Source organism: Bacillus sp. FSL K6-6540 (genome assembly GCF_038007545.1).
On record NZ_JBBOXH010000001.1, the window covers coordinates 7018871 to 7076541 of the forward strand.

Annotated in this window: 55 protein-coding genes (1 of these 55 cut by a window edge); 21 read left to right on the forward strand and 34 right to left on the reverse strand. The window is 51.6% G+C overall.

From position 1 onward, the window contains the following. Positions 1-231: 231 nt before the first annotated feature. The 4 genes from MHH82_RS31625 to MHH82_RS31640 form a co-directional block, all read right to left on the reverse strand. The gene (locus MHH82_RS31625) at positions 232-741 is read right to left on the reverse strand and encodes an SRPBCC domain-containing protein (protein ID WP_251500979.1); all 510 of its coding nucleotides are present in this window, start codon (positions 739-741) and stop codon (positions 232-234) included. A 29-nt stretch (positions 742-770) separates the two neighbouring features. Further along, positions 771-1100, reverse strand: coding sequence for an ArsR/SmtB family transcription factor (locus MHH82_RS31630; RefSeq protein ID WP_015737993.1), 330 nt, complete (start codon positions 1098-1100; stop codon positions 771-773). Positions 1101-1139: 39 nt separating this feature from the next. Continuing rightward, entirely contained in the window at positions 1140-1310 is a 171-nt protein-coding gene (locus tag MHH82_RS31635) for a hypothetical protein (protein ID WP_251500976.1), read from the reverse strand. A gap of 61 nt (positions 1311-1371) precedes the next feature. Next, positions 1372-1728: a nucleotide excision repair endonuclease gene (locus MHH82_RS31640; RefSeq protein WP_251500971.1), complete on the reverse strand. Its 357-nt coding sequence runs from the start codon at positions 1726-1728 to the stop codon at positions 1372-1374. A 160-nt stretch (positions 1729-1888) separates the two neighbouring features. On the opposite strand from MHH82_RS31640, the gene MHH82_RS31645 reads away from it, so the two are divergent. After that, positions 1889-2200, forward strand: coding sequence for a hypothetical protein (locus tag MHH82_RS31645; protein ID WP_015737995.1), 312 nt, complete (start codon positions 1889-1891; stop codon positions 2198-2200). A 655-nt stretch (positions 2201-2855) separates the two neighbouring features. Beyond that, positions 2856-4061, forward strand: a complete 1206-nt coding sequence (locus MHH82_RS31650; RefSeq protein WP_340969495.1) for an MFS transporter — start codon at positions 2856-2858, stop codon at positions 4059-4061. Between the two features lie 118 nt (positions 4062-4179). On the opposite strand, the gene greA is transcribed toward MHH82_RS31650, so the two are convergent. The 5 genes from greA to MHH82_RS31675 all read right to left on the reverse strand — a co-directional run bounded on the left by greA (position 4180) and on the right by MHH82_RS31675 (position 10099). Beyond that, entirely contained in the window at positions 4180-4656 is a 477-nt protein-coding gene (greA, locus tag MHH82_RS31655; RefSeq protein ID WP_036671773.1) for a transcription elongation factor GreA, read from the reverse strand. Between the two features lie 244 nt (positions 4657-4900). Further along, on the reverse strand, positions 4901-6070 hold the full coding sequence (locus tag MHH82_RS31660; RefSeq protein WP_145039582.1) for a mannitol-1-phosphate 5-dehydrogenase: 1170 nt from the start codon (positions 6068-6070) through the stop codon (positions 4901-4903). Next, positions 6067-6507, reverse strand: coding sequence for a PTS sugar transporter subunit IIA (locus MHH82_RS31665; RefSeq protein ID WP_009591149.1), 441 nt, complete (start codon positions 6505-6507; stop codon positions 6067-6069). The genes MHH82_RS31660 and MHH82_RS31665 overlap by 4 nt, the downstream gene beginning before the upstream one ends. A 16-nt stretch (positions 6508-6523) precedes the next feature. Continuing rightward, positions 6524-8593 (reverse strand): BglG family transcription antiterminator, encoded by a 2070-nt coding sequence (locus MHH82_RS31670; RefSeq protein WP_340969499.1) that lies wholly within the window; start codon positions 8591-8593, stop codon positions 6524-6526. A gap of 72 nt (positions 8594-8665) precedes the next feature. After that, entirely contained in the window at positions 8666-10099 is a 1434-nt protein-coding gene (locus MHH82_RS31675) for a PTS mannitol transporter subunit IICB (protein WP_145039585.1), read from the reverse strand. Positions 10100-10468: 369 nt separating this feature from the next. Here MHH82_RS31675 and MHH82_RS31680 point away from each other — a divergent pair, with 369 nt between their 5' ends. Together MHH82_RS31680 and MHH82_RS31685 are read left to right on the forward strand one after the other, a co-directional pair. Further along, positions 10469-10927, forward strand: coding sequence for a hypothetical protein (locus MHH82_RS31680; RefSeq protein ID WP_145039588.1), 459 nt, complete (start codon positions 10469-10471; stop codon positions 10925-10927). 80 nt (positions 10928-11007) lie between these two features. After that, a complete protein-coding gene (locus MHH82_RS31685; protein WP_145039591.1) occupies positions 11008-11298 on the forward strand; it encodes a hypothetical protein in 291 nt (96 codons plus the stop codon). 106 nt (positions 11299-11404) lie between these two features. Here the strand turns inward: MHH82_RS31685 and MHH82_RS31690 are convergent, their stop codons facing one another. Beyond that, positions 11405-13033: a glycoside hydrolase family 9 protein gene (locus tag MHH82_RS31690; protein WP_340969501.1), complete on the reverse strand. Its 1629-nt coding sequence runs from the start codon at positions 13031-13033 to the stop codon at positions 11405-11407. Positions 13034-13227: 194 nt separating this feature from the next. Next, the gene (locus MHH82_RS31695; RefSeq protein ID WP_141397989.1) at positions 13228-13920 is read right to left on the reverse strand and encodes an FHA domain-containing protein; all 693 of its coding nucleotides are present in this window, start codon (positions 13918-13920) and stop codon (positions 13228-13230) included. 200 nt (positions 13921-14120) lie between these two features. Between MHH82_RS31695 and MHH82_RS31700 the strand changes: the two genes are divergently transcribed. The 4 genes from MHH82_RS31700 (at position 14121) to MHH82_RS31715 (ending at position 18686) form a co-directional block, all read left to right on the forward strand. Continuing rightward, positions 14121-15107, forward strand: a complete 987-nt coding sequence (locus tag MHH82_RS31700) for a glycerophosphodiester phosphodiesterase family protein (RefSeq protein WP_036659458.1) — start codon at positions 14121-14123, stop codon at positions 15105-15107. Between the two features lie 226 nt (positions 15108-15333). Then, positions 15334-16074: a hypothetical protein gene (locus MHH82_RS31705; protein ID WP_340969505.1), complete on the forward strand. Its 741-nt coding sequence runs from the start codon at positions 15334-15336 to the stop codon at positions 16072-16074. Between the two features lie 41 nt (positions 16075-16115). Further along, a complete protein-coding gene (locus MHH82_RS31710) occupies positions 16116-17396 on the forward strand; it encodes a polysaccharide deacetylase family protein (protein WP_340969507.1) in 1281 nt (426 codons plus the stop codon). A gap of 183 nt (positions 17397-17579) precedes the next feature. After that, the gene (locus MHH82_RS31715) at positions 17580-18686 is read left to right on the forward strand and encodes a glycosyl hydrolase family 8 (protein ID WP_340969509.1); all 1107 of its coding nucleotides are present in this window, start codon (positions 17580-17582) and stop codon (positions 18684-18686) included. A 26-nt stretch (positions 18687-18712) separates the two neighbouring features. Here MHH82_RS31715 and MHH82_RS31720 read toward each other — a convergent pair whose 3' ends face one another. From MHH82_RS31720 to MHH82_RS31755, 8 genes are all read right to left on the reverse strand, one after another. Further along, complete coding sequence (locus MHH82_RS31720) at positions 18713-19426, reverse strand: sulfite exporter TauE/SafE family protein (protein ID WP_340970227.1); 714 nt, start codon at positions 19424-19426, stop codon at positions 18713-18715. A gap of 200 nt (positions 19427-19626) precedes the next feature. Next, entirely contained in the window at positions 19627-19968 is a 342-nt protein-coding gene (locus MHH82_RS31725) for a zinc ribbon domain-containing protein YjdM (protein ID WP_009591139.1), read from the reverse strand. An 89-nt stretch (positions 19969-20057) separates the two neighbouring features. Continuing rightward, positions 20058-21074, reverse strand: coding sequence for an SDR family oxidoreductase (locus tag MHH82_RS31730; protein ID WP_015738010.1), 1017 nt, complete (start codon positions 21072-21074; stop codon positions 20058-20060). A 267-nt stretch (positions 21075-21341) separates the two neighbouring features. Next, on the reverse strand, positions 21342-21842 hold the full coding sequence (locus MHH82_RS31735; protein WP_015738011.1) for a cupin domain-containing protein: 501 nt from the start codon (positions 21840-21842) through the stop codon (positions 21342-21344). Between the two features lie 105 nt (positions 21843-21947). Beyond that, positions 21948-22487, reverse strand: a complete 540-nt coding sequence (locus tag MHH82_RS31740; RefSeq protein WP_340969511.1) for a DinB family protein — start codon at positions 22485-22487, stop codon at positions 21948-21950. 59 nt (positions 22488-22546) lie between these two features. Further along, a complete protein-coding gene (locus MHH82_RS31745) occupies positions 22547-23494 on the reverse strand; it encodes a helix-turn-helix transcriptional regulator (RefSeq protein ID WP_340969514.1) in 948 nt (315 codons plus the stop codon). A gap of 23 nt (positions 23495-23517) precedes the next feature. Then, complete coding sequence (locus MHH82_RS31750) at positions 23518-24267, reverse strand: class I SAM-dependent methyltransferase (protein ID WP_015738014.1); 750 nt, start codon at positions 24265-24267, stop codon at positions 23518-23520. Between the two features lie 338 nt (positions 24268-24605). Further along, positions 24606-25142 (reverse strand): hypothetical protein, encoded by a 537-nt coding sequence (locus tag MHH82_RS31755; protein ID WP_015738016.1) that lies wholly within the window; start codon positions 25140-25142, stop codon positions 24606-24608. A 107-nt stretch (positions 25143-25249) separates the two neighbouring features. On the opposite strand from MHH82_RS31755, the gene MHH82_RS31760 reads away from it, so the two are divergent. Beyond that, complete coding sequence (locus MHH82_RS31760) at positions 25250-26164, forward strand: phosphatidate cytidylyltransferase (RefSeq protein WP_036659471.1); 915 nt, start codon at positions 25250-25252, stop codon at positions 26162-26164. Between the two features lie 118 nt (positions 26165-26282). Here MHH82_RS31760 and MHH82_RS31765 read toward each other — a convergent pair whose 3' ends face one another. Then, the gene (locus MHH82_RS31765; RefSeq protein ID WP_036659472.1) at positions 26283-27278 is read right to left on the reverse strand and encodes a sensor domain-containing diguanylate cyclase; all 996 of its coding nucleotides are present in this window, start codon (positions 27276-27278) and stop codon (positions 26283-26285) included. 35 nt (positions 27279-27313) lie between these two features. After that, entirely contained in the window at positions 27314-28129 is an 816-nt protein-coding gene (locus MHH82_RS31770) for an alpha/beta fold hydrolase (protein ID WP_340969520.1), read from the reverse strand. 479 nt (positions 28130-28608) lie between these two features. On the opposite strand from MHH82_RS31770, the gene MHH82_RS31775 reads away from it, so the two are divergent. Genes MHH82_RS31775 through MHH82_RS31785 form a run of 3 tightly spaced genes read left to right on the forward strand, consistent with a single transcriptional unit; the run spans position 28609 to position 32252 of the window. Then, positions 28609-29961, forward strand: coding sequence for a glycosyltransferase family 2 protein (locus MHH82_RS31775; RefSeq protein WP_340969522.1), 1353 nt, complete (start codon positions 28609-28611; stop codon positions 29959-29961). 29 nt (positions 29962-29990) lie between these two features. Beyond that, complete coding sequence (locus MHH82_RS31780) at positions 29991-31082, forward strand: acyltransferase (RefSeq protein ID WP_340969524.1); 1092 nt, start codon at positions 29991-29993, stop codon at positions 31080-31082. A gap of 6 nt (positions 31083-31088) precedes the next feature. Then, the gene (locus MHH82_RS31785; RefSeq protein WP_015738021.1) at positions 31089-32252 is read left to right on the forward strand and encodes a glycoside hydrolase family 18 protein; all 1164 of its coding nucleotides are present in this window, start codon (positions 31089-31091) and stop codon (positions 32250-32252) included. 193 nt (positions 32253-32445) lie between these two features. Here MHH82_RS31785 and MHH82_RS31790 read toward each other — a convergent pair whose 3' ends face one another. Continuing rightward, positions 32446-32976 (reverse strand): DinB family protein, encoded by a 531-nt coding sequence (locus MHH82_RS31790; RefSeq protein WP_340969527.1) that lies wholly within the window; start codon positions 32974-32976, stop codon positions 32446-32448. 117 nt (positions 32977-33093) lie between these two features. Here MHH82_RS31790 and MHH82_RS31795 point away from each other — a divergent pair, with 117 nt between their 5' ends. Together MHH82_RS31795 and MHH82_RS31800 are read left to right on the forward strand one after the other, a co-directional pair. Then, the gene (locus MHH82_RS31795; protein ID WP_015738023.1) at positions 33094-33495 is read left to right on the forward strand and encodes a MerR family transcriptional regulator; all 402 of its coding nucleotides are present in this window, start codon (positions 33094-33096) and stop codon (positions 33493-33495) included. Between the two features lie 11 nt (positions 33496-33506). Beyond that, on the forward strand, positions 33507-34355 hold the full coding sequence (locus tag MHH82_RS31800; protein WP_340969532.1) for an SDR family NAD(P)-dependent oxidoreductase: 849 nt from the start codon (positions 33507-33509) through the stop codon (positions 34353-34355). A gap of 49 nt (positions 34356-34404) precedes the next feature. Here MHH82_RS31800 and MHH82_RS31805 read toward each other — a convergent pair whose 3' ends face one another. The 5 genes from MHH82_RS31805 to MHH82_RS31825 form a co-directional block, all read right to left on the reverse strand. Continuing rightward, a complete protein-coding gene (locus tag MHH82_RS31805) occupies positions 34405-35394 on the reverse strand; it encodes an aminoglycoside phosphotransferase family protein (RefSeq protein ID WP_340969535.1) in 990 nt (329 codons plus the stop codon). Positions 35395-35756: 362 nt separating this feature from the next. Further along, positions 35757-37235 (reverse strand): protein adenylyltransferase SelO, encoded by a 1479-nt coding sequence (locus tag MHH82_RS31810; protein ID WP_340969540.1) that lies wholly within the window; start codon positions 37233-37235, stop codon positions 35757-35759. 177 nt (positions 37236-37412) lie between these two features. Beyond that, a complete protein-coding gene (locus MHH82_RS31815; RefSeq protein ID WP_192570212.1) occupies positions 37413-38153 on the reverse strand; it encodes a Bax inhibitor-1/YccA family protein in 741 nt (246 codons plus the stop codon). A gap of 217 nt (positions 38154-38370) precedes the next feature. Further along, positions 38371-39243, reverse strand: coding sequence for an SMI1/KNR4 family protein (locus MHH82_RS31820; protein WP_015738028.1), 873 nt, complete (start codon positions 39241-39243; stop codon positions 38371-38373). A gap of 183 nt (positions 39244-39426) precedes the next feature. Beyond that, positions 39427-42726 carry an Ig-like domain-containing protein gene (locus MHH82_RS31825; RefSeq protein ID WP_340969545.1) on the reverse strand — a complete coding sequence of 1100 codons (3300 nt, stop codon included), beginning with the start codon at positions 42724-42726 and terminating at the stop codon, positions 39427-39429. Between the two features lie 345 nt (positions 42727-43071). On the opposite strand from MHH82_RS31825, the gene MHH82_RS31830 reads away from it, so the two are divergent. Beyond that, positions 43072-43506 (forward strand): VOC family protein, encoded by a 435-nt coding sequence (locus tag MHH82_RS31830; RefSeq protein ID WP_036659610.1) that lies wholly within the window; start codon positions 43072-43074, stop codon positions 43504-43506. 84 nt (positions 43507-43590) lie between these two features. On the opposite strand, the gene MHH82_RS31835 is transcribed toward MHH82_RS31830, so the two are convergent. Beyond that, on the reverse strand, positions 43591-45690 hold the full coding sequence (locus MHH82_RS31835; protein WP_340969548.1) for a cytoplasmic protein: 2100 nt from the start codon (positions 45688-45690) through the stop codon (positions 43591-43593). 391 nt (positions 45691-46081) lie between these two features. Here MHH82_RS31835 and MHH82_RS31840 point away from each other — a divergent pair, with 391 nt between their 5' ends. After that, the gene (locus MHH82_RS31840) at positions 46082-46465 is read left to right on the forward strand and encodes a hypothetical protein (RefSeq protein WP_235201596.1); all 384 of its coding nucleotides are present in this window, start codon (positions 46082-46084) and stop codon (positions 46463-46465) included. 14 nt (positions 46466-46479) lie between these two features. Here MHH82_RS31840 and MHH82_RS31845 read toward each other — a convergent pair whose 3' ends face one another. The 4 genes from MHH82_RS31845 to MHH82_RS31860 form a co-directional block, all read right to left on the reverse strand. Further along, positions 46480-47559 carry an ankyrin repeat domain-containing protein gene (locus MHH82_RS31845; RefSeq protein ID WP_340969553.1) on the reverse strand — a complete coding sequence of 360 codons (1080 nt, stop codon included), beginning with the start codon at positions 47557-47559 and terminating at the stop codon, positions 46480-46482. Positions 47560-47947: 388 nt separating this feature from the next. After that, positions 47948-48514 carry a hypothetical protein gene (locus MHH82_RS31850; protein ID WP_340969556.1) on the reverse strand — a complete coding sequence of 189 codons (567 nt, stop codon included), beginning with the start codon at positions 48512-48514 and terminating at the stop codon, positions 47948-47950. A 64-nt stretch (positions 48515-48578) separates the two neighbouring features. Then, on the reverse strand, positions 48579-49181 hold the full coding sequence (locus MHH82_RS31855) for a hypothetical protein (RefSeq protein ID WP_340969559.1): 603 nt from the start codon (positions 49179-49181) through the stop codon (positions 48579-48581). Then, on the reverse strand, positions 49178-49315 hold the full coding sequence (locus tag MHH82_RS31860) for a hypothetical protein (RefSeq protein ID WP_340969561.1): 138 nt from the start codon (positions 49313-49315) through the stop codon (positions 49178-49180). The genes MHH82_RS31855 and MHH82_RS31860 overlap by 4 nt, the downstream gene beginning before the upstream one ends. Positions 49316-49513: 198 nt before the next feature. Between MHH82_RS31860 and MHH82_RS31865 the strand changes: the two genes are divergently transcribed. The 5 genes from MHH82_RS31865 (at position 49514) to MHH82_RS31885 (ending at position 54640) form a co-directional block, all read left to right on the forward strand. Then, positions 49514-50650, forward strand: coding sequence for a DUF418 domain-containing protein (locus MHH82_RS31865; RefSeq protein WP_340969564.1), 1137 nt, complete (start codon positions 49514-49516; stop codon positions 50648-50650). Between the two features lie 19 nt (positions 50651-50669). Beyond that, complete coding sequence (locus MHH82_RS31870) at positions 50670-51791, forward strand: sensor histidine kinase (RefSeq protein WP_340969567.1); 1122 nt, start codon at positions 50670-50672, stop codon at positions 51789-51791. Then, entirely contained in the window at positions 51788-52393 is a 606-nt protein-coding gene (locus MHH82_RS31875; RefSeq protein WP_090909640.1) for a response regulator transcription factor, read from the forward strand. Before MHH82_RS31870 ends, MHH82_RS31875 begins: the two co-directional genes overlap by 4 nt. Positions 52394-52427: 34 nt before the next feature. Continuing rightward, positions 52428-52970 (forward strand): hypothetical protein, encoded by a 543-nt coding sequence (locus tag MHH82_RS31880; protein WP_015738039.1) that lies wholly within the window; start codon positions 52428-52430, stop codon positions 52968-52970. A gap of 164 nt (positions 52971-53134) precedes the next feature. Further along, positions 53135-54640, forward strand: a complete 1506-nt coding sequence (locus tag MHH82_RS31885; RefSeq protein ID WP_340969571.1) for an alpha/beta hydrolase family protein — start codon at positions 53135-53137, stop codon at positions 54638-54640. 36 nt (positions 54641-54676) lie between these two features. On the opposite strand, the gene MHH82_RS31890 is transcribed toward MHH82_RS31885, so the two are convergent. Further along, complete coding sequence (locus MHH82_RS31890; protein WP_036659499.1) at positions 54677-55288, reverse strand: hypothetical protein; 612 nt, start codon at positions 55286-55288, stop codon at positions 54677-54679. Between the two features lie 35 nt (positions 55289-55323). Continuing rightward, on the reverse strand, positions 55324-57671 hold the 3' portion of the coding sequence (locus MHH82_RS31895; RefSeq protein WP_445661985.1) for an ATP-binding protein. The gene runs 721 nt beyond the window's last position; 2348 of the gene's 3069 nt are visible here — the last part of the coding sequence; the start codon falls outside the window, past its right edge; its stop codon occupies positions 55324-55326.

Below are 57671 nucleotides of genomic sequence, written 5' to 3' on the forward strand. Positions count from 1 at the left end.
CGGTCAGAACCGCAGGCAAAGGTTATCGATGCTTTCCGCCTAGGGCAGTCCGTATCGTTAATCATCTTGCAATTATCTTTATATTGAACTTTTGGTTCGGATTTTTCAAGTTACAAGTTAACTGATAACGTGAAATCGGTGGATTCGATTCATATGGAATCCAAAAATGGCCGGGATCCATACGGATTCCGGCCATTCTTTTTGCCTTTTAACCATGCATTTGAAATGGGCTTATTGTTTCGATGCCAAGTATTCCTCCAAGCGATCCCAGGTTTGGGTAATGCCTTCTTCCATTCCCATATCCAATACCGTTTGGAGCGCTTCAGCGGATTCATATACCCCTCGATTGACCAGCTTGGTCTTTCCTTCCACTTCCTCAAACGTCATCGTCACCGTGGTTGCGGGCATGCCCTCCGCAATATTGCCTTCCGCATCCGAGAAATAGTCGATGTAGACGATTTTCTCCGGCTCCTCAATTTCCTGGTAGACCGATTTGCCCCAGGATTCCATGCCGTAGAAATCCCCTTGATTCTGATCCATGCACTTCATGCAGTAATGCCATTGGCCTCCGGGACGGAAATCCATGTCGGATACGGTTACGTCCCATCCGCGAGGCCCCCACCACTGCTTCAGATGCTCTCCATCAGAGAACACCTTGAATACCAGCTCTCTTGGTGCATTAAATACGCGCTCCAGTACGATCACTTGACCTTCTACCCGTGTAATCATTTTGCTTGTCATTATATATTCCTCCTCGAATTAGATGGTGCTTACTCCTGTTTCTTCATATCCGATTGCAGCTTCTCCAAGTAATCATCCAAGTTGTCATACCGTTCGTTCCATATGCGGCGGTAGTTATCGAGCCAACGGTCCAATTCCTGAAACGGCTCCGACCGCAGCATGTAATTCCGTCGGTTCGCATCCGCCCTTACCTCGACCAGTCCGGCATCCAGCAGCACCTTCAAATGCTTCGAGGCTTGAGGCTGCCGAATGTCGAGACGTTCGGCGATTTCCCCTACCGTAAGCGGTCCCTTCTGCAGGAGATTCACGATACGAAAACGGCTTGGTTCGGCTAATGCGTTAAATGTGGTCAGTTCCATCTTGTCGTGATGACTGGTACAGACCCGCTGTTATAGCGTTTACGGTGATTGTCTGTTCTCTCTGTTCCCGTCACCATCATCACCTCTTTTTTCGGCTTCTTTTTTTGCTGCCGTTCTTCTTGTTTCGAATATACCACAAAGAGAATATTCCTGTAAAGGAATATTTAGATTTTTTTTCAAATTATTTTTATCACAGCGCAAAAAAAGCAACAAACGCGGCTCCTTACCTGACCTCGCTTATTGCTCCTCTTCGCTTTACCGTTCGTATTCCTTATCGAAAGAACACCTTGTCCACATTGTATTTGGCCTTGAATTCATTAATGATATAGGTTTCATATATCTCTCTATGCACGGCGTCTTCAATGACGCAAACCTCGATGCTCGTCACCTCATTCCGATGCTCCTTGATCGGGGAGACGCTATCTTCAAAATGCTTCTTGATCCGCGGTCTCAGCTTTCTAGCTTTGCCAACGAACAGAAGCTCCTCCTTGCTGTTGTAGAACATGAAAATCCCGCCCCGGTCTCTCGGAATCAGGTGGAAATCCGTAAATCCGTAAATATGGCTCAGTTCCGGAGCATCCCGCTTGGTTATGGTGACGTCCGGCTTGGGGATGGTTATATCGATCACGACTAACGTTCACTTCCTCTATTCATGTATTGATCTAAATCGTATCACTGATCGGCTTATTTGCCCAGGCAGAAAATTCCGCAGCCCTTATCACCCCTCTCTGGGCGTTCGCATAGGATGGGACTATGTATGACTAATTCACGATGGGGGTCTTTTCCATATGAGCATTCAATATCCCGGACACCAGGAACAAACCTTATATCAAGCCGAACCCAGCATGAAGCACAACATCAAATCGGTTCGCGATCATATCCATCAACTATGCAAACGGCATGCGAATCAGCTAGTTCGCGTCGAAACGCTTGACGGCGATGTTTTCGAAGGGACTATTATGCATTGCGAAAAAGGGATTCTGTACTTGAGCATGCCCGGATACGGAAACCAGCGCGGCTTCGGTCCCAGTTACTATAACAATGTCATCCTGCCACTTGTCCTCTTCGAACTGCTTGTCATCACCTTGCTTTACATCTAGAAGAAGGGCTTACATTGTTACTCGGCAAGCCTCCCGCGCACTTCAAACCTAATAACCCGATTAAGGAGTGAATCCATTATGGCATTTATGCCGCCGCAAGGACCCCAGGGACCGATGCAAGGGCCCTCATCCCCGCCTCCAACATCTGTCCCCCAACAGCCTATGGCCAGTACCTTCGCAGTTGATCCAGGAGCGATTAGGGGCTGTTTGTTCAGAAATACCTATATTTGGCCGACACGTGGACCCGGCTTCTGGTTTTACCCGACTTTTGTTGGCCGCACCTCGGTTGCCGGCTTCCGATGGACGGGATGGATGTGGGTATATTCAGGGCTCGACTTAAGAAGTATCGAGTCGTTCACCTGTTTCTGATGCTATTATATCAAGAGGAATGGATCAATCCGCTCACAGGCCACCTCAATAGCGCCTGCTTACGGGAAGAGTGCCCACAAGGGCGCTCTTCAGCTCTTACGTGACGGACAAGCTCTCCTGTTCATGGAGAGTCTGCCTTAACAGGGTGCCCATGTTTCCCAAAAATAAAGTTCTTGATTATCAGCCAGCTACGTTAAATAATATGTAACAGTCCCTCTTTAAAACCCATAATGGAGATTGGGATTATATCTTTAACATACAGAGCAGAAAGGTTGACTTGAACACCATGGATATTTCGCAACACGCCACTGGGAAAAAAAGCGGCAAAGAACCCTTTCCCATCTCTATACTGTCTCTCACCGTGGGTGCATTTGCCATAGGCATGACGGAGTTTGTCATTATGGGGATTCTCCCCAATGTGGCCGATGATCTGAATGTCAGCATCGCGTCTGCCGGGCAGCTGATTACGATGTATGCCCTCGGGGTAGCCGTAGGAGCCCCTATTCTGACCGTCCTTACTAACCAAATTCCGCAGAAAAAACTGTTACTGCTGCTCATGGGCCTGTTCATCCTGGGCAACGGCATCTCGGTCTTCGCTCCGAACTATGCCGTTCTGATGGGTGCACGGATGTTGACCGCGCTGACGCACGGGACCTTCTTTGGCGTGGGCGCTGTCATCGCATCCAATCTGGTGCGGCCGGACAAGCGTGCCGGAGCGGTGTCCATCATGATGGCAGGATTAACGATAGCCAATATCATCGGGGTTCCGATCGGTACCTTCATCGGCCAAACGATGGGCTGGCGCGCTTCATTCGGCGCGATTGCCATCATGGGCGTGTTGGCATTGATCGGCATCCTGATCTTCATACCGAAGATACGGCAGGAGCAAGCGACAAGCATCGTTCAGCAGATCACGGCCATCATTAGACCCCAGCTTCTTCTCTTCCTGCTGATTGGCGCGCTTGGCAATGCCGGCCTGTTCGCCGTCTTCACTTATATCGCGCCCCTGCTGATTGAGATCACGGGCTTTGCGGAACCCAGCGTCACCTGGATTCTGATCCTGTTCGGTATCGGCGTGACCGTCGGCAACATCGTAGGCGGCAGGCTGGCGGACTGGAAGCTGCTGCCCTCCATCCTGGGCGTTTACTTTGCGACGGCCGTCATTCTGACCATCCTCACGGTGACCATCCATCACCCGGTCACGGCTGTGCTGACCATCGTGCTGTGGGGAGCCGCCTCTTTCGCCGTTATGCCGGGAATGCAGGTGCGCGTGATGAGTCTGGCCCAATCCGCTCCTGCACTGGCCTCCACAGCAACCCATTCCGCGGGCAATCTCGGAAATGCGGCGGGCGCTTTTATCGGTGGATTGGTCATTACGCATCTGAGCTTAACGGCCCTGCCTTGGGTGGGTGCCGGATTGGTAGCGCTCGCCTTCATTCTGGGAGCAGCCTGCTATATGTATGAGCGCAAGGCCGTGACGGCTAATGCTTAAAGGGCTCCAACAGGCATAAAAAGCCGATCCCTTAACCGGGACGAGCATAAGAAAGGCGTAACCGGACATGTGCACGGTTACGCCTTTTTGCATCTATATATACGTTGATCCATCGGTGCTACAACGCCTTGATCTCCAGCAATTCGTACTTCACGATGCCCATCGGCGCTTCCACGTGGACTTTATCGCCTACCGCTTTGCCCATCAGCGCTTTGCCGAGCGGGCTTTCATAAGAAACTTTATTGTTCGCCACATCCGCTTCAGCCGGGCCGACCACCTGATATTCAAGCCTCTCCGAAAACTCGATGTCATTCAGGACGACGTTCGAACCGACATTCACCGTTGTCGAGCTGATATCCTTAGCGTCGACGATCCGGGCGTTGTTAAGCGTTTTTTCCAGGATGATGATGCGCGTTTCCATAAACGCCTGGTCGTTCTTGGCCGAGTGGTACTCGCTGTTCTCCTTCAAGTCACCATAGCTGATCGCGAGCTTGATCCGTTCCGCTAATTCTTTGCGTTTTACATACTTGAGATCGTCAAGTTCCTCCTGGAGTTTGTCATAGCCCTCCTGGGTCAAGATCAGTTCTTCTGCCATGCTCATCACATCCATTTTGTAGTTTCTTACTTCTAGTGTACTCTTTATTTCGAAAATAAGCGAAAATTTTCTGAAATATTATGGATGGAATATTTGGAATTTAATGCCTTATGGTGGTTTCCAACGATAAGCGCCAACAAAGCGCACAACATTCTGAAGCAACATGAGGAACTCCCCGCTATGCATAAAGCCCCTGATATCTCCTCGCGGAGATATCAGGGGCTTATTATTATATTTCCAATGATTATGCATTCGCTTCGAGCTCGGCCTTCAAGGCCTCATACTGCTCCATTACCTCACCCATGATGGGATGCTCTCCGGCAATGCCGGTATATTGGGAAGCCGTGTCGCTTACGCCAATATCCCGAACGGAGGCTTGGAGCTCCACGCTTTCCGGATCTTCCGGAACATCGAACAGCAGGGCCGCCGCCATGGATTTCGCCAGGCTCTTATACGCCAGTCCGCTCTCGAAAGCCAGCATGGCCGGCGAGACCAGGCGGTCGCCTGGGGACAGCTTCCGGATCGGGGAGCGGCCAACGCGCGACACCTCGTCGGTCAGCGCGGGATTGCGGAACCGCTCCAGGATGGTGTCGATATACGCTTGGTGCTCTGAAGGATCGAAGCCGTGCTTGTGTACGAGCGCAGCTCCCGTTTCCTCGAGCACCGCGCGGACATGGCCTGCAACCGCATCGTCCTTCATGGCGTCCTGGATCGTCTCATAGCCTTTCAGAAAGCCTACATACGCTGCCGAGCAGTGTCCGGTATTCACCGTGAACAGCTTGCGTTCAATGTAAGGCTCCAGGCGATCCACATAGTGAATGCCCTCCACAGGAACATAGTCCTTAAACATCTGCGAGCGGTCCACCGCCCACTCATAGAACGGCTCCACCACGACCTTCAGACGGTCCTCATGCTGTTGTAGCGGCACGATCCGGTCTACGGCTGCATCCGGGAAAGCCACAAACCGGTCAGCCTTACGCTTCGTCTCGTCATCAAGCTTCCCATAGACATGCTCTTTCAGCTGCGAGCTGCCGCCGATGGCGTTCTCGCATGCAATAATATGAAGCGGCGATGCCGAGTCCGTTTGCAGCCGAAGCTTCAGCCCCTCGGCAATGGTGCCGGCGATAAATTTCAATATGTTGACGCCCACCGCCGTCGTGACGAGATCCGCTTCCGCTACCGCACGCGCGGCAGCTTCCGGTTCCGAGGCGCTATTGAGAGCGGTGATGCCTTTGACCACCGTGGTCTCCTGCCCTTCGCTGGCCAGGGTTACGGGATACTCCCCGCGCGCCTTCAGCTCCGACACCAGCTCTTCGTTTACGTCGACAAAACAAACCTCATAACCGGCCTGTGACAACAAGAGCCCTATAAAACCGCGTCCGATGTTGCCCGCACCGAAATGGACTGCCTTCATGCGCCCATTCCTCCCTCGAAGATGGCCAGAATCTCCTCTTCGCTGGAAGCGTTCATGACCTTCTCGATGCTCTCGTCATCCGTGAAAATCATGGCCACATTCGTCAGAATCTCCATATGGTCGCCTCCGGCAGCCGCGATGCCAATGACGATGAACGCCGGCTCGTCTCCGCCGAAATCCACGCCTTCCGGGAAGCGAACGATCGACAACCCCGTGGAGATGACCATGCCTTTCGCCTCTTTGGTGCCATGGGGAATCGCAAGTCCTCCGCCCATGTAAGTGGACGCAATTTCTTCGCGTTCCAGCATTTTATCCACGTAATCGGCTGATACATGGCCTGCCTGCACCAGCAGGTTCCCCGCCATGCGAATGGCTTCGCTCTTGCTGTCAGCCTTTGCGTTCAGTACGACTTTATCTTTGGACAGTATGTTATTCATGATAGTCTCCCTCTTTCTATGGTCTGTGATTGAAAAAATACTGAAGCTCTTCCGCCAAATAGGATCGAATCTCTTCCTCGCCGCCCCGCTCCATCAGCTCGATCAGCTCGGAGCGAAGCAGCATGGCGCTGATTTCGCTAAGCACCTCCAGGCTCTCCTTCGGAAGCTGCTTCGGTGCCAGCATCAGCAGAATCACGCCCGCCTGAGCCCCATCCTCAAGGGGCGCTCGATGCGCCAGCCTGAACAGGGACAGCGAAGGCCAGGTGATATAGCGGCTTCGCGTATGGAATAAAGCCAACGTCGTGTCGGGAATAAGCTGGGTACCCATTCGTTCGCGTTCAAGCAGACGCTCCTTCACCATCTCCGCATCACGGACAGCCCCTTGCTCATATACCTTGGCCAAGGCCTTGCTCAAAGTGCCCTGCAAATCATTCGAAAAATTATCCAGATGGTAGACATGAAAGCCGTCCAGTAGCGATACGATTTCGTTCAGCAAGGCGGCCTGCATGCGGAGCCGTTCGAAAGATGCGGCTTTACGATCTTCCTCGATTCGGCTGACGGCAGCCCTGCTGCTGGCCGGCTCGAAGGATGTGCTCTGGATGAATCGAAGCAACGCCTCTTTATCATCCGCCGTCAGCAGCGGGCTTAGTCTTACATATCGATCCTTCGGCAGCGGCAGATCAATGGTCGATATGATGAGATCATATTGTTCCTTCGGGATCCGAGCCGCTTCATACCACGATACGTTGCCGAGCACTTCGATCTGCGGCATCTCCTTATTCAGCCGGGTCCCGAGAAGCCTTGAGGAGCTGAGTCCGCTGGAGCATACCAGGATGGCCTTCAGATGGTGTTCCGGCTGGTTCAGCCGTTCGCTCGATGCTCCGAAATGCATAACCAGAAACCCGATTTCTTCATCCGGGATGCTTAAATCCAGCTTCAGCTCGTCGACCGAGCGCCGGACGATCCCGAACAATTCCTCATAATCCTTCCGAATCGGACTGAGCAGCGGGTTTCGGATCCGGGTCCCTTCCCGAATCCGTTTCAGTGCAGCCCCGATGTGCTCCACCAGACCTGCCCGCAGCGTGCGGTCCTCCTGGAACGGAATGCCGGTGCGCCCCTGAACCCGTTCGATCAGGCGATGGGCGATCTCCACCATTTCCACGTCCGCATGAACCAGTTCGCTGACCTCGGACATGTTCTTCGCCGCCTCAAACAATTGGGCGATATAGATCATTTCAGATTCGCGGAAATTCATTTCCAGTGTCTCGCCGAGGCGACCCACAAAATCTCGCGCCTCCTCGACGGAAACAGAGGAAGGAGGGTACCCGGCGATATCGGCAGCTTCCATGCCCCGTCCCCGCTTGATCCTGTTTACGGAAACCGATAACGCGATCAGCGTCGAAGTGTAGGCACTCTCGCTAAGATCCTCCGTCCAATCCCAATTCATATCCCACAAGGTTTTCTCTACATCCAGCAAAGCCGGTTTATCGATCATGGACAGCAGCCGGGCCGTCACCGGTTCCCGCGTGTCGCTGTATCCGTCACCGACAAGATCGGAATAATCCAGATATTCCTCGGCGAGCCTGCCAATCGCCCTTCGCCTTACGCCTTCCGCGCCGTCGATTTCGATGCCGTAGCCCCGGCGCCGTATGAGTTTCAGGTTAAACCGCTTCATCCACGGCTCCAGTTCATCCAGATCATTGCTCACAGTCGGAACGGTAACCTTCAAACTATGGGCCAAAGCAAACAATTTGATAGGCTCATCCGCCTCAAGCAAAGCGCACAGCATGAGGATTTTGCGTTCTTCCACGGAATAATCGGCCGGCTTCCCCGCAAGCAGGGATCGTCGCAGCAGGGACAACCCCTCGGGCTTCTCTTCTTCCAGCCGGATGCCCGTTCCCGACTTTTTGAGAAGCACAACGCCCGTACCTTGCAGGTCCTTCTCGATCTCCTCCATTTCCCGGTGAACCGTCCTGACGCTGACCCCAACGTCAGCGGCTATTTCTGCAGCCGTCATGCCATCGGTCCTGCTCATGAGGAGCAGAAGGATTTGTCGCTGGCGGGCAGTAATGTGTCCCAGATCCATGGCTCCCTTCTTCATGAAATGGAGACAACGCCGGCGTAAATACGCCAGCGTGTCATATGGTTCAAGCTTATGTTAGTCTTTGAGTCGTTCCACCAGCTCGTCATATCTCGGGCTCTTCAGGAAGTTGTCGATCGAGATATGCTCGGCATTCGGATTCTTGGCGATGGCCCGCTCGGTGAGGGTCTTCTGGGTAATGACGATATCCGCGTCATCCGGTATTTCGCTTACCGCCGAATTCACAACGGTAATGTTGACGCCTGCTTGCTGAAGTTTCTTACGTAATACCGAGGCGCCCATCGCGCTGGAGCCCATGCCGGCATCGCAAGCAAACACGATTTTGTTCACGTTGTCTTTGTCCAGATTGGCCACAGCCGCAGAAGCTGGGGCAACTTGGTCGTTCATGCCGCCGGTTTTCATTTCTTTCATCTTGGCGGATGCTTCTTCTAAATTCGGTTCTTCTTCTGTTTGTTTACCCGTTTTCAGCAGCAATACTGCTACGATAAAGGAGACAATCGTTGCAACAATGACACCGGCCAGTACCGGAATCAGTCCGCCCTTAGGCGCCATGGCGAAATAAGCTAGGATACTTCCCGGCGATGCAGGTCCCACGAGTCCCGCCCCAAGAATCTGGAAGGTGAACGTTCCGGCCACGCCGCCCGCAATAGCGGCCAGAATGAGAACCGGCTTCATCAAAATATACGGGAAATAGATCTCATGGATACCGCCCAGGAAGTGAATCACAACCGCCCCTGGCGCGGAGGATCTGGCAGAACCGCGTCCGAAGAACCAAAAGGCGAGGAGAATGCCCAATCCAGGTCCCGGATTCGATTCCAGCATATACAGGACGGATTGGCCGATCCGCGCCGATTCCTCCGTAGCGAGTGGACTGAAAATCCCGTGGTTGATCGCATTGTTGAGGAACAAGACCTTCGCCGGTTCAATGATAATGTTAACCAGCGGCAACAGGTTGGCATCGACCAACACGTCAACGCCTGCTGAAAGCACCTTGGTAATGCCCTGTACAAGGGGACCAATACCGGTGTATGCCAGCAGCGTCAGCGCACCGCCGATAATACCCAGCGAGAAGTTGTTCACCAGCATTTCAAAGCCCGATTTGATTTTGCCGTCAATCAGCTTGTCGAACTGCTTCAATACCCATGCTGCCAGAGGGCCGACAATCATGGCACCGAGGAACATCGGAATCTCTGCTCCGACGATAACGCCGACCGTGGCAACCGCACCGATAACCGCACCTCGTTTGCCGTGGATCATCTGTCCGCCCGTATAACCGATCAAGAGCGGAAGCAGGTAAGTGATCATCGGGCCAACCAGCGCTCCCAGCTTCTCATTCGGGAACCAGCCGGTCGGGATGAACAGAGCCGTAATCAGGCCCCAAGCGATAAACGCGCCGATATTCGGCATCACCATGCCGCTAAGGAGCCGGCCGAGCTGCTGAACCCTTACGCGAATGCCTTTGGAAGCGTTTGTATTTGTCTCGTTGGACATCGTACTGACCTCCTAGTCATATTTGAAAATAAAGCTGAATGTTGTAGTGTTGCTTTCATCTGACACCTCTATGTTAAGTCAGCCCGGCAAAAGGCTCAACGAAAGGAAAAGCGGGTTTCGTCAAGAATATTGTTGACAAATTTTAAATGGATCATGTCATCATTATGAAAATGCAGTCCTGACGCGGTTTCATTCGTAGAACAACCCCGCTCCTTGATCCTGTATATTCCAAGTTTCAAGCCGAAGCGGCGTAATTTCACGGATTGCGTATACCCTCGTCATAAGTTCACAACATGCCTTCGGTAAACTAAAACCATCTCGGCTAACATCGGGAATCTAAAATTCAAGGTTACGGAGGTAAATTGCGAGATGAACATACAAAGAAGAAATAACAACGGCTTGCCGATGCTCTCAATCATACTTCTGGCATTGCTCGGCGTTCCCCGCGTCATTGCCCACGATTTGCAATGGGTCGATCCCCACGGGATCATCAATCGGCTGCTTGTCTTCATTCCCCCGATCGTCTGGATACTCTATGTACTCCGCAAGCGGCATCACGTTCAACACCCCTTTCTGCCCTTAATGGCCGTCGGAGCCGTCTATGGGCTGTTTCTTGGCATCACGCATCAGCTGTTATGGAATATGGCCTTCGAAACGCCGCCGGCTCTAGGGGGCAACCTGGCCGACCTCCCTGCAGCAGCCAACAGCTTTTTGACCAGAACCTTCGCCTTCATCAGCAGCATCGTGACCGGTACCGTCGTCGGCATCGTCTGCGGCATTGCTGCCACGGTGCTTCATACGCTGGTGAAGGGGAAATTAAGAGGCTAGCATCCAAACCTATCATCTGCAGCTGCATAGAATAGATAGGAGATGATGCAGCGACAGCACGGTCATTTCCCACGTTTTTCATGAATGAAGGGGAGGTGTACACCTTGAGAACAACGTCATCGGGTCGAATTGAAAATCAGGTATACTCGAGTCGCGTCTTGAGATCGGAGTTTGACGGCAACTGGAGAACCGTGCTTTCGAAAAGCGGTTATGTCGTTTATATCGCTACTTCGAACCATGCCAAAGTCGAGGTGCTGCTGGCAGGCGGACTAACCAAGCTGCTGTTGTTTAGAAGAGGAGGAAAAGTTCTGGTTGGCGGGGGCGGAACAAGCCATTACAGCAAGCCTCACCGAGCGATCACGATAAATTAAGCCCATGCTTTACTCGACTCTTTGGAGATGGAAGAATCCTCAGTCCATTACAAAAAAAGAAACGTCAAGAATCTCTCGGCGTTTCTTTTTCTATGTAATGCTCTTTCTATACAAAATGAGACAGTACGAACACGGCCGGCGAGTTCCAATAAATAGCCACCTCATTGGTGGAATAGCTCTCCATCACATCGGCAAAAGAGGCTGCGGGCGCCCTGCCGGCCAAGTGCTCACGCGCATAATCGTCGTGAAGCCCCTTGTTCGGACCGCCGGAGACGAGGCCCGGAACTGGCTCCTCCACGCCGTCGCCTTCGGAAGGACGGTGATGGGGATGCCGGATCGGCCTCGCCCCATATCCGGTAACATAACTTGTCCCCATCACGTTCGCCCCGAGTACATAGTGCACATGCTCGTGCACATGCCGCTCAAAGTTCTCGGAACCCGACAGTCTTCCCGCCACCAGCAGGAGCATCGCGTGGTTCATAACCAGCATATTGCTGCCCCAGATATATTGATCCGGCAGAAGCGAGAGGCCATAGCCGTCCCGATCGCTGACAGCAGCAAGCTCACCCGCACGCCGTAACAGGCCCGCCATCAATTCTTGCGCCAGCTCGGGCTCTTCTTCCTGCTCCGACATCAGATAGGCAAACGTCCCGTAACCGCCCATGTCCGCCCATCCCAGCTCGTACTTTCCGAAAGAGTCCTGCATGGCTAAAGCTTGGAAAGCCTCATGATATGGCGTCTCCCCCGTTGTACGGTATAACTCTGCCGCTGCCCAGTACCGTTCGTCCGCATCCTGGCCGTCGCCATATTCGCCTGTAGCAATATCAGCCGGATTGCGGAAGCCCGGCTCGTCGGGATGCTCCTCCAGCCATGCCCAAGCCCGCACCGCTGCCTTCAGGCAGCTCGCGGCGAAGGCTTCATCATAGGGAGAATAGATCCGTGCCGACATGGCCATGATACCGGCAAAACAGCCGGTTGCCGTTGCCGAGATCGGCGACAAGTACAGCGGGGCCGTATCGTCCTCCGGCATGACGTCTCCCGCCGGAAACTGCCGCGTCGTGAGCTTATGGAACACGCCCCCCGATTCCTCATCCTGCATGCGCTGCAGCCAATCCAGCTCATACCGGCATTCATGCAGCACATCCGGCATGCGGCCGTCGCTTTCCGGCAGCGGCAGCGGCTGGGCAAACGCTTCGGGGTACAGCTCGAAGGCCAGCATCAAGTCGGCGGCGGCTTTGGCGCCAGGCACGACGTACTTGCCATAATCCCCGGCATCATGCCATCCTCCGCAAGCATCCACCCGCCGCGATTCATGTCCATGAACGATGGCCTGCGTGAGATGGCAGGCTTCATGCTTCCAAGGCCCCGCATGCGGCTCATCCAAAGCCGTCCCGCACCGGAAGTAATAAAACGCTTTCAACATTGCTCGGTGGGCGTCCTCATATATATCGTCGGCAATGACAAAAGGTACCGACGACAACCCATCCTCCGTCTCGATTCGATAGGTACCGGGTGCTTCCCATGCCGTAAAATCCCCTCTGCTTACCGTCTGTCCGCTGGACGCATCCTCTATGGCAGGCCCCGTCTGCCCCTGCCATACGACCTCGCCGTTTCGCGCATTGACGATGCGAAACCGTCCGCCCTGACTGGCAATGACGGCAATCTTGGCGTCCCGGCCCCGATAACCTAGCTGGTTAACGGCAATGCCGTTTTGCTGCACGTGCTCCATGTTCATCTGCTCTGCACATCCCCTTCGATTGTCGTTTCATTCGAAACTTCCATGCTATAACAGTTCGCTGGGGCCTGCCATTTCCCTCTCACCGCCATCGAATTTGTCCTGTTCATGCAAGCAAGCCCTTCCTGCATGGAGGGAGGGCCTGCCGTTTGTATGGTTCCTTAGATTTCATTGCGTTTTTGTTTTTGCGATCGTCATTCAGCCGTCGACTGCAAAATATAGCCTTTTCCCCGGATGCTCTCAATGGCCAAAATATCCCTCGTCTTCTTGCGGACCCGGTAGATCAGCGCATTCAGCTCCTCCGAGCTCACATCGGGCACTTCGTCCGTCCCGTAGCTTCGCTCGGGCCAAACGTATGCCTTGAGCTGCTCCTTGGACACGAACTGTCCTTGGTGATTGACGAGCAGCTCCATGCACTTGTACTCTTTTTCCGAAAAAACGTACACGTCCTCGCCGTATACCAGCTCCTGCTTGAAAGGATTCAGCTTAAGCCCGCCGGAGCCCTCAACCGCCGCCAGCTGCTTGATCAGCGGGGTAATGTCCATCGTCTCATCCATGCTGAGGATGGAGAAGGACAGCACGATCAGATCTCCTGCAAGCACGATGGTATCTCCATGCTGAAGGGGTATTTCATCATGGGGAGCCAGCCGTGCCTGATTAACGAAGGTGCCATGCTTGCTGTTCAGATCCTTGATGCTGAACTTCCCGTTTCGATGCAGCAGCGCCGCATGCCGCCGGGACACAAAAATATTGTCAAACGCGATATCCGGATCAAAATGCTGGCCCTTGCGGCCAAGCACCGTGATCGGTTTGGTCAAAGCTATAACGTCCCCGCGTTCGTAGGGATTTCCCCGCTCCACCATCAAAAAGGAGGATTTGTCCATCATGCTCCCTCCTGTTCCCATATACTCGCTCATTCGTATTTGTTAGTTCGTTATTATGCAATTGTTATGTTCCAGCCATTGAGTATGCGCCCAAAATCACTAAGATTGAATAAAGAAGGATATAAATAGAGAACTTCGTTTAGAGAAAGAGAAAAATATAAATCTACTATTGCATATTGTATACGATTTTGGGGGATTGGATCATGCGAAAACTAAAAAGATGGAAGAAAATCATACTGTTTTTTGTTGTGTTGCTCGTGTTTTTGTTCGTTAACAATTCATCCCTGTTCACCAAAGACCGTGACGGCGAGCCGCTTCTGCTGGCACATCGCGGGCTTGGGCAGACCTTCACGATGGAAGGCATTGAAGCCGACACGTGTACCGCCTCCCGCATTTATGTGCCGGAGCACGCTTACCTGGAGAACACTATTCCGTCCATGAAAGCCGCCTTCGAGGCAGGCGCCGATATTGTGGAGCTGGATATCAAACCGACCAAGGACGGCCAGTTCGCCGTGTTCCATGACTGGACGCTGGAATGCCGCACCAACGTGGAGGGCTCGGTCAAGGATTATACCATGGACGAGCTGAAAAACATAGACATCGGGTACGGCTACACGGCCGACCAGGGAGCGACGTATCCTTTTCGGGGAAAGGGAGTCGGGCTGATTCCGTCGTTAGGCGAGGTGTTGGAGGCGTTCCCGGACGGCGCGTTTCTGATCCATATCAAAAGCACGGACCCTGAAGAAGGAAAACAACTGGCCGATTATCTGTCCGGTCTGCCGGTGAAGCGTCTCAGCCAGCTGACCGTTTACGGGGATGACCAGCCGATCCGCACGTTAAAATCGCAGCTCCCCTCGCTGCGCGTCATGTCCATGGATACGCTCAAGAGCTGTCTCGTATCCTACGCCGGGGCCGGCTGGAGCGGCTACCTTCCATCGGTTTGCCGCAACACCCAGCTCCATATACCGGAGAAATATGCCCGTTATTTATGGGGATGGCCGGATAAATTCCTAAACCGGATGGACAGCATCAATACGCGGGTCATCCTCGTGGCCGGGGACGGCGGCTGGTCGGAGGGCTTTGACTCCGTAGCGGATTTGGAAAGGCTGCCGGACGACTACAGCGGCGGGATTTGGACGAACCGGGTCGACGTTATCGCCCCGGAGCTGACCATAAAGAAGACGGAATAAGTCGAAGCATCGCGTTCGTTTCAATTCATGAATATAGGCGGGTCGAAAGGCCGCAATAAACCGGAAGATCCGCCCTCTAAAAAGCCCCCTCTCGCTTGCGGGGCTTTTTTTTATTTTCATAGGGTCAAAGGGCAAAGTTTTTAGGGTGTTTTTACCGATGACTATTAATAGGGTCTTTTATCCTAAATTCATGCTGCATTCATTGAAATATATAGGAGTTGATATTTTGGCCAGGGAAACAGAAAAAAAGGGAATGGCCTGGTTTAAGAATGCCCGCTCGAACCAGAACCAACTCGAGAAGAACAGTGCCGAACACCAGGAAATTGCCGTAACCGTCGAAGAAGAGCCGGCATATTCCGCGGAGCCTGAACTGCCCGCCGCGGAGAGCAGCAAGCATCTTTTCTCCAAGGACAACCAGGACAAAATCGGCCTCGACGTCATCGTTTCGATCGAGAACATGCTGAAGGAGCGGCAATTGCTGTCCTATAAGAACAAGGGCCTGGAGGATCAGCTATTTACCGCCAACGAGACGATCAACCGGTATAAGCACGAGCAGATCAAGCGCGATCAGCTGGTCCAGGAGAAGAACAAGGAAATCCGCGAGCTCGAGAACGTGCTGACCAACAAACAGATGAGTTACGACCAGCTATTGGAGGATTACAAGGAATACCAGCTGACATCGAACCTGGCGTACGAGAAGCTCTCCAACCAGCTGGAGACCGAAACCGCCAAGTACAACAAGCTCTACGAAGAGTCTAACAACACCCAATATCAGAGCATGCTCAAGATCAACGCGCTTGAAGAGAAGGTGCGCGAGCTGGAAATTGCAAACCAGAAGTATGCGGAGCAGTACCAGAACATTCTGGACGATAAAGCCAAATTGATGCAGACCATCAATGATTTTACCGAGAAGATGTCCTTCTCCTTCTCACCAAAAACATCGGCTCCCAACACACCATCGGAATAAGCATAATCACTGCATGAACATCTAGAGAAAGGAGGGCCGTCATGTCTGACTCCTATGGAAAAGTCATTGAGCTGCTGGCGATCGAGAGGGATACCGAGGCTTTTGCTCTGCGAATCAAGCTATCCTTATCGGAATCGGCGGAGCTGTTATGGTTAACCGATCATGAAACCATAGCGAATATAGCGACCGTATCGGAATTTGACGGGGTTCACAAATACCGGTTATCTTTACATACAACATGGGATGCCATCCAACACAAATACATAGGCTCCATTACGCGTACATATCGTGACCATGGCGAGCGATTTTCATTTGCTTGCTCCGTTCACTTCAGGAACGAATTAGAGGCGATCAAGGCTATCCGGCATTTGGACGTTGTATCTACCCTGCCCTTCCTGTCTGCGCCTCCATCCGAACCGGGTCTGGCCGAAGAGGTACAGACCGATGGAAATCGAAACACCACGCACTCTGCAAGAAAGCGGCATCGGCTTCCGCTTAAGCTGGCAAGCGCAACCTTAATGAGCTTGATTTTTGTGGTATTGCTAAGTTCATTTAATTACTCGTACCCGAGTGACATCGGGCATGAAGCTGCGATAACCGCCGCAGCGGAGGTTGAAACGGTCATCCAATTGCTTGCCGAGAACCGGAATGCGATGATCGCCAAACCTGTAGCCGCCTCCGTGGAGAAGGAAGCGGATAGCAAACCGAGGAAGGAGATCAAGACTTCGGCTGCCGTTCCACAGCTGGAGCTTAAGGATTTCATCTCCTACAGCATCCCTAAAGGGTATGTCGCCCTTACGTTTGATGACGGGCCATCCAAGCACTCCATGGATATCATGAACGTCTTGAAGAAACACGAGGTTGGCGGGACGTTCTTCTTTGTCGGCACCAATGTGAAAAAACATCCGGACTACGTCAAGGCCATCCATGCCAACGGATACTCCGTCGGCAGCCACTCGATGACCCATAGCCAGATGCCAAGCCTTACTTATGAAGAACAAAAGGCGGAATTGACCCGCGCGGCCGATCTCATTGAGCATATTACCGATGAGAAGCTGGTGCTCTTCCGTCCGCCTTACGGTGCCTTTGATGACCGGACCGAGGCGTTAAGCCGCCAGCAAGGCAATAAAGTGGTGCTCTGGAACCGGGATCCCGAGGATTGGCTGACCCGCGACGAGGATAAAATCCTGGATTATGTCCAGCACATCGAAGCTTCCGGCTCCATTATTCTCCTGCATGAATCCCAGGCGGTCGTGGATGCGTTACCGAAGATCATTAAGAGCCTGCAGGATCAAGGACTAACCATCGTCAGTCTGCAATAATCGCTATACGCTTATACAAGAAAGGCTGTACCTTTGATGATTTGGAGCTTCCAACATCAGGTACAGCCTTTTTTTAGTGAAGTATAACCGTTCCTACAGCCAGGGGGCTATTTCACCGCCGCCCAGTCTTCCTTGAAGGCTTTAACCTGTTGAATATCGAAATAGTATGGTCGAGGTGAACCTATGACAAACCGGATTTCAACGCGCAAGAAAGCCCTACTTGCGATCATCATCGTTCTTGCCCTTGCCGGCATCGTCCTCATAGCCTGCTGGATCATCCAGAGCAAGGAGAATCCTGACGTGACCGCAGCGTTCATTGAAGAGCATATGACAAACGATAACGGTACCATTGCCACCTATCTTAAACCCGCTGCTTCCGAGAATCCGGACATCGTTGCCGGTCGGGAAGCGTTATCCGAGTCGCTCGGGCTTTGGATGCAGACTGCCGTGGTATCCGGCAATCGAGCCCGGTTCGACGACAGCGTCCAGCTTCTTACCACCTATTTTCTTAATCAGGAGCAAGAGCCTTATATCCAATGGAAGCTCAGACCGGACGGTCAATCCGAGGTCACAACCAATGCGCTGGGCGATGATCTGCGAATCCTCGATGCCCTGCTGAAGGCGTTCGATCGCTGGGGCGAGGAAGAATACCTTCAATTGGCAAAAAGGATCGGGTCTGCACTCCTTGCGATTCAAACCGAAGGTTACCTCGTCGATTATCATGATTTTGCACGGGATGAATCCGCCGCCGCGTTAAGCCTGGTCTACGTTGACTTATCGGCACTGCGCGAAATGCATAATAACGGAATCCTACCCTCCCAGGATTATGAACGATATCAAAACCTGCTCGCTCATATGCCTTCGGACGGCGTTTTCTATCCCAAAACCTATCAGATCAGCTCCGGCAAATATGAGTACGACGCATCGGTCAATCTGATCGACCAATTGATCGTTGGCGTCCATCTCGCCGAGATGAATCATCCGCCGACAGATCTTATAGCGTTCCTGAAGGGAGAATTCCGCCAGCATCAGCGGCTGGCAGGCCGCTACACCCGTGAAAGCCGCAAACCGGACGCGGATTACGAGTCGCCTGCCGTTTACGGTCTGGCCATCATTCTGGCGCTGCAAACCAATGACCTCCCATGGGCGCAGCAGCTGCATGAACGCATGCTCCAATTCCGGGATCAGGATCCCGCTTATCCGGGAGGATACGTGTTTGACGGGAATACGCATGCTTTTGATAACCTGTTTCCCTTGCTGGCCGAGACGCTGTTCGAGCAGTCCAAATGATGATCCTGCCATCTTCTTTGGCATGGCTACAAGCTTTCGATCAGCATATACACACCGGTAAAGATCAAAATGATATAGGTAAAGATCTGGAACACGCGCTGGTTGATGACGTTGAATAAACGCTGTCCGATAAACAGCCCGATGAATACCAGCGGCAGCGCGATTCCGCTCGATACCCAGACCGTCTTGGACGTTCCCGCCACGATCACCTGAATGATCAAACTCAGGGAGTAGATGAACAAATAGAAGGCCAGGGTCGTCCCTCTCAGTTTGGCCTTTTGCGTATCGGTGCCCGAAAAATATAACAGCAGGGGCGGACCCGGCATGCCGATGCTCGTCGTTAGAGAGCCTGAGAGTCCTCCCACCGCCAAGTCCCTGCCGCGGCTTTGGTTTATTCTAAACTTCAGCATCAGCATGACGGTCAGGGCCAATATGATCAGACTGACGCCCAGCTTCAGATAGCCGATATCGATGAGCGAAAAAACAACGATGCCCAGAGGGAGACCTGCCGCGCTTCCGATCACCAATCGTTTAAGGATGCCGTAGTCGATGTCCTTGCGGATTTTGGCAATCAGGGCAGCCGATATGACAAGCGATAGAATCAGATTAATCTGAATGGCCTCGGCGGGCCGGAACAACAACAGCAGAAACGGCGTAGCCAGGATGGAGAACCCAAAACCGGTACTGGTCTGGAGAATCGACGCCACGAATATAATAACCGCAAATAGTATGATATCCACGCTGCACCTGCTTTCTTCACCTATTCGGGGAGCTCCTATACGAAGCAAGCCCATCCTGTCATTGTACCATAAGGCCATCACAAGACTGCTCCTCATTTGTTGTCGCAATAGGCTGCAAAAGCCCTGGTTAGACGAGAAAAACCCTCCTTGATGGAGGGTTTTTGCTGCTGCTATTCATGATGGAACCGTGCTAACACATCTTAACTCTTTTTAACGAATTCCGATTTCAATTTCATGGCCCCGAATCCTTCGATCTTGCAATCGATATCGTGGTCGCCGTCGACCAAACGTATATTTTTCACTTTCGTGCCTATTTTTAATACGGATGAGCTGCCTTTTACTTTAAGATCTTTGATTACCGTTACGGAATCGCCGTCAGCCAATACATTTCCGTTCGCGTCTTTAATGACCCTAGCATCTTCATCATGCTCCGCTTGGGACCCCGGGGTCCATTCATGAGCGCATTCGGGGCAAATCAGGAGGTTCCCATCCTCATACGTATATTCTGAATTACATTTCGGGCAATTCGGCAAAGTAGACATCGTTTCGTTTCTCCATTCGTTTTACAATAACTATACCCTATATTCGAAACAGATGTCCGCTAATACTTCCGCCTCTGAAAGATTAAGCCTTACCCCGTAATGATCGACTTGGCCTTTTCCAGCGCGGAGATGACCTTATCGCACCACGCATCAAACTCTGCGTCCTCCCGCTGATGTTCCGGGTGGGCTAAAATATAGTCCACGGTCTGCTTGATCCCTTGATCGGCACGGATGGTTGCCACGAATTCAGGGACCAGCCGCTTCAGCTTGCTGTTATCGAACACCACCGTATTCGCTTTGTCTCCCAGTAACGAGCCGCGGAAATCCTGCGTGCTGGTAGCATCCAGGAACTCGGAAGACACATGCACCGCATTCAGCTGTACGCCAAGTGCATCCGCAATGATTTCATAGATTTGATTCCAGGTGAGCGACTCGTCAGAGGTAATATGCACCGACTCCCCGATGGCATGGATATTGCCCATCAGGCCGATGAAGCCTTTAGCAAAATCGCGGTTATGCGTCAGGGTCCACAGCGATGTCCCGTCTCCATGAATAAGGACCGGTTTATTCTCCAGCATGCGCTTCACGACCTGCCAGCTTCCCTGGCTGCCGTGCACGCCGAGCGGAATGGACCGCTCATCGTACGTATGGCTTGGCCTTACAATGGTCACCGGGAAGCCATGCTCCCGATACTGATTCATCAGATAATCTTCGCATGCTATTTTGTTTCGGGAATACGCCCAGTATGGATTGGATAAAGGCGTCCCTTCCGTAATGCGATAATCGGATAGGGGCGTTTGATAGGCTGAAGCCGAGCTGATAAAGATGAACTGTTTGGTTTTTCCTGCAAATAGGCGGTAATCCCTCTCCAGATGGGCGGGCTCGAATGCAATAAAGTCGGCTACAACATCAAAATCGAGATGCTCAATCAGTTTCGCTACTTGGTCTTCGTCATGAATATCGGCTTGCAAAATATGTGCGCCCTCGGGCAACGTGTCGTTTCGGTTCCCTCGATTGAGCAAGTATAACTCGCAACCTTGTTCCAGCAGCTGCTTCGTAATCGCCGTGCTGATCGTTCCGGTTCCTCCAATAAACAACGCTTTCATAAACTGCACCTCCGGTAGCAATAATGAGAAGACTGACTGCAACTTGACCTTCTATCCTTTACGATAGCATGGGCACGGGTGCATTACAATTTCCAAAAAGGGTTGAACCGCACAGGACTTTGAGCAGAGGGTGGAGCAGGAAGCATTGCAGAGGTCGTGCGTGAACCGGCATGAGGCTAACATGCTGTTTTGTAACGCGCAGAAAGACTCCCGTCTGCTTGCGGCAAGCGGGAGTCTTTTCGTTTCTAATAATGTCGCATGCTTAGGTTATTTCACCCACTTATGCAGCAGAGGCCCTTCCTCTCCAAAGACAGGATCCGTATCCGGTACAGGCACGCTTTGGATTTCGTTGATCGCCTGGGCCCGATCCGTCGGGTTCCGCTCCCTCATGTTCGGCGTATTCCCTTCGGGATAGGCACCAATCACTTCGAAGTCGGGCGTACTGGTAAGCTTCATATGTGCAGTACCCGCCGGCAAGACGATCACGTCACCTGTAGCAAGCTCCAACCGCTCCCCTGCATCCCCGCCCACAAGGACGGTCGCGCTTCCGGACCGCACGCCCAGGACTTCGTGCGTATTGCTGTGATAATGATGGTAATCGTATACGCCGCCTGACCAGCTGCCGCTCCAGCGATGCCGGTTAAAGGCTGCCTCCAACCCGCTCGGGTCATCCGCGAATACCCCATTGTACACAATGACGGGCAGGTCGGGATTGTTGGGAACCTCTCCATCATCATTCACGAAAAATGATCTGACATGTACTTCCACGGTCATCCGCTCCTTTCGACTCGTTGTTCACTCGTGTACCAGTACCCGGACCGAGCGTGTCTCAAACAATCCTCTTGCAAGAAAACCGATATTGCCGATATCTCGTCATACCCGCTGCTCTAACGCCTGTTTCAACCGATTCAGCTGTCGAACATGATGACGATAATGCATCTCGATGAGCAAAAACCACTCTTGGGCATGCAATCCTCCGAACCTCGGATGGGGGACGGTATGCTGCAGGGATGCCTCACCAAGCTTCGGTTCGGTTTCTTTCACCCGATTGAGGACGGCGTTCAAGCCTTGAATCAGCTGCTCCTTGTCTGCGGGCTGTTCCGGCGTGTAGTGCGGAGACGGCGGAACCTGAATGCGGATGGGCGGGAAACTGCCCTGCTCGAATATCGCCGCTCCCACTTCCGTTTTTCCGGCCGGAGAAGCTGCCGCATCTCCATTCATGTTCAAGCACTGGTCGATGTTCCTCAGATGCATGTACAGCGCGGATTGAATCAAGTGCTGGTACATTTGCCCGATCGACCACTCGTCCTCCGCCGGCTTATATCTTAATTGCTCCACGCTGAATCCATCCAGTTCCTGTACATAAACCTTCACCGTCTCTTCAAAACGCTGCAATGCTTCCTTTGTATTCATATCAACAGCTCCTTCATCTTTTGTACCGAATATACAAAAACGCTACTGACAACGTCATGTCAGTAGCGTTTAAACATCTTCTCCGCTTCGTCGCGGATTCGGTCACGGAAGGATTGCGGCTCAAGCACAACGACATCCGATCCCCAGCCGAGAACCCAATGCAGGATCTCCTCCGGACGGCGGACGCGAAAGCTCACAAGCAATCCTTCCTCGCATTCCTCTAAAGTCTCGATATAATAGTTGCCGGCTTCCTTCACTCGATCCGCGATGTCATGAATTGCCAGAATCCGAACCAGCAGATTGCGGTCATCCGGTGGCCGATAATTCTCCAAATGAAAATCCGGCGGCATCTCAAAGCGCTCCTCAAGGATCGTCAGATCCTTCATGCGGGACAACCGAAAATGGCGAATGCCTTGCCGGAGGTCGCACCAGGCAATCAATGTCCATGAGCCTTGAAGAAAGGCCAGGCCATAAGGGGCCGCCGAGCGAAAGCTCTTTCGGTTGCCTTTGGAATCCGGCATGTTCTTCACGTAATGGAATTCTAGCTTCCGTTCCTCAAGTATGGCCCTACGAACCAATTCCAGATAATCCCTCTCTTCTCCTAAAGCTGCCTTGCTGCCGGGAGCAAGGAGCCGCATGGTCTTTCGAACCCGGGCAGCGTCTGCGCGGACACGGTCCGGCAGAATGGACTCTATCTTCTTGCGGGAGGCCCTAGCCTTCTCGCCATAGTCTGCGTCAAAGCGCTGCTCGACGAAATCCGTTCCTATGAGCAGCGCCACGGCTTCCTCTGCCGTGAACATGATGGGAGGCAGAAAGTACCCCTCCATTAACGAGTATCCTTGCCCGGGGGCTCCGATCACGGGTACGCCTGCTTCGCTAAGAGCCTGAATATCCCGGTAGATGGTCCGGACGCTCGTTTCGAATAGGGATGCCAAATCTTCGGCCCGCATAACCTTGCGCTGCTGCAGCTCAAGCAGGATGGCCAGTAATCGATCGGTCTTGTTCATTCTATGTTTACCTCCGAAAGGACTTAAACCTCTCCCCAGTACACCTTCGTCTCGTAGTCAAAAAACACGCAGCCATCCTGCTCATTCCGTTCATAGATGGTTTGAAGCTCCTTCATCATCGGCTCGTAGTTCGGATGCCCGGGCAGGGGAGCATAAGATGACGAGTGAAGACGGCCGCATAGTCCATTATAATCGAATGTCTGCCGATTGAAGAATTTCGCCTCCTTCATATCTCCTGACCGGAAAAAGGCCGCCAGCGTTTCATGCCCAATATTCTTCTGGTCCACTTCTTTATAGTCGGTGCCATAGGTAAGGAGCAACTGCTCATATGCCTCCAAGAACGGCGTTCCCTCCGTGAGCCTGGAATTCCATATCAGGGCAACCTTCCCGCCCGGCCTCAGAATCCGCCGAAACTCCGCCTGGGCCGCATGACGGTCAAACCAGTGAAAAGCCTGGGCGCTCACGATATGATCCACCGATTGATCGGGCAACCCCGTCATTTCGGCCGAACCGGAAACCATGCGGAAGCCGGGCTCGCTGCCAAGGTCCGACTCGGCGGCTTCCCGCATCGCCTGATTGGGCTCCACGGCGGTCACATGACTCCCCCGTTTCAGCAGCAGCTTCGTGAATATCCCCGTCCCTGCGCCAATATCGGCGATCTCGCCATCCAGTCCCACCGTGCCATACAGATAATCCATGACCTCCTGCGGATAACTCGGGCGATACTTCGTGTACGAATCCACGCGATTCGAAAACCGTTCCTTGCTGTTCATCCTAAACCACGCTCCCATCCAAGATATAAGCGAATCCTGACACCGACGGTCTATCGTTTCATTAGATGAAACTGTATTTCATTTTTTATAACTCCATTTTATAGCAAATGCTGTTTAATCTCCAGTACTTGCTGCTGGGAGGGGCCCCCGACCTTCATATCCACGAACTGCAAAAAGCCCAGCCTCATCTGGATGCAGACTAAGCGGGCTTTTCCTTAGCTCGTGGTCATTCGGATGGAACAAGCTGACGCTGCTACCGCATGAAGCTGAATGTCTTGGCAACCGTCCCCCGTACAGCTTGGCCATGTCCGCCGGAATCCGGCAATGCCTTGTGAAGTTCAAGGCTCATACTCGCTCAGCCTCCCTTCATATATCAACTGCAGGCGCTCGCTTTGGCGAAAATCGTCCGGCGTCACCAAGGCAGGCAGCTTATCCCATAACCTTACTCCGGAACGCTGCAGAATCTCGGCCACGAATTGCGAACAGAAATAGGAATTGCTGAATTCGATCGGTTCCTTCAGGGCGATGCCCAGGACACCCAATATGTTATAGAAATACTTTTTATCCTTTCGAATAAAAGCCTGCAGGACCCGCTTCATCTTCGCGATGTCGCGTTCGGATACCTGCAGCTCATAGATCACGCAGGTCGTGTTGGGGTACTTGCTGAACGTTCCCGTCTTCAAATCTTCCTTTACAAACCCGCCGTTCAGGGGGTTGTTCGGATTCTTCCTCCCAAAACTATATAACTCCGACAGCTCCCGGTTAAAGGAGATCGAAGCATGATTATAAGGCGCTCTCGTATAGCCCTGAATGACTTTCGTAAAGAGCGTTCCGGTATTGGTAAGCAATATAAAGACCGATTGATCGTCTACCATTTACGAAATTTCCCCTTATCCGTATTGAATTATTCCTTCATAATAACATATGATTCTTTTAGTAGAACAAGAATCGTACCCCGTGACAAGTTGGTGATGACAGGCATATGGAAAGCTCGCTTTTAACCTTGATCCTTATATTCTCCGTCTTATCGGTCATCCAGCTCCTGTATTACGTGATGAGTAAGACGCAGCCGAATATCGACTATACCGAAGTAGGATTCCGCATCAAAACCTGGTGGGGCATGCTCGTCATCTTCTGTTTGGCGACCCTTTTGAATCCCGTCGTATCCCTGCTATCCCTTATGGTGCTGACCTTCTTTACGCTCAAAGAATATTTCTCGATGATCAAAACCCGGAAGGCCGACCGCCGTTTATTTCTGTGGGCTTATCTAACGATCCCCGTCCAATTCTACTGGATCTATATCGAATGGTACGGGATGTTCATCGTATTCATTCCAATCTATGTATTCCTGGTGCTGCCGCTTCCGCGGTTAATCAACAAAGGCACCGTCGGATTTATGCGCAGCGTCAGCTCGACCCAGTGGGGACTCATGCTCATGGTATTCGGTCTCAGCCACCTGGCTTATTTTCAATTTGCCACGCCCCAGTATGGAGCAGGGCTCGTGCTGTTTCTCGTCGTCTTAACGCAGTTGAACGATGTGGTGCACACTATAGCTTCCCTCTATTTTGGCAAACGACGAATCGTCCCGACATCGAACCCGAATCTGACCTGGGAAGGCTTTGCGTGCGCGTTTCTCGTCACCAGCGGATGCTCCTATCTTATCTATCCCTATCTGACGCCGCTTAGCCCGACCTTTGGGCTCTTATCCGGCATGCTGATCAGCCTCGCCGGCTTTTTCGGCAGCTTGACGGTTTCCGTGCTGAAGCGCGATTTATTAATCGGGGATGACGGACGTTTCGATGCTTTAAAGAAAAGCTACCTGAGCCGCGTGGATAGCCTGACCTATACCTCGCCGATCTTTTTTCATTTCATCCGTTACTTTTACGATTTTATGTAGTTTCGACTTTCACACAAAAAATAGGTTAACTAGGCTTAGAGGCCTGAACCTCTATAAGCCATAACCATGCGAGCTTAGGCTCAACTTGGTTATGGCTTTTTCATGGATAAAGAATGTATTAATGCGAATATCCCCGAAGCCTCAAATCGTCATAATGGGTAACCTGGTTTCGTCCGTTTTGCTTGGAGGCATAGAGGGCTTCGTCCGCTTTCTGCAGGAGCGTCGCTTCATTGTCGTCCGGATTGGCCGTGATGATGCCGATACTGATCGTCATGCTGCCCGTTTTCCAGCTGAAATCCTGGACTGCCCGCCGTAACCGCTCCGCGCCGGCCTTTGCCTTCTCCGCCTCCGTTTCCGGCAGGATCATGACAAACTCCTCTCCGCCATACCGGGCCACCGTCTCTCCTTCGAGGGCGTGGGTCTTCAGAATGGTTGCTACATCAAACAGAACCTCATCCCCATACCCATGTCCCCAAGTATCGTTCACGCGCTTAAAATGATCAATGTCGATGATGAACAACGAGAGCGGAATCCGGTTATGGTTATACTGCATCAGCTGCTCTTCCAGCCTCTCCTGAAAGAATCTTCGGTTCTTCAGTCCGGTCAGCTTGTCGGTATTCGACAGCTCCAACAGAACCGCGTTAATCTCCATGAGCTCCGTCTGCTTCCGTTCAATCTCGGCATGGATCTGCTGCAGCTCGGCCAATGCCTGGTCTTTTTCCCAATAAGCCTCTTCAATCTGCTTGTTGGCCATCCGAAGCTCCATTTCATAATCGATGCGTTTCCCCATCTGCACCAATACGCAGTCCAGCCGTTCCTGGCCCTCACGCTCAAATTTGCGTCCATTCAATATAAACGGCACCGATTCCCCCCGGCTGTTCTTGAGCCGGATAAACAGCTCCTCCACATGCCCGTCCAGATTGATATGCGGATAGAAGTAAGAGTGGAATATAAGCTTGTTCGCCGTCGACATCATAGCTTCAAAATGCTTCTGCACCACGTCTTCCAGCCGATACCCCATCATGTCGAGAAAGGTCTGGTTCACCTCCGCCACCATGCCTTCGTGGGTGATGGAGACATAGCCGCATGGCGCATAGTTCAATCGTTCATCCATTGCTTATCGATCGATCCTTTCCAAGTACATTCCCGCTAGCCCGTATACGCCGCTTCAGATTTCAGATAGTCATTTATCAACGCAATCGTCTCCTCGGGATGGCTGATATGCGGATAATGCCCCTTCGCCTCCATCAAGCGGAACGTGCTGTTATCCAGATGACTGTGCAAATACTCGCCTGCGGCAATAGGGACGATGCTGTCATCCGAGCATTGCAGGATCAGCGAGGGAACCGTGGCTTGGGATAACGCCTGCCGGCAGTCCGAGAAAAAGGTCACCTCGGCGAACTCCCTCGTAATCGCCGGATCCGCCGAAATAAAGCTGCGCTCCAGCTCTTGGGTCAGCTTCGGCATCTCCGGGTTCTTCATCGCGATCGGCGCCAGGAAGCTTGCCCATCCGGCAAAATTCATCTCCATCATATCCAGCAGCTCCGTCACATCGCTTTTATCAAATCCTCCGACGTACCCCTCATCATTCAGATATCGCGGAGACGGCCCGATCATGATCAATTGAGCGAAATACTCCGGACGTTCGATCGATGCCAGCATCCCGATCATGGAGCTGACCGAATGGCCTATAAAAATCACGTCCCGAAGCTCGAGCGCCTCCACAATGTCCAGCACATCCTGCACATAACCGCGAAGGCTGCCGTACCTCTCCGATGTATACCCCGATAAATCGGAACCACCCGAGCCTACGTAATCGAACAGCACGATACGATAAAACGGTTCGAAGGCAGGCAGAATATATTTCCACATGCTCTGGTCGCAGCCGAAGCCATGCGCCAGCATGAGCGTACGCTCCCCTGTCCCCCGCACCTTCACGTGATTCCGTGCAATAACCTCATTCATGACATAAACTCCTCTATGCTCTTCCTTCTTTCTCTCCATTCTAAGGGACCGTATGTAAATATCAAGTCATTTTGCCGAATGTTTGTCGATTTAAGACGAGTTGTACCGACGTTAGACGAAATGTTGAACGGGACTGCATGTGCATAGATGCTTAATCGCTTTAGCCGCCTAAAATATAGAAAGACGAACCTATGCAGAGACTGTTCCCGAAAAGCATCTATGTATTCGTTTTCTTGATCCATGAAGCGGTTTTACATTTGTAGGACGATTGAGATAGTTTATTACATAGGATGTCATTTGTATTTATATGGTATTAGAGGTTATAAATGTATGATTTTATCCCTCTATGCCCGATTTTACCCCTTGACATCGAACGGACAGAAAAAGCGCTCGCCTTATCCGCACCCCATAGAGCAGGCCCACGGCGCATCATACTGGTCTTCATCACAAAAAGACAGAGAAAGAGAGGAGTGAGGAGTTTGCAGTACTTTTTTTATGGATTAGCCGGCGTGTTTCTCGTGTTTCAGGCCCTCTATACGTTCATACCGCTGCTATGCAGCAAGGTGAAAAAACTGAATTCCGAACTCGCCGAAAAATCAATCACGGTGCTCGTCCCCGCTTACAACGAAGAACTGACGATCCGGAATTGCATCGATGCCATGGCGGGCTTGCGCTACAGCAACTATGAGATCATGATCATCAACGACGGCTCCAAGGACGGAACCTTATCCGCCCTAGACGAGCTCTTGGATTTGGAGCCGAGTGCCAGGACGGCCGACAGCAAGCTGAACTATAAGCCAATAAAAGGATTCTATCGTTCCAATCGATACCGCCATATTTACGTTATCGATAAGATGAATGGCGGGAAAGCCGACTCGCTGAATGCGGGTATCGATTATGCCGTCTCCGACATCGTCATCACCCTGGATGCGGACAGCATGCCGGAAGCCGACTCGCTCAAGTATGTGAATCAATATTTTCACGATGACGATATCATTGCGCTTGGCGGTACGGTCAAAATCGTGCAGGGCGCCGTGCGGGACAAGAACGGTGCCCTCGTCGAAAAGTTTCGCGGAAAAGGGCTCATCAAAAGCCAGATCATCAATTATACGCACGGCTTCTACGTCCGCAAACTCACGCAATCGTATTTTAATTCGATCGTGGTGATTTCAGGCGCCTTTGGCGCCTTCTATAAAAACGTCCTCGTTCATGTCGACGGCTTCCGCAGCACGGTGGGCGAGGATATCGACATTACCCTGAAAATCCATGAATACATCAAGGCCCATCGGCTGAAGAAAAAACTCGTCTACGCCCCCGAAGCGGTATGTTACACCGAATGTCCGGAGAATCTTCAGAACTTCTATAAACAGCGCATTCGCTGGCAAAAGGCCTTCATTGACTGCATCCTGATCTATTGGTCCAGGCTGTCCCGGAAGTTCAGCGTCAGCGTGAGCCTGTTCTTTGCGATTGACGGATTTATGCTGGGGACGCTCTCGGCGTTTACCACGATATTTTATCTGGGGCAGACGCTGGTTGTGGGTGGGAACCTGTGGCATGCCATTATCTTTTTGCTGATGAGCGTGGTGCTGAATGCCGCGCAAATTATCATCTCCCTGTACTTATGCCGTAAATATGGCAGCACCTATGCGTTTAGCGATTATGTGAGGATGTTCCTGTTCAGCCAAGCGGAGCTGCTAACCTACCGGAATTTGCTGCTGTACATCAACATTGCGGGCACGTTCAAATATTTTGACAATGATGAGGGCTGGGGATTCGTGGAGCGCAAAGGCGTGGCCGCCATCAGCCAGAACATTGCCGCTGGATCGAACTAAATTATAGTGAAGGAGACTGCCGAAACCGCATGGTTCCCAATAAACGAATCGTCTTTGTCGATATTCTAAGAATTCTATCTATCGTAGCCGTCATTATCCTGCACTACACGGCGGAGGTGCTGACCAGCACGAATGATTTCCACTCCTCCTCATGGTGGATCAGCAACGGATTCAATTCCATTTCCCGGTTCGCCGTCCCGGTTTTCTTCATGATCAGCGGAGCGATGATTCTGCGGACGAAGATTACCTCCTACCGTGAGTTCTATACGAAGCGCGTCGTCCCGCTGCTCATCCCCCTCCTGACCTGGTCGCTCATCTACGGCTTGTACAATCAATACTATCTGATGCGAAGCAAGCTGAGTGCGTACGAGTTCGTTATCGACTTCGGCTACCGGCTGCTGACCGACCGAAATTACGTCCATCTCTGGTTCCTGTACGCCATTATTGCCATCTATATGACGGTGCCGCTGATCAGCAAATTCATCCAATCGTGCAGCGAGAAGGATCTGCGGTATTATCTGCTGCTCTGGTTTATCGTCAGCATCGCCTATCGTTTCATCTCGGATGCCGTCTTCCGCGCAACCGATCAATACATCAACATTCCGATCATGAACATCCCGTTCTTCATGGGATTCCTGGGCTATTTCATTCTGGGGTACTATCTCTTCCATTTCGAGCTGACGCTTAAAGCCAAAAACATCCTGTACAACCTGGGCATCGTCTCGTTTTTTATCACGCCGGTTGCCACCTACTTCGTCTCGCTGCGCAGCGGCGTGCTGGATGAGATGTTCTATGGCAATTACTCGATCACCACGTTCTTGATGGCTGTCGGGTTGTTTATCTTCTTCAAGGAGAAGGAAGCCCAAATCAGCGATAAAGTGAATCATAAAGTCCAGAAATTGATCAGCTCGCTCTCCCGGGCCAGCTTCAGCATCTACCTGATTCACCTGCTGGTTGAAATGATGCTATCCGGCCGAACCGAAATCGAGGCCACGTTCCTGGAAGCCTCCCTTAGTCTGATTGTGAATATCACCATTATCTTCGCCATCAGCTATATCACCGTCAAGGTGTTAAACCTAAGCAAAACGGCAACCTACATTCTATTCGGCGGGCGGGGTTAAAGGACGATGCGAATAACGATATATACGAAAATATTCATTGTGGTGCTGCTTGCAGGCATGGGTCTTTACTTCTATCAGATCTCCGCGGCGGAGGAACGGAAAATTACGGCGGTCTACGTGGAGGCCTGGCAGGATTACCGAAACATCAAGCTATCGGAGAAAGGCGTGGACATTGCGTTTATCGCTTTTGCGAAGATCAAGGGAACGGAGCTCTACTTCCATGAAGACAGCACGACCAACAACCAGATCAAAGAAAACATCAAGCAGTTGAAGGCGGCGAATCCGAAGACCCAAATGGTGCTGGCCGTAGGCGGCTACGGAGCAGACGGCTTCTCCGACGCTTCGCTGGACGGAAACCGGTACCTCTTCACCGAGAGCATCATCAACCTGGTCAAGGAGCTGGACCTGGACGGCGTGGATATCGACTGGGAGTATCCGGCGTTCCATGCCTGGAACACGCAGAAGGCACGGCCGGAGGATACGAAGAATTTTACCAGTCTGATGAAGGAGCTGCGGGAGAAGCTGTACAGGCTGCCTCACAAGAACAAGAAGTATCTGCTGACCTTCGCTTCCGGAACGCAGGACTGGTACTTCCAGAACGTCGAGGTCAAAAAAGTGGAGAAATACGTGGATTTCATCAACGTCATGACCTACGACCTGACAGGCAAGTGGTCGGATACCACGGGCTTTAACTCCAATCTGTACGCGGACAGCCAGGGGAAATCCAAACACTCCATTGACGGCATCATCTCCATGTACCTGGACCACGACATCGACAGCAGGAAGCTGCTGCTCGGCATCCCTGCCTACTCGTACGGCTGGAAGAACGTGAAGGAAAACAAGGGGGCCAAGAACGGCCTCTTTGCTCCCGGAACGCCCATCGACATCGACAAGGTAAATCTCCATTATAAGCAGATCGAGAAAGCGTACCTGAACAAAAATGGCTTCAAGCGCTACTATGACAACAAAGCCAAGGCTGCCTACCTCTATGACGGCCATACCTTCATCAGTTACGAGGATCAGGAGGCCTTGAAGGAGAAGGTGAGCTACATCCAAAGCAAGAATCTCGCGGGCGCGATGGTCTGGCAGTATTCGCAGGATGCAGAGGATGGCATCGTGAACTACTTGAGTGAGCATTTGAACGAGCGTCAGCAAGACGCCAAACGGTAACATCGGTGACTGCCTTAAGCGGAGCTGCACCCCCGTCTTGAGAAGAGCGTAGGTCTGGTAGCAACCAACTCTATACGTGAAAAAAGCCGGTGATCCTCGCAGTCGTATGCGGATCATCGGCTTTTTATATGTAGGCAAGACTCCCGCGGTGCTTACCCGCGGCCGTATTGAGGGTAGGGCCTGCCGATTGACATCATTCTCGCCTGTTCAGAATTCCCAAATACTCGATCCATGGGCCCACGTCATGCCGGTAACGCTCGGCCAAGACCCGCACGATTTGAGACGTATGCGTTAAATCGTGAACCACCCACGTCGACAGCAGTTCTCTTAATTTCACCACGCCGAATGCCGGGTGCAGACCCGTCCGTTCGAAATCAGGCGCCGAATCCATCAGAACCTTCAGTTTAGCCAGATTTTGAGCACGGATAGCCTTGAACGCCTGCAGCTTTTGATCGATGGATTGCTCAGTTGCCTCGTTCAAGTGGGCGTAACGGTCAAAGGGTGGGAACGGCTTACCCTCCCCTTCCTGCAGCATAAACTCCAGCCGCGGTATCCAGTTGGTCCGCTCAGCTTCCATAAGATGCTCGATCACCTCCATGGCATTCCAGGTGCCTTCCCCTTCATGGCTCTTAAGCCATCCTTCCGATAAACCGGATAACATGTGCTCCAAGGTGATAGGCGTTCGCTCCAGAATCTCAACGGCTTCCTTGATGTCAAAATTCATGCTCCCTCAGCTCCTTTCCCTTCATCCCGTATAAAAAATAGATATTGACTTGGTGTGAACACCAAGTTGTACGATAACGTTGCAACCCGTTACGAGCTGCAGAAAAGAGGTGATCCTATGGGAGAAACATTCTCCATCAAACAAGTGTCTGAACGAACCGGATTGACCGAGGATGCCATTCGCTATTACGAAAAAATCGGGCTCCTCCCCTCTCCCAAAAGAAAGGATAACGGCCATCGTGTCTATCACATAGAGGATGCCGAAATTATGGAGTTGATCACATGCCTGAAGAAGACAGGAATGTCGCTGGAGGATATGAAAGCCTATGTGCATCTTCCCTTTAAGGAAAATATTCAATCCGTTCCGGAGCTGAATGCCATGCTCCAGAATTACCGTCAAAAAATTACCGGTCAGATTTCGGACCTGCAGCGCATTCTGCGGTTCATCGATGACAAGTTGAACCAAAATCAGTCCCTGCTTAATCCCGACAAGGCGGCCAGCAAAGAATCCGAAGTATAGGAGATTTACACATGACAGAGAAAAGAATGAATAACGTCGCCTTGATCACGGGCGCAAGCTCCGGCATTGGCTTGGAGCTAACCAAGCGATTGTTATCCGAAGGCTGGCAAGTCCTCGCTTTGATCCGTTCTGCCTTTCCAACGGACGATGCACGGATTCAAGATGCACTGCGATTGCGGCAGCTCAGAACGTACAAGGCTGATTTGTCGGATTTCACGGATCTCCAAGCCTCGCTGGATCAGATCAAGAAATACGAGGGTCATATTGACTTGCTGTTCAATAACGCAGGCGTCTCCTTCGGCGAATTATCCTTTTCCCAACAAGGGCGGGAGATGCATTTTGAAGTAAACTCCGTGGTCCCGTATATCATCTTAATGGAACTGAAAGAGCTTCTTGGGAAGGGCAGCTTCAAGACGGTAATCAATACGTCTTCGAATGCGTTGTTGTATCTCAAACAGTTCGATCACCGTACCTTGGCGTCCCCTGTCGGGTTCAAGAAGCTGATTGGGCCTTATGCGAGGAGCAAATTAGCCTTATCGTTGTGGACTCAGGAGATCGCCCCTTCCATGCAGGCAGATGGCATTACGATCCGAAGTGTCTGTCCGGGAGGGAATAAAACAACCATGACCAAAAACGCCGGGATGCCAAAATTTATGATTCCGATCCGCAACCTGTTCTTCTCCCATCCCAGTGAAGGAGCCTCACGCCTGTATGAAGCAGCGCTAGGCCGCTCCCGACAATCGACGGGAGTCTTTCTCAACAAGGGCAAAGCAACGCCTTTGAAATTCTCAAGCCAAGGTGCAGAGCTGCTTAGCACGATCGAGCTAATCTATAAGCAGGAGTTTGCAGTCAAATCTTAGAACCTATGCAGCGGAGAGTTCGTGATGTTTTCAGCCTATCTCTTGAGGGCTAGTTATCGAGCTGCCATTCCTCCATGAATCGTAGGGTGTTGCGCGCATGATAATCAGCCAAATTCGAAGCAAAGACCTGATCCGGAAATCCACGGTGAAGAAGCTTCAAGCCGCCCGAGGTTAATGAGATATAGTGATGCAGACGGTAAAATAGCATCCGATTCGGATCAAGTTCGTTTTGTTGGAAATACCGATAATGCTTCCCGAATCGCAGCTCCAGAAATGTATGCTCATGCTCGATGTCGAAGAATTGCGCACCTTCAATATCAATGAGATAGGGCTCTAAACGGTCTGTGACCAGGACATGGTCGGGTCCCAACTCGCCGTGGATAAAGCCATATCGCTTGCGTGAATCTATCCTGGATTCCAGTTCATCCAACACAGCGAGCAGCCTGTCGTGATTCTTCCGGATACTCTCGTTATGCAGGACGATGTAGGACAGCTGTTCCTTGGCATTTTCCAGCTGTACAAGGTGGCATCGCTCCGGTTGATTCCCGCTTTGATCGGGCTTTCCGTAACTCTGTCTGTGGTTTGCATGCATGCGTTCGATCATGCTGCCTATCCGCTCCAGGACCTCATCCCGGACCCGTTGATCCGGGTCCTGAAAGTAAGCTTCTGCCTTCTGTCCTTCAATACATTCAACAAGAGCATAGTCAAACGGGTAACGGTCCTGTCCCGTGTGAAGATCATATAGAGTAGGCGTAGAAATACCATGATTCCTTAACCATCTGTTATTGGTTTCGAACGAATGGCCGCCAAAGGATCGTTCATGCACACTCTCGTTCGCTATTTCTTCTTGAAAATAATTCTTCGTCAAATCCCACACATACAGCACGCAGGCAAATCCATTGCGACAGTGAATTTTATAGACCACCTTTTGCGCTCCGCCATGCATCTTCGTTACATCCGCCACAGTATATCCGGTACCCAAAACCTTCCCGACATACTCCTGTACATCTGTTTCATCGAGGTGACAAGTCCAACTCATGAAACCACGCTCCGTTCCATTGTTTTTGCCGGCTCCCCCACTCTATGGCATTTCCGGGGAAAAATATAGACTATTTCTTTCGGCTCTGCTATGATGTTGAATTAGGTCTTGAATAAAATAGCCATACGATTTATAGCCCTTGGATGCTTGGTCCAGGGGCTTTTTTGATGTATTTTATATATAAAAAAGACCAAGCAGGGTCATTCTTGCTTGGTCTACTTGAGGATCTCGGTTTTCACATCCGTTTCCTGTGATACACGATAATCAACGGATGGGGATCGTTATAATCAGGCGAACGACGGAGCCCCCATACTATCCATCTAATAATCTTCGGGACGTTCCACGGGGTGGCAATCCTTCCCTTACGTGCCGCAGAAGGTTCGGTAAGGACGGGACCGCTCGGGCACGATCGCATATTCCGCTTGTTCCGGGGAATGCGCGTAGGGATTAGACAGAACGTTCAGCAGCTCTTTCATCACGCTGTAGTCCCCTTCGTTCTCGGCGGCTTCCAGCGCTTCCTCCACCCGGTGGTTCCGCGGAATGACCGCAGGATTGCTGCTGCGCATCAGCTGATGGGATTGGTCCCTGGATTCCTGCTGACTGCCAAGTCTTGCTTGCCAGCGCTCGTACCAGGAAGCTAATTCCGGCGTGCCGTTTAGAGGCGTGTCCTCCAGCTTGTCAAACGTTAACGCACGGAAGGTATTGGTATAGTCTGCCTGGTAATTTTTCATCATTTTGAGCAGGTCTTCGATCAGGGATTCGTCGTCCTCCTCTTCATGGAAGATCCCCAGCTTGGCTCTCATGCCTGCAAGCCACTGCTCGTGATACAGATCGTTGAAGGACCCAATCGCACCCTCGGCCAGCTTGACGGCTTGTTCCTCTTCCTCATGCAGCAGAGGCAACAGGGATTCGGCCAATCTTGCGAGATTCCAAGCCGCAATATACGGTTGGTTCACATAGGCATAGCGGCCTTGAGAGTCGATGGAGCTGAATACCGTATTCGGGTCAAAGGTATCCATGAAGGCACAAGGCCCATAATCTATCGTTTCGCCGCTGAGGGTCATATTATCGGTATTCATCACCCCGTGGATAAAACCGACAAGCTGCCATTTGGCGATCAAGGCCGCCTGACGCTGGATGACCTCCTGAAGCAAGACCAGATAACGGTTGGCACCGTCACCAAGGTCTGCCTTCGAGTAATGCCGCTGCAGGGTGTAGTCCGCCAAAGCCCGTAAATCTTCGGTTGTGCCCGCTCCCCTAACGTATTGAAACGTCCCCACTCTCACGTGACTTGCAGCCACGCGGGTCAGAATGGCGCCCGGCAGATCTCTTTCACGAGTGACAGGCTGACCCGTCGCCACAACCGCCAGGCTGCGGGTCGTCGGAATGCCCAGCGCATGCATGGCTTCGCTGATGATATACTCGCGCAGCATCGGACCCAGGGCAGCCCGGCCATCGCCTCCCCGGGAATACGGCGTCCGGCCCGAGCCCTTGAGCTGAATATCCAGGCGTTCCCCCTGCGGCGTGATTTGTTCGCCCAGCAGAATCGCACGGCCGTCGCCAAGCATCGTAAAATATCCGAATTGGTGCCCGGCATATGCCTGGGCGAGCGGCTCGGCCCCCTCAGGTATCTCGTTGCCAGCGAGCATTGCCGCTCCTTCCGGGCTTTTCAGAACATCGACGTCCAATCCCAACGACGCTGCCAGCGGTTCGTTTAGAACAATCAGCTCCGGCGAGCGCACAGGCGTGGGATCTTGCTTGGTAAAAAAAGATGCCGGCAATTTCGCGTAACTATTGTCGAAATTCCATCCTATATCGTTTAAAGCTTTCCGGTTGGTCATGGGATCTCCTTCTTCAAGCAGTTTGATGGTGACGTTATTCACTTATTATTTAAACACAAGTCGCTCTTTGTAGGGTTTACTGAAGGAAATTTATTATTCTGCTGGTTAATTGCTGCATTCATAAAAAAAATCGCCATCGAGAATCTCTCGACAGCGATGTTTGGTTCATACGAATCCTTAGTCCCGATTCGCCAGCTTCGCCAACAACCGGATAATTTCGATATACAGCCAGACGAGTGTTACCAGCAAACCAAACGAGCCGTACCACTCCATATACTTAGGTGCGCCATGATGCGCGCCCTCTTCAATAAAGTTAAAATCCAGCACGAAATTCAGTGCGGCGATGATGATGATCACAACGGAAATTCCGATACCGATCGGTGTGCTGTCATGCAGGTAAGGTACCGTTACGCCGAACAGGCCGAGAACCATGCTAAACAGGTAGACAAGCGCAATGCCGATCGTTGCCGCGATAATCCCCTTTTTAAAGCCTGGCGTCGCCCGGATCAGACCTGTCTTATAAGCGAGCAGCATGCCCAGGAATATGCACATCGTCAGTAAAGCCGCCTGCAAAGTGATGCCATAGTACAGATATTCGTAATGCGCGGATAATGCACCCAGGAAGAAGCCTTCCAGGATCGCGTAGATCGGCGCCAGATACGGTGCTGCCTTCGGCACGAAGCTGATGATCAGCGCCAGGACAAAACCGCCGATCGCTCCGCCGATCATGAACGGGAATACCTCATACCCGTTAAAAAACATAACCCAAGAAATGACCGCTGCCCCGATTAGCAGCGCGAGCAGCATGAACGATTTGTTCACCGTTCCGCCAATCGTCATCGTTTCTTGGTTGTTGTAATACCCACTCTTCTCAAAGGTTTCTTCGTTGAGTGTCGGATTTCCACTGCGCCCTATCAAATAAATTGCCTCCCTAACTGTCTGTTTTATATCCATTTTAACATAGGTTGGAATATTTTAGGATGCGCAAAATATTGCATTACGGACGAATCTAAACGAACTAGAAACTAGCTATGATGACGATAACTGTATGCAAAAAGAAAAAGCATCTCCTGCAGGGGATGCTTTCTTTGTTAGAAGCGAGATCATGGATCGTGAATTCGCCTTGCCTATCTTTTTACTCCAATCCACTAATGAAGGCCTCGAAGTTCGCGGCAAGACGGGTGATCTTGTAATCGCTGGCCTTGTCCACATGAATAACCTCCGGCTCCCCATCGTTCCCCGATGAACGGTAATCCAGCATCACGACCTCGGACGGGGACGGACAATCGCAGATCACCACGCCAATCTCAGGATACCCGCCGTTCTCGATCATAAAGCGGCTGCCCAGGCTTCCGCACAGGGATTTTTTCTTGTCTCGTCCGATTCCCAGAACACCTGATATTTCAATAAAATCCTGTGCTCCATCCTCTATAGGGAATTTCCGGTTTCGGGGAATACCCCCGTTATGTATTTTCATGGCTTGAATATAAGATGCCGGCAGCTTGAAGACCAGCGTTTCCTCCACGGATTCGATCAGCTCGTCCGTAGGCGGAGCCGAGACGTATTTGTCAGCTTTCGGGGCGTCGTCATCCCAGAAATTCAGTACGTCAGGATCCGTATAAGACACGGCGGCACTGGACTTCTCTGCTGGCTTCGGAGCCGTTTTGTTCCGGATCCATTCCAGAAACTCCAGCGTATCCTCATCTCCAGGTTCTAAATGATCGGCCACTTCAAACGCTCTCCGAGCATCTTCGTAACGGTCCAAATAGTAATACGCGAGCCCAATGCGGTAATGCCACAGCGGATCGTCCTTGCCCTCTTCCTGAATGGACAGAAATTGCTCAACCGCCTCTTCGTAACGTTCGAGATTGTTCAGCGCCCGGCCCAAATGGCTGATCAGCGCATAATCCCGCTCTTCCTCCGGGATCTCCGTAATCGCATCTACGATTTCTTCAAACTCGTCCTCTTCATGCCACTCTTCCAGCTGCTCCAAAAGCTCCTCACTCATCGTTCATGCCTCCCACTCTATTCATCCTTTCTGAAATTATACCATTCCAGCATAGCCCTCTCCAGCATGGAAGCCAGAGAACGGATCAAGTATATGACAACAAGCAAGCACACTTGCGGTTTATTACGCTCAATGCGAATACAGAGGACACCTTATCGGTGTCCTCTGTATTCGTCGTTATCTTTATTGGGATTGACCCAACATGTTCATCAGAACGATTACGGCCTCTGCTCTTGTGGTTTGAGCGCTTGGATTAAATTCGCCTGCGCCTACTCCCTTAACAATGCCAAGTTCCTTCAGCGCTTTAACAGAGCTTTTCGCCCAAGCAGGAATAGCCTTGTCATCTGTAAAAGAGGTGGTGGGGATTTCCTTGGTGGATAGCTCGAGTGCATTTGCAATCATTGCTGCCATCTCAGCGCGCGTCATTTTCGCATTTGGACGGAAAGATCCATCCTGATAGCCATGAATAATGCCCGCCTGCACAGCCTGCGAAACTGCCTTCTTGGCCCACTCCCCAATCCATGCTGTATCCGTGAATATCAACTCCGCTTCAGCATCGGTTGACTTCAGTGCATTCATCAGCATGACGGAAAATTCAGCGCGCGTCACGGTATTGCCCGGCTTAAACGTTTCATCGGGATATCCCGTTACGATACCCTCACGTATCGCTTCCTTAATGCTGACTTCGGCCCAATGTCCGGAAATATCGGTAAAGGAAATTTCCGTTGTCGGGTCTGTTGTTTTGTCGACTACGGGCATTCCGTTGGCTTTATTTACTACGAGTGCTGCATACTTCGAAAAGTGATTGACCTCTACGGATATATCATTCTCCTGTTTCATGCCGCCCTCGACTTTCACCCATGCCTTTTTCACTTCATCAAAATAAAAGACGGCCGCCGTTTGATCGCTCTTTAAGTTTGCAGCGTCGTAAGCTAGAGTCAGTTTCACCGGTTTGCTAAAGTTCCCTGAGACGTTTGTTAGAACATCAAACACCGGGCTTGCCAAAACCTCGTTGTTCTTTAAGAGAGCTTCGGTATTTCGAATTTTCTGAATTGATAATTTCAGCTCCTGAGATGTGGCGCCCGCCGGAATGGAAATGATGATTTCTTTCCCCAGGCTAACCAACCCAGCTCTTCCTGTTGGCAGCGTGATTTTTCCATCGGATGATGTAACTGTATTGTCTATGAGAGCCGGTGGCGTAGACGAACCGCTGTCAGTGGATGAACCTCCCCCATTAGAAGGACCACCACCGGTAGAGGAACTATTCTCACGGGTCACAGTGATCGTATAGGTTCTCGTCGATTGATCGCTTGCCGTTACAACAATCACAATCGTATTGGATCCTACGTTCAGCAGTATATTGGAACTTGTTTGCCCGCTTATTACTAAATTACCGTTAACCGTCATCGTGGCACGACTATCGAGTGCAGTCGCGGTTACGGTCAGCGAGGAAACGGAATTAGGCACGCTTGACGTGTACACTTCTGTTCCAGAAGCAAAGACAGGGCTTAGTGTCCCGTTCGATAACGTCACACTGCTTAAATCCGCAGATGCCGGCACCGTGAACACTGAGTACGAATTGGATTCCGTCAAGCCTGCTCCCGCATTACCTGCGTAATCGGTCACCCCCGAGTTATCAAGCGTGATGGTATTCGTCGCCGAGTCTACATTGGAATTCGGCGTGAGCGTTGCTGTCCATGTCATGTTGTCAGTTGAACTAACGCTGCTTAACGCACCGTTTGCCACCGTCAGGTCCCCATTGGCGAAGCCACTAACCGCTTCCGAGAATGTAATGGTCACCAATGAAGTTTCCCCAATAGATAACGCCGTGTCCGCAACTACAATGGTAGCGGTCGGCCGCTGTGTATCGATCGCGTAATTGTTCGAATCGGAGGTACCCTTACCCGCTTTACCTGCTGCATTCTGTACGCCCGTATTGTCGAGCGTAATGATATTGGTTGCATCTGTGATGCCAGGGACTGGCGTCAACGTCGCCGCCCATGTGATCCCGCCATCGGACGTACTCAAACCGCTTAATGTGCCATTCGCTACCGTCAGGTCTGCTAGCGTAAAGCCTGTTACCGCTTCCGAGAACGTGATCGTTACCAATGAAGTTTCACCAATCGATAGCGTCGTATCGGCAACCACGATCGTGGCTGTCAGCTGTGTCGTATCAATCGCATAATTGTTGGAACTGGTGATACCAGTACCCGCATTGCCCGCCAAATCGGCCACACCCGTATTATCAAGCGTGATGATGTTGGTTGCATCTATGATGCCAGAAGTTGGCGTCAACGTCGCCGTCCATGTGATCCCACCATCGGACGAGCTCACGGCACTCAGCGTACCGTTTGCCACCGTCAGATCTGCATTCGTGAAGCCTATTACCGCTTCCGAGAATGTAATGGTCACCGTTGAAGTTTCGCCGATGGATAACGCCGTGTCGGCAACTACAATAGTAGCGGTTGGTCTCAGTGTATCGATTGCGTAATTGTTGGAACTGGTGATACCAGTACCCGCATTGCCCGCCAAATCGGCCACGCCCGTGTTATCCAGCGTAATGACATTGGTTGCATCTGTGATGCCGGTGTCTGGCGTTAACGTCACCGTATACGTGATATTGTCGGACGTGCTCAAACCGCTTAATGTGCCATTCGCTACTGTCAGGTCTGCTAGCGTAAAGCCTGTTACTGCTTCCGAGAACGTGATCGTTACCAATGAAGTTTCACCAATCGATAGCGTCGTATCGGCAACCACAATCGTGGCTGTCAGCTGTGTCGTATCAATCGCATAATTGTTGGAACTGGTGATACCAGTACCCGCATTGCCCGCCAAATCGGCCACACCCGTATTATCAAGCGTGATGATGTTGGTTGCATCTATGATGCCAGAAGTTGGCGTCAACGTCGCCGTCCATGTGATCCCACCATCGGACGAGCTCAAACCGCTTAATGTGCCATTCGCTACCGTCAGATCTGCATTGGTGAAGCCTATTACCGCTTCCGAGAATGTAATGGTCACCGTTGAAGTTTCGCCGATGGATAACGCCGTGTCGGTAACTACAATAGTAGCTATTGGCCTCCGTGTATCGATTGCGTAATTGTTAGAATCCGTGGTACCCGCTCCCGCATTACCTGCCGCATTCTGTACGCCCGTGTTATCCAGCGTAATGACATTGGTTGCATCTGTGATGCCAGTAGTTGGTGTTAACGTTGCCGTCCATGTGACCCCACCATCGGACGAGCTCAAACCGCTTAATGTGCCATTCGCTACTGTCAGGTCTGCTAGCGTAAAGCCTGTTACCGCTTCCGAGAACGTGATCGTTACCAATGAAGTTTCACCAATCGATAGCGTCGTATCGGCAACCACGATCGTGGCCGTCGGAGACGATGCATAGACTACACCGGTCGGCTTAAGAAACAACAGCCCAGCTACAATAGATACGATTAGAGATAACAGCCCTATTTTCTTGACAATATGCATATGTGCCTCCCCTAATGAGTGGTGTCAAATTCCTTAACCTATCCAATTATGTACGTACCGTCGGAATTATCGCAGTTTACGCCATATTCCATATGATGTGAATTACTTTTATCGACAAATTCCAACCGCCTTCTATTGTATATCGTCCATTTCTTTCAAAATAGTGACTGCTGTCATGAAAATCGTCATTTTACATCCCCATATCATAAAAATGATAGCTCCTATCGTGTTAACCAAATACTCCGGCGCTTAGAAAAAACCAAAACACTGACATAAAGGCGTCAGTCATCACCACTCATAATAGCCATAAAACCAATCTTAAACGTCTTAGGAGGTAAATAAATGATGAACAGAAACCAAACATTGCGGGGATTTGCGACCATCAGTTACTGGGCAGATGATATGGAAGCGGCAAAGGCTTGGTATTCCGATCTGCTGGGTATGGGGCCATACTTCGAAAGGTCAGGTCCCGACGGGAAACTGGCTTACGCCGAATTTCGGATTGGAGACTACCAGCACGAGCTGGGTCTCATCGATCGCCGTTTTGCCCCTGAACAGCCAATGTCCGGCCCCGGCGGAGCGATCATGTACTGGCATGTCGATGATATAGAGGCCACCCTCGGCCGATTGAAATCCATGGGAGCCAAAGAATATGAACCGCTCACCCACCGTGGGGAAGGGTTCATCACGGCATCCGTCACCGATCCATTCGGCAACATACTTGGCATCATGTACAATGCTCATTACCTAGAGATACTGAATTCCGGAATGCAGGGGTAACCAAAAACATGCTTCTTCACTCTTCGATCCAGCAAAAAAGGAGCAGCCTAAGCTGCTCCTAATCATAACGGCATCCGCATGAACTTACACAACATAATCCGCCATAATATGCTCAATATCGAACGGGGTCACCCCATGTTCCACCGAGAAGATCGTTTCCGCCTGTTCCGCATGGTCTACGGACTCTCCTCTTGCCTTGGCATGCAGCATGAACAGATCGTACAGATCGGGCTTCCGCAGGGCTGTCATGGCTTTGCCCATCAAGACCATCCCCTTCTGATTCCCCTCTACATTGTTGTAGTAGTGTGGATGTCTGGTTAGGGACAGATCGGTCCAGATGACCGTACGCTCCACCAAATCCAGGATAACGGGAATAGCGATCTGCGTATCGGCGGCGACATCGATTTTATTAGCCACCGTCGAGGGCTCGAATATTTCACCGGAACCGGGTTTCTTCCGCATCATCCAGCCCACGAAGCACTCCGGCAGGTTGCAGTACGGTTGATTTGTATACGAATGAAGAGTCGCCACAATATATCGTCCGCCGTATTGGACGATGGTTGGAATATGCAGATCAATGAATTCGCATGCTCCTTGAGGAGCTGACACGATATCCCCGCTGTGCACGGCCCTGTAATGGGAGGACCGCAGATTCGTATAAGAAATATGCTCGACGTACTGCCAGTCGTGATCATACATGACGGCGGACAGGTCAATATCCACGCGGCCAGTAGGCTCCCCGTTCACGCGTCCTTCCTTCCACCAGCTGAAGAAACGGATGGTATCCCCTTCCGCCATCGGCACGCGGCTTCCCCGAACCAACGTATGCAGGGCTTTGCTTGCCGATCTATGCGAGAACGGCACATGATAATCCTTCAATCGCTTATCGACATAGGCCTTCCCCAAGGGCGGCAGCGAGGCGAACCGCTGGACCAGCACCTGCTCGCATACCTGCACGATGTCTCGGCATGCCGCTTCATCGATCTCCGGAAGCGTGTGGGGTACGGCAAAGGCTTTAGCCACATTTCCTTTCGGGAAAAAGACGCGCAGCTCTTGAGGTTCACGGCGACGGGCAAAATGATTATTCACTTGCAGCAAGACCGGCGTCGATACTTGATTCGCCACCTCGCCAAACGCCAGAACGACATACTCCGTATGTTCGGTGGATCGCAGCAACTGATCCAATCTGCGGGCAAATTCGCCTGGACGCTGCATCAATAAATCGATCAAATTCCAGACCTGGTTGTACTGAAATGCAAGCTCGACACTACCGTTATAGGTGGTAAAGGGCTTATGATTCCGCAAAATATCAAAGGCTTCCTCGCAGCGTTTATACCGGTGCTTATATTCGGAAGGATGGAGGATTTCGCCCAAACGAATCCAGCGGTCCTTAAATCTGAGCATATCCTCCGTTATCGGATGGCAGCGTTCCAGCAATCCCAGAAGCAGCCGTCTTTCGCGCCGCTTAAATTTGCGAAACCGGGTGGCTTCCGCCAGACTGACATCTCCGCCTGACCATGCCACCGCCAGTCGAAGGACATCGGTTGCGGTTTTGAAATAACGCCCGATCCGCTCGACATTCCCCTTGTCGTGCTTCATTAACGCAGCTGCCACGAATCCCGCATTCTCCTTGAACGGAATATCGGGAGGGAGGATGACATCCAGTTCCTCGAGATCGACAATCTCAATAACGGCCTCAATATCCTCTTTATCCGTTGGGGAGATGGAACCTTTAGCTTGGATCAGCTGACGTATCATGACATAGAAATCCGCCTTGCTTCCCAGATCAATGGTTTTCAGTTGGACTTCGTCCTGCAGCGGAGGTCTCTCCTCATGCTCATATGCAGGCAGATCCCAAGTCAGATAATGATAGATGGCATTCAGATAGAGCTCTGCATCCTCTTCCTCCATCACCTGCATCGGGAACGCGGGATACATCGGCTCATATTTAACATGTGCGCCTACCATCACCCTTAGATCGTCAATCAGCGGTTGATAAAGCGCTTCGAACTGCTCTTTGGATAAGGCTCGCACGGCGTGCAGCAATGGATACGAGAACGTATACCCAAGGTGCTCGATATTCTTCACGGCCGTCGCCAGATAAGCTTTCGGGAGAAGATCCGATTCATTCTCTGCATCAACCATCAATTTGTTCGCTCTTCGTAAATAAATCGAGTTCATCATATAAAGAGTCCAGGAAAGCCATACCCCTAATGTCATTGAAAGAATAATAGAAGGAAGGAACTATGATAGCCTGGACGCCTCCTCTCTTGAATCAAACTCCCTCAGGAAAGCTGCGACCCTAGGTTCGCCAATTGAAATAGAAGGAAGGATCGCAATAGCCTGAAGGCCAAAGGTTCAAAGTCCATGACCTCAAATCTTTGATGAACCCATCATCCCATACCTTGCAGCCGGCAAACAGGGCGAAAGTATTACGACTTTGGAAAATGAGGAATGATTTCACTCTTATAGATGATAAAAAAAAGCGAAACGCCTGGACTTATCTTTTTTGCTAAAATAAACTTAAAATGGAAGCCGTGCGATTTTAGAATTCCGATTATGATTGGAAAGCGAGGTGCAGCCATTGACGACCCTTATTGTGATCATCGTCATTTTCTCACTGATCACGCCGTCCTTCTTCATCGCGAAATTCACCAAGGAATTACGGGCGTACAACAACCGAAACGTGCAGCGCAAGACGATTCTCGCGAGCGGTACGCCCGCTCAAGCACAGATCAACTCGATCCGGCAAACGAATGTGCAGGTTAACGATCAACCTGAAGTGTTGCTCGACCTAAGCGTCACGAAACCGGATGGCGGGACGATCCATACCGTCGTAAGGACCGTTATCCCGATCATAAGCATCCCAACGTTCCAACAAGGCAATATCATCGAAGTAAGGCATATGACCATAGATAATGAGTTGAAATTCGAGGTCGTAGGCGCCTATATACCTTGACCATGAATTCTCGATTACAGCTCTCCCTCAAGAAAACGGATGAGGTACGATTCAGGCTGCCCAAGGAACTCGGAAAAGCTGCATAGATCGGCGTACGTCTGATGCTCCACATCGTAACAACCAATCAGGCCCTTTTTCTTCGGATTCCATACGAGCTGCAGATCGGAGTAATTGTCAATGTCGGCTGACAAGCGCAAAAGCTTCTGGCGCCCGACTTTCATCTCGATTGTATCGGTCAATGTGAAGAAGTCGATATACCCGATTTCGTATTCGTTGTGCGCGAGCTCTAGACGCAGTTGGTCTCCTGTCAGAAAGCTGACGAGTTCCTCGGTCAATTTATACTTTTTCAGCGCATACTTCTTGTTCTCTAAGCTATGAAACTCGGCCGGCTCCAGCGATTTCAAGTAGTCGGCCAGGTCGGTATCCTTATTGCCGACCGCAATCGTATACGGCCGCTCGCCGTCCTTTTCCGCCAACGTTACGTCAGCGCCGCGCTCAATCAGATGCTTGACCATGCGCTGATTCCCCATCCGCGTGGCCACGGTTAGCGGAGTCGCTTGATAAGGATAGACCATATCGGGCTGATTATAATTGATGTCCGCCCCATGATCGAGTAGATAATCGAGTGTCTTATAATCATGGTCCGACACGGCTTGGCGCAGCACCGCGCTGCCATGCAGCTTGAGATCCAATCCCAGCTCATGAATGAGCGGGATGTTTTTTTTGTTGCCGTAATAGGCCTGTGCATATGCGCCTGACCCGGTTTGATTGAGTTTATCCAGCTCGGCGCCCTGCGCTGCGATATAACGAACGATATCTTCCTTGCCGTACCGCACCGCTCGCAAAAAAGCCGGATTATGATGGACATTCAGGTTAACGCCGTGCTCGACCAGCAGCTTCACAACATCCATGCGCTGTGAGATCAACGCCAGATCGAGCGGGCTTACCGTCGTGTATTTGCTTAGTACGATGCCATCCTCTATATCCCAGCCTGCGGTTATTGCCTCCTGCAAAGCCGGAATGTTCCCTTTGTAGATGTGCATCGCAATCTCCGGCAGTTCCTCGAATTTACCGATATCTTTCAGAACGATCATCGATATTCCTCCCTGCGTAAATCCTGTGTATGTATGCTTCTTCCTTATTTCAATAATTGGAACGAATTTTCCTTTCACATGATGTGTAAGGCAGGAATGCCTCCGGCAGGCGTTGAATATGGCATAAACGATCAAATCAAAGGAGTTGTTCAAGGCAATGAGTGCATATGATATGCAGATCGGCAAACTAATCAGTGGAACTATGAAGCGTACGAGCAGCTGATCGAGCTCGGCGAAACGGCTGTCCCTTACATCGGGGAGCATTTGAATGACAAGCTTAAGGAAGATACGCGGCTGATCTTGGAGACGGCAGTTCGAGATTTGGGACAGCTCTAGCCCTGTCGCTTGATACGCTCCTATCACACGAACAGCTCCGCTCCTTAGGCGCCTACAAAGGATATGGCGGGGCTTTTCCTGCTGCGATGTTATCGGGATGAACGTCTGCAGGCTCATGTCCATTCATGCGGAGATACATATATTCCACTTCTTCCAGCGGCATTTGCAGCGTTCGGCTGATTTCATAGAGGTCGATGTCCTGCGCCAGAAGCTCCCGTGCCTGATGGATTTTTCCATGCAGCCAACCGTGTTCGAGCATCCATTCTTTCACCCGGTCCAGCAGCTGTTTTTGGGTCTCCGCATCTGCGTGCTTTTTATATTTAGCAACGGACTCCGACAGATAGTCGTAGAGATAACTCCCCAGTGCCTCGCGCTGCTCGTGTTTGGACATTCGTTGGTACTGCTCATAACTTAAACTGATATCCAAGTCGAGGGTATGATCCCTGCTATCAAAACGTCTGGATGTTTTTCGGCCATAACTTTCCGGCAAAACGTGAAATACAACAAAGATATCGAACGGAAACTTCCAGGCGGCAGCCAGTTCCCCTAACGGCAGCAGCTCGTCCCTTAATTGACCTACGCACGTTCCGTGTGCATCCAGCGAAAAAGCCAGCTTCATCCCATGTCCCCCCTTATCTTAAACGCAGTTCCCCACTTGATGAGTACCGATATGGATCTAAGTGTTATGATACCCTTTCGCACCCTTTCGACAGGAGCCATGCCTCTATAACGGCAAATGCCTGCCCTGCATCCTGTTCATAGAAGACGGCTACCTCTTGCTGATAAGCATAATTGAATCGTACATATCCGCCCAGTTCCCGATAGAACAAGCTGCATGTATATTCGTTTTCCACGCACAGATCCGGCGGAAAGGACGCTTGACACATACCGGCCAGCTCGAGCAACGAAGGCTGATCCTCCCCTGGCGGCAAACGCAAAAAGAGATGGCTCCGCGTACCCGTCCACGGTTCGTAATAGACGACTCCCTCTTGGCTGCTTCCATACACCTGACGGTATATTTCATCCAGCACCGCGGCGTACAGGCCTTCATCGTTCCGCTCCCGTGACTGCAGCAAGATTGCTTGTATATGCTCCGCATGCCGAGGCAGCCAGAGCAACTGAGCCGTCTGGGGATGCACCGCCAGAAAATCACCGTCCACCGTTGTGCCTATAGCGATACACTCTGCAATCTGCGGCTCCGTAATGGGACTGTCATCGTCATGCTCCCATAACCCGTACTCGGCAAAAGGCTGCAGCACCTCCCTATCCGGCTGCTGGACATTCATCCACCCGCGGTAAGTCCCTTCGCCGAATCGCTGCATAAACCGGACGTAGCCCGGCGGATAAACCCCTCTTCCTCTCTTCCAAGCACTTGACTCTGGCCATCCGACAGCGGCCTCGGTCCCGATACGATGTACATGATCACTCCTCCTGTTTTCTTCTATTATTCCACAATTTTCAAGCCATGACGAGAACCCCATCCGACTTCTTCCGTTCGTTCTCCCTGCTTTTATGACACGTGTCATACGGATCTCTTTACAGGTGTGAATGTTGCGCCAGGGAGATCGTACCTACAATAAAAAGACAAGAGAACCTAGAAGAAAGAAGGAATGGAAGAATGGAACAACGAACGGGCAGAATTCGCCTGCTGGATATTTTGCGGGGCTTCGCGATCCTGGGAACGCTCGGGACGAATATTTGGATCTTCGCACATGCGGGGGATCTACGCTACATTACCACCTTTGATCACTCCGGCTGGTGGGGAGCGGACGATCTTCTCCGGATGATCGTCTTGTTTCTGGTAAACGGGAAGCTGCTCGGACTGCTGACGATCATGTTCGGGGTCGGTCTGGAAATGAAGTACCGGCAGGCCAAGCGCAAAGGAAAGCCGTGGCCTGGTGTTTATTTATGGGCCGTTCTGTTTTTAATCCTCGAAGGCCTGCTGCATTTTATATTAGTCATGGAGTATGACATCTTGATGAGTTACGGGATTACCGCCATCATTGCAGCCTTTATCGTAAAGGGCGGCGACCGGCTCATCGCCCGCACGATGAACATAATCGGCAGCGTCTTCGCTATTGCGATTCTGGCCCTCGCAGGACTGATGCTGGCGAGCGGCGCAAACGTATCGCTGGGCAGTTTTGGCGATATCGTTGCTCTTTATCAAGAAGGAACTTGGATGGAGCAAGTCCAATATCGGCTGGCCAACTTCCTTCCGCTGCGAATGGAAGCCATCCTCGTGATTCCGACCAATGTGTTTCTGTTCCTGCTAGGGGTTCGCTTTATGCGCTCAGGCGTATTCGCCCCAGATGACAACGGCAAAAGGCTGCGAAAAAGGCTATTCAAGCTGGGTATATATGTCGGCGTGCCACTCAACCTGCTCATATTCGTTCCCGGCGGCGCTTTCGATCTACCGGTGCGCTATTTATTCGCTCCACTTATGTCTATGGGGTATATAGCAATCATTGCGAGAATGATACAATATACGAAATGGGAATGGCTATGGTGCCGTCTGGAGAACGTCGGAAAAATGTCACTGAGCTGCTATGTGCTCCAGAACATCATCGCATCCGCCATCTTTTACGGCTGGGGGTTAGGGCTTGCCGGCAAGCTGAATTCAGCGGCCATTATCGCCATCTGGCTGGTTATCTCCGCATTTCTGCTGGGCATGGCGTCACTATGGCTCCGCCGCTTTAAGCTGGGGCCCATGGAGACCGCCCGCAAACAGGCGATAGGTTTCTTCGAATCAAGATAGCCGAAATTGGGGGCTTGATATGTTCTATAAGTTGTACCCGAGGGATCAGATCAAAAGTTATTTGCTCATCGATATCATACTGACCGTATTCTTATGCTACCAGGTGTTTCGTTCGGATACGGCGCTGGGACTGTGGGGCAGCCTTTTGCTGCTCCTGCTGTTCCTTGTTTCATTCTATGTCGCATTATGGCGTCGGGGCGGCTGGCTGCTGGCTGCCGTGCTGGCAGGCCTGTTCGCTGTAGGCGTACTCGGGGTGTATACGGGGCCGAGCACCCTGCTGTTCGGGATCATTTTCGCCGATTTGCTGGGCCGGTCCAAGTCCAAGGTACATATCGCCATCGGCTGTGCGGCCATTGCCCTATCATTCCTGCTCGTGTTCGTTTTCCGAAAGGAACCGCTGCTCGAAACGTCCAATGCCATTTACCTTCCGATCATGATCATACAGTCGGTATATCCGATCGTCATCTACATCAAGGAGAAAGCAAAAAGCCTGCAGGGGGAGCTGGATGAAGCCAACGAGCAGATCGCAAAGTATATCCAGCAGGAGGAGCGGCAGCGAATCGCCAGGGATCTCCACGATACCTTGGGGCAGACCCTCATGATGATCAAAATGAAGAGCGAGCTGGCAACGAAATGGGTGGATAAGGATCCGAGCCAGGCCAAACGGGAGTTAGGCGAGATTCTGGATACCTCCAGAACCGCCCTCAAGCAGGTGAGGGAGCTGGTATCCGATATGAAGTTCATCTCGCTGGCAAGCGAGCTGGAGCATTCGGCCAAGCTGCTGCATACGGCAGGAATTGCGCTGAGCATCGAGAATCCGGAGAAGCCCCCGCTGTTATCCAGCGTGGAAGAAACGATGCTGGCGCTCTGCGTCCGGGAAGCCATGACCAATATTATCAAGCATAGCCGGGCCGAGCGGTGCACCGTCAAACTGGAAACGAAGGATCATGCCTTCGGGATCCATATCGCGGATGACGGCGTGGGGCTTGCGGGGAACGCCGGCGGAAACGGCCTTCCGTCGATCATGGAGCGGATGAAGACGCTGGGCGGGTCCTCCGCCATCGACCCGTTGCCTCAGGGGGGCACCAAGGTGTCCCTGAAACTCCCGCTTCGCCGGCATGAAAAGGAGGACGCATCATGATTCGAATCGTCATTGCAGAAGATCAGCAAATGCTTCGCGGCGCATTCGCCTCACTGCTCAATTTCGAAGACGACATCGAGGTGGTGGCCGAGGTGCCGGACGGGCAGCGCGCCTGGGACGCGATTCGGCAGCATCAGCCGGACGTGTGCCTGCTCGACATCGAGATGCCTCATATTAACGGCCTGGAATTGGCCGAGTCCATACGTCAAGCAGGCCTATCCTGCAAAATCATGATCGTCACGACCTTCGCACGTCCCGGTTATTTGCAAAAAGCGATGGATGCACAGGTGGAGGGCTATCTGTTAAAGGACGAGCCCATCGATTTCTTGATTGAGGCCATCCGGCGGGTCATGAAGGGCGAGCGGGTCGTGAGCACCGACTTGGCGGCCGCGCTCTTCATGAAGGAGGAGAATCCGCTCAGCGAACGGGAAATCGAAATGCTCCGGTTAACCAAGGAAGGCATGACTACCGGCGACATCAGCAAAGCCTTGTTTCTGACAAGGGGAACCGTGCGCAACTACCTGTCCTCCGCCATCCAGAAGCTGGAGGCCGATTCCCGGCAGCAGGCCGTCACGATCGCGGAAGATAAAGGGTGGCTGTAAACTCCCCGGGATACATATGTAGGAGGTGAAGGAGATGAACGCTTTGACCCATACGACAGCCAGCGTGCCGTGGCAGCGGTTGACGACAGCCTATGGAAGAGGTACGGATATTCCTCGGCTATTGGAAACACGACAATATAAAGAATTGGCCAGCCTGATCGAGCACCAAGGCACCCTGTGGCAGACGACGCCATGGGCCCTGCTTATGCTCCTGCGGGAGCTTGCCAAACAGAAACCGGAGCAGGTCTCTTCAGAGGAAATGGAATTATACTTATCCGTAGCTTCAGCCATAACCGTGGAATATATGGATTCGGCACAAACGGTTGAAACGATGGATAAGCTGCTGGACGAAAGATACTTATGGCCGGAAGACGACGAAGAAGACGATTTGCGATGGGAAGAAGAGGAGCCCCCCGGTTATGAAGCGGAAATCTTCATCAGTTATTATTACTTCAGTTATGTGCTGCTGCAGGAAGCGGCTCCTGTATTCAAAGCAATTATGAACGGCAGCGATCAGCATGCCGACTCCATTTCGGAGCTGCTGGCACTGCTCGAGCCGAAAGATGCCGATATGTAGAAACATGCAGGTTTGGCAAAAAGCGCGAGCCTCCGGTACCGACACCGGAGAATCCTACATAGGACAGCACGGATTTAAACCTTTTTTAAACGAAACCATCCGCTCGTTTTAACCTTGATCCGTTATCATACAAATAATTGCGATAACAAGGAGCGAGCGTGCGTATGAGAGTTCTGGAAATGTTGTGGGTTGCAGCCTGCGTTGCGATGCTGATAATACTGTTGAGCCGTAACACAATAAATCGGAAGGCTGGCGCGATCGTCTGCATCGCTGGCGGTTTGCTGTTCGCCGTGCAGCTGCTGGTTGAGGGATACAGGTGGCAGATGATTCCGGCCTACATCGTCACCGCTTTGCTCTTTGTGTTGGTTCTGTTCAGACGCCGAACGGTCAAGAAACCGCTGCGGTACACGATATGGGGCCTTTCGGTCGTTTTGCTGGGCGGATCGGTTGCCTTATCGGCACTGCTGCCGGTTTTCCATTTACCGAAGCCCTCGGGCGAGTTCAGGGTGGGAACGGATACGCTCCATTTCGTTGATGCGGACCGGGAAGAAACGTTTACCGAACAAAAAGGCGACAAACGTGAGCTTATCGTTCAGGTATGGTATCCGGCCGCAGCGTCTGGCCATGACGCCGAGAAAGCTACGGTGTTTCCTAAGGATAAACGGCTCTTTCATACCTATATGCAAGCATATTCCGAATATCTGGGCCTTCCCGCGGCCGCGTTAGACTATTGGAAATACAGCCGGGCCAACGCTAACGGCCATGCCAATTTGCGGCTGGCGGAGAATCCGTATCCGGTGGTGCTGTTGTCGCACGGCATGGGGGTCGGCAGAATTTTGCATTCGTCCCAGGCTGAACATCTTGCCAGCCACGGCTATATCGTATTTGCCATCGATCATACGTACAGCACGGCCGCCACCGCATTTCCCGATGGGCGCGTAACCGGTTTTCTCACGGAACAATCCCAGGAGCGATTATTCGAGGACAGCCGCACTATTTTGAAGGTGTGGAATGAGGATATCGCCTTTGTCACGGATCAGTTGGAGAGGCTTCAATCAGGCGCCGTCGCCAGCAAGTTTAAAGGAGCCTTAGATCTGGACAACATCGGCATGATGGGCCATTCCTTCGGCGGGGCTGCAGCCTTTGAAGCCGTTTATTCCAACCCGCGGATCAAAGCCGGTGTGAATATGGACGGAACGCTATTCATAACGAAGGACCGGGACGACATGGAGAACCCGTTTATGTTCATGGAATCGGAGGATTTTATGAAGGTGAACGAACAGCAGGCGAAGTATCGCCAAACCCCGGCTACGGAAGCCGAGCTCCAAGCACTGGGGTTAACGCGAGAACAATTCGACATGATTCTGGCGAATCGGGAATTGGAACTGAAGCTAATGGATCGCTTATCTCAACAGGGACTAGGACGGACCGTTTATATCGAAGGCGCAGGACACTATAATTTCACCGATCTTCAGCTGTACTCTCCGCTTACCCGCCTGACCGGCATGACCGGAAGCATGAATGGATCAAGGGGAGCCGAAATCGTCAACCGCTACGTGCTGGAATTCTTTAATCAGCATTTGCGCGGAATGGAGAGTAAGCTTCTAACCGGCCCCTCGGAGGAATACCCGGAAGTGAAGTATCCGGACCGGGTGTTTCTGGAAGGCTAGATTGCCTTACGCTCTATACGTGCCTGATATGTCCTTCTAGTTGTTCATAACCAGCCCATATTTCTTAACGATCCACGAGTCAATCAGATCATTCACCGCTTGTTGACTTATGCGAACAGCCGGCTTCTGCTCTTGCATAGCGTTTGCGGCTTGTACCGAGAAACGAAGCGGCTTGGTCATTTTTTTCATGGATGCTGCCATTTCTTCGAAAAAAACATACGTCAACGGCCGGTGTCCCCGAATATCCTCATACAGATAATACTTTCCTCGTTCATCCTCTGCATCGATTCGAATTCCCTTTGGAAGGGAGAGCAAGATATAGGGTAATTCATCTTCTGCCCACTGTCCCCGGTAGGGGAATGAGACACCTTCATTTCTGACAAAGAATCCGGAGCTTTCATCCCCCTCAGCAATCGAAATAGAATAGACAAAGAAAGGGTGGTAATCGGGCCGTTCTTGCGCCGTAAAATACTGATAATAGGTACGATACGCCTCAGTCACCTGATCCAGATCATGCTGGGTCATGGCATGATTCGTACGGTGAAATTTGGCTTGTTTTTGCTCAAAACATGTCAACATTTGGTTGAATTCTTCCGGCGTTATTAGAAATTTCAGTTTATAAAATCCGCTGTTTTTCAATCTCTCCATTCATCTCACCGCCTGATATCGTTTTATCCCGAGGTTTAGATGCGTGCATGAAAAGTTACCCGGGTTCCTTCGCCTAACCTGCTCTGAATATGAAGCCCTGTTCCGAAATGCCGTTTTAATCGCTGGTCCGTATTGATCAATCCGACCCCGGACTGATGGTTTGCTGTTCTCTCTAGGATTCGCTGCAATTGAGCTTCTTCCATTCCGATCCCATCGTCCTGAACGGTTATCTCGGCATGCGCGGCATGGACGGAAATTCGAATATGTATGGTTCCCCCATAAGTGCGCTTCATGACGCCATGCCTTATCGCATTTTCGACCAAGGGCTGGATCGAAAGGAACGGAATTTGCAAGGCTCCGCAGTCGTCTACCTCCCAAACCACCTGCAGCCGCTCTTCAAACCGAACCTGCTCGATATAAAGATACGAGCGCACCAGACTCAGCTCCTCCTCGATCGGTACAAGTCCAGCCGTGTCTTGGAATCTGAATTTATATCTCAGAAAGTTGCTGAACTCCTCAAGCAGATTCCGCATCTTGTCCAAATCAACGTCGCTTAGGGCCGTCACCGCATTTAATGCATTGAATAAAAAATGAGGCTGGATTTGCGCTTGCAGCCATGCCGCTTCCAGTCGGAGTTGCTCCCGGACCGTTTGTTTAATCGTCGTTAAGGCCTCAATCCTCGACCTGATTTCCATGGCCTCCACCGGCTTGGTCACATAATCGTTGGCCCCCGCCAGAAACCCGCTTTGGATGTCTTTCGGTTGGCTTCTTGCAGTAAGCAGCAGCACAGGGAGCTCCGTGAGCGTAAACCGCTCGCGAATCCTCCGCGTCAGCTCATACCCGGACATCTGCGGCATCATAATATCGGAGATGACCAAATCCCACTCCTTCGCATCCAGTACCGCCAACGCTTCTTTACCGCTTGTTGCCATCGTCACCTCGTATTCGTCAGGAGGCAGTATGGCTTCAAGCACCTGAAGGTTGACGGGATCGTCGTCAATGATGAGCAGGGTCGGCCGGTTACTTCTCCTTTCGGGTAAAGCTCCTTGTATCGCGGCTGGCGGGAAGATCTCCTCTTTTTGCAAACCGGCCCCAATGGTATCCTGCATCGGCATGGACGGCAATGTCGGCGGTCCGTTAGAGTTAGAATCACGCTGAACTTCCTCTGTTTCGAACCCTGCCAGCTTTAATGAAAACGTAAATCTCGAGCCCTCCCCTGGAACGGAGGCCACCTCAAGCGTACCCCGATGAAGCTCAATGAGCTGCTTGCTTATGCTTAGACCTAACCCAAATCCGCCTTCGATCATGGTCTCGCTGGCGCTCGCCTGCTCATACGGAAGGAACAAGCGCTTCAGCATGGTTTCGTCCATTCCGATCCCCGTATCGGCAATCGCGATATAGGCTCTGTCGTCCTCTGTAAAAGCTTGAATCGAAATATACCCTTCATTCGTGTATTTTACGGCATTATGCAGCAGATTGAACACGACTTGAATCATCCGGTTCTCGTCCGCCAAGACGGGAGGGAAATCCTCCGGGATCTGATTGACGATGCTGACCGACTTCACTTCCGCGTTAAATTGCAGCATATCCATCACCCCCGTCACGATGGGCTGGATCGATACGGCTTTTTTCTGCAGCCGCGGATTGCCATCCCGCAGACTCATGACGTCCATCAAATCGTTTAATATTAGTGTTAGACGACGTCCGACGGTCAGAATCGTTTCAAGCTCTTTCACACTCCTGTCCTGCAGCAAAGGCCGTTCCCGGTTCAACACGGATTGCGACATGTTAAGCATGCTGTGCAGCGGATTTTTGAATTCATGGGACGTGTTCGCCAGGAATTGATCCTTATGGTCATTCACTCTTTGCAAGGTTGCGGCAATCTCTTTCGTGTTCGCATGCATCTTGAAATAACCCTTAAACCATACAGCGGCCAAACATCCCATCGAAAGGATCAGGTCAAACGGATAATGGGCAACACTTAAGGCGCTTTCCCGCAAGAACAACGCCCACAGGAAATGATGGACCAACGCAACCATGGAAAAAAGCAGCAGCAAATGGTCTTTAATGCCCTTCATTATGGTTTTGGTGATTGCAATGATCGTGATGACGGCCGTTACGCAGCCGAGCAAAAAATAAACCGGGAAAAGCATGATCACCTGCGGCGGAGCCAAGAACAAGGTAATGCCGGCAGTTCCTAAGATCGTGACGGCATAAACGGGATGAACCCTGTTCCAATAAGAGAGTTCGCGATGATTCGTGCATTCCAGCAACGCATAGCATCCAATCATAAAGGCGGCATTGGACAACCGAAAATCCCAATCGCTGCTGATGTATATGAATTGATGGAACAGCTTCTCATCCGTGCTCAATATGCTCGAAA

Bases quoted from the DNA above. Each gene is read 5' to 3' on its own strand.
- MHH82_RS31625 (WP_251500979.1), bottom strand. From the start codon at position 741: ATGACAAGCAAAATGATTACACGGGTAGAAGGTCAAGTGATCGTACTG.
- MHH82_RS31630 (WP_015737993.1), bottom strand. From the start codon at position 1,100: ATGGAACTGACCACATTTAACGCATTAGCCGAACCAAGCCGTTTTCGT.
- MHH82_RS31645 (WP_015737995.1), top strand. From the start codon at position 1,889: ATGAGCATTCAATATCCCGGACACCAGGAACAAACCTTATATCAAGCC.
- MHH82_RS31650 (WP_340969495.1), top strand. From the start codon at position 2,856: ATGGATATTTCGCAACACGCCACTGGGAAAAAAAGCGGCAAAGAACCC.
- greA (WP_036671773.1), bottom strand. From the start codon at position 4,656: ATGGCAGAAGAACTGATCTTGACCCAGGAGGGCTATGACAAACTCCAG.
- MHH82_RS31660 (WP_145039582.1), bottom strand. From the start codon at position 6,070: ATGAAGGCAGTCCATTTCGGTGCGGGCAACATCGGACGCGGTTTTATA.
- MHH82_RS31665 (WP_009591149.1), bottom strand. From the start codon at position 6,507: ATGAATAACATACTGTCCAAAGATAAAGTCGTACTGAACGCAAAGGCT.
- MHH82_RS31670 (WP_340969499.1), bottom strand. From the start codon at position 8,593: ATGGATCTGGGACACATTACTGCCCGCCAGCGACAAATCCTTCTGCTC.
- MHH82_RS31675 (WP_145039585.1), bottom strand. From the start codon at position 10,099: ATGTCCAACGAGACAAATACAAACGCTTCCAAAGGCATTCGCGTAAGG.
- MHH82_RS31680 (WP_145039588.1), top strand. From the start codon at position 10,469: ATGAACATACAAAGAAGAAATAACAACGGCTTGCCGATGCTCTCAATC.
- MHH82_RS31685 (WP_145039591.1), top strand. From the start codon at position 11,008: ATGAATGAAGGGGAGGTGTACACCTTGAGAACAACGTCATCGGGTCGA.
- MHH82_RS31690 (WP_340969501.1), bottom strand. From the start codon at position 13,033: ATGAACATGGAGCACGTGCAGCAAAACGGCATTGCCGTTAACCAGCTA.
- MHH82_RS31695 (WP_141397989.1), bottom strand. From the start codon at position 13,920: ATGATGGACAAATCCTCCTTTTTGATGGTGGAGCGGGGAAATCCCTAC.
- MHH82_RS31700 (WP_036659458.1), top strand. From the start codon at position 14,121: ATGCGAAAACTAAAAAGATGGAAGAAAATCATACTGTTTTTTGTTGTG.
- MHH82_RS31710 (WP_340969507.1), top strand. From the start codon at position 16,116: ATGTCTGACTCCTATGGAAAAGTCATTGAGCTGCTGGCGATCGAGAGG.
- MHH82_RS31715 (WP_340969509.1), top strand. From the start codon at position 17,580: ATGACAAACCGGATTTCAACGCGCAAGAAAGCCCTACTTGCGATCATC.
- MHH82_RS31725 (WP_009591139.1), bottom strand. From the start codon at position 19,968: ATGTCTACTTTGCCGAATTGCCCGAAATGTAATTCAGAATATACGTAT.
- MHH82_RS31730 (WP_015738010.1), bottom strand. From the start codon at position 21,074: ATGAAAGCGTTGTTTATTGGAGGAACCGGAACGATCAGCACGGCGATT.
- MHH82_RS31740 (WP_340969511.1), bottom strand. From the start codon at position 22,487: ATGAATACAAAGGAAGCATTGCAGCGTTTTGAAGAGACGGTGAAGGTT.
- MHH82_RS31745 (WP_340969514.1), bottom strand. From the start codon at position 23,494: ATGAACAAGACCGATCGATTACTGGCCATCCTGCTTGAGCTGCAGCAG.
- MHH82_RS31750 (WP_015738014.1), bottom strand. From the start codon at position 24,267: ATGAACAGCAAGGAACGGTTTTCGAATCGCGTGGATTCGTACACGAAG.
- MHH82_RS31755 (WP_015738016.1), bottom strand. From the start codon at position 25,142: ATGGTAGACGATCAATCGGTCTTTATATTGCTTACCAATACCGGAACG.
- MHH82_RS31760 (WP_036659471.1), top strand. From the start codon at position 25,250: ATGGAAAGCTCGCTTTTAACCTTGATCCTTATATTCTCCGTCTTATCG.
- MHH82_RS31765 (WP_036659472.1), bottom strand. From the start codon at position 27,278: ATGGATGAACGATTGAACTATGCGCCATGCGGCTATGTCTCCATCACC.
- MHH82_RS31770 (WP_340969520.1), bottom strand. From the start codon at position 28,129: ATGAATGAGGTTATTGCACGGAATCACGTGAAGGTGCGGGGGACAGGG.
- MHH82_RS31780 (WP_340969524.1), top strand. From the start codon at position 29,991: ATGGTTCCCAATAAACGAATCGTCTTTGTCGATATTCTAAGAATTCTA.
- MHH82_RS31785 (WP_015738021.1), top strand. From the start codon at position 31,089: ATGCGAATAACGATATATACGAAAATATTCATTGTGGTGCTGCTTGCA.
- MHH82_RS31790 (WP_340969527.1), bottom strand. From the start codon at position 32,976: ATGAATTTTGACATCAAGGAAGCCGTTGAGATTCTGGAGCGAACGCCT.
- MHH82_RS31795 (WP_015738023.1), top strand. From the start codon at position 33,094: ATGGGAGAAACATTCTCCATCAAACAAGTGTCTGAACGAACCGGATTG.
- MHH82_RS31800 (WP_340969532.1), top strand. From the start codon at position 33,507: ATGACAGAGAAAAGAATGAATAACGTCGCCTTGATCACGGGCGCAAGC.
- MHH82_RS31805 (WP_340969535.1), bottom strand. From the start codon at position 35,394: ATGAGTTGGACTTGTCACCTCGATGAAACAGATGTACAGGAGTATGTC.
- MHH82_RS31810 (WP_340969540.1), bottom strand. From the start codon at position 37,235: ATGACCAACCGGAAAGCTTTAAACGATATAGGATGGAATTTCGACAAT.
- MHH82_RS31820 (WP_015738028.1), bottom strand. From the start codon at position 39,243: ATGAGTGAGGAGCTTTTGGAGCAGCTGGAAGAGTGGCATGAAGAGGAC.
- MHH82_RS31825 (WP_340969545.1), bottom strand. From the start codon at position 42,726: ATGCATATTGTCAAGAAAATAGGGCTGTTATCTCTAATCGTATCTATT.
- MHH82_RS31830 (WP_036659610.1), top strand. From the start codon at position 43,072: ATGAACAGAAACCAAACATTGCGGGGATTTGCGACCATCAGTTACTGG.
- MHH82_RS31835 (WP_340969548.1), bottom strand. From the start codon at position 45,690: ATGATGAACTCGATTTATTTACGAAGAGCGAACAAATTGATGGTTGAT.
- MHH82_RS31845 (WP_340969553.1), bottom strand. From the start codon at position 47,559: ATGATCGTTCTGAAAGATATCGGTAAATTCGAGGAACTGCCGGAGATT.
- MHH82_RS31850 (WP_340969556.1), bottom strand. From the start codon at position 48,514: ATGAAGCTGGCTTTTTCGCTGGATGCACACGGAACGTGCGTAGGTCAA.
- MHH82_RS31855 (WP_340969559.1), bottom strand. From the start codon at position 49,181: ATGAATGTCCAGCAGCCGGATAGGGAGGTGCTGCAGCCTTTTGCCGAG.
- MHH82_RS31860 (WP_340969561.1), bottom strand. From the start codon at position 49,315: ATGTACATCGTATCGGGACCGAGGCCGCTGTCGGATGGCCAGAGTCAA.
- MHH82_RS31865 (WP_340969564.1), top strand. From the start codon at position 49,514: ATGGAACAACGAACGGGCAGAATTCGCCTGCTGGATATTTTGCGGGGC.
- MHH82_RS31870 (WP_340969567.1), top strand. From the start codon at position 50,670: ATGTTCTATAAGTTGTACCCGAGGGATCAGATCAAAAGTTATTTGCTC.
- MHH82_RS31875 (WP_090909640.1), top strand. From the start codon at position 51,788: ATGATTCGAATCGTCATTGCAGAAGATCAGCAAATGCTTCGCGGCGCA.
- MHH82_RS31880 (WP_015738039.1), top strand. From the start codon at position 52,428: ATGAACGCTTTGACCCATACGACAGCCAGCGTGCCGTGGCAGCGGTTG.
- MHH82_RS31885 (WP_340969571.1), top strand. From the start codon at position 53,135: ATGAGAGTTCTGGAAATGTTGTGGGTTGCAGCCTGCGTTGCGATGCTG.
- MHH82_RS31890 (WP_036659499.1), bottom strand. From the start codon at position 55,288: ATGGAGAGATTGAAAAACAGCGGATTTTATAAACTGAAATTTCTAATA.